The organism is Mesorhizobium sp. B1-1-7, assembly GCF_006442705.1.
GTDB classification, from domain to species: domain Bacteria; phylum Pseudomonadota; class Alphaproteobacteria; order Rhizobiales; family Rhizobiaceae; genus Mesorhizobium; species Mesorhizobium opportunistum.
Genome location: NZ_VFWQ01000005.1, coordinates 1 through 55625 on the forward strand (window position 1 = coordinate 1; position 55625 = coordinate 55625).

General features: G+C 63.9%; 52 protein-coding genes and 2 pseudogenes (1 of these 54 running past the window's edge). 23 read left to right on the forward strand and 31 right to left on the reverse strand.

Translation table 11 applies throughout. The annotated features are described in order from the left end of the window. Window positions 1–150 (forward strand): annotated as a pseudogene (locus FJ978_RS33120) (peptidase); the annotation flags it as partial. A 63-nt stretch (window positions 151–213) separates the two neighbouring features. Here the strand turns inward: FJ978_RS33120 and FJ978_RS09240 are convergent. From FJ978_RS09240 to FJ978_RS09260, 6 genes and pseudogenes are all read right to left on the reverse strand, one after another. Then, the gene (locus FJ978_RS09240) at window positions 214–1779 is read right to left on the reverse strand and encodes an EAL domain-containing protein (protein WP_140571900.1); all 1566 of its coding nucleotides are present in this window, start codon (window positions 1777–1779) and stop codon (window positions 214–216) included. 135 nt (window positions 1780–1914) lie between these two features. Next, window positions 1915–2133 (reverse strand): hypothetical protein, encoded by a 219-nt coding sequence (locus tag FJ978_RS09245; RefSeq protein WP_023768805.1) that lies wholly within the window; start codon window positions 2131–2133, stop codon window positions 1915–1917. A gap of 91 nt (window positions 2134–2224) precedes the next feature. Next, on the reverse strand, window positions 2225–2362 hold the full coding sequence (locus FJ978_RS32755; protein ID WP_013893513.1) for a hypothetical protein: 138 nt from the start codon (window positions 2360–2362) through the stop codon (window positions 2225–2227). Between the two features lie 44 nt (window positions 2363–2406). Further along, window positions 2407–2673 (reverse strand): hypothetical protein, encoded by a 267-nt coding sequence (locus FJ978_RS09250; RefSeq protein WP_140571902.1) that lies wholly within the window; start codon window positions 2671–2673, stop codon window positions 2407–2409. After that, window positions 2670–2934: pseudogene (locus FJ978_RS09255) on the reverse strand (hypothetical protein). Before FJ978_RS09255 ends, FJ978_RS09250 begins: the two are co-directional and overlap by 4 nt. Before the next feature lie 188 nt (window positions 2935–3122). Next, window positions 3123–3329, reverse strand: coding sequence for a cold-shock protein (locus tag FJ978_RS09260; protein ID WP_140571904.1), 207 nt, complete (start codon window positions 3327–3329; stop codon window positions 3123–3125). A 328-nt stretch (window positions 3330–3657) separates the two neighbouring features. Between FJ978_RS09260 and FJ978_RS09265 the strand changes: the two genes are divergently transcribed. Then, window positions 3658–3882, forward strand: a complete 225-nt coding sequence (locus FJ978_RS09265) for a hypothetical protein (protein ID WP_140571906.1) — start codon at window positions 3658–3660, stop codon at window positions 3880–3882. A 184-nt stretch (window positions 3883–4066) separates the two neighbouring features. Further along, the gene (locus tag FJ978_RS09270; protein WP_140571908.1) at window positions 4067–5704 is read left to right on the forward strand and encodes a tetratricopeptide repeat-containing sulfotransferase family protein; all 1638 of its coding nucleotides are present in this window, start codon (window positions 4067–4069) and stop codon (window positions 5702–5704) included. A 35-nt stretch (window positions 5705–5739) separates the two neighbouring features. On the opposite strand, the gene FJ978_RS09275 is transcribed toward FJ978_RS09270, so the two are convergent. From FJ978_RS09275 to FJ978_RS09315, 9 genes are all read right to left on the reverse strand, one after another. Further along, on the reverse strand, window positions 5740–6093 hold the full coding sequence (locus FJ978_RS09275; protein ID WP_013893519.1) for a DUF1428 domain-containing protein: 354 nt from the start codon (window positions 6091–6093) through the stop codon (window positions 5740–5742). A 198-nt stretch (window positions 6094–6291) separates the two neighbouring features. Next, window positions 6292–6714, reverse strand: a complete 423-nt coding sequence (locus tag FJ978_RS09280; protein ID WP_140571910.1) for a glyoxalase/bleomycin resistance/extradiol dioxygenase family protein — start codon at window positions 6712–6714, stop codon at window positions 6292–6294. 160 nt (window positions 6715–6874) lie between these two features. Then, window positions 6875–7057: a hypothetical protein gene (locus FJ978_RS09285; protein WP_140571912.1), complete on the reverse strand. Its 183-nt coding sequence runs from the start codon at window positions 7055–7057 to the stop codon at window positions 6875–6877. Between the two features lie 133 nt (window positions 7058–7190). After that, window positions 7191–7490 carry a HigA family addiction module antitoxin gene (locus tag FJ978_RS09290; protein ID WP_140571914.1) on the reverse strand — a complete coding sequence of 100 codons (300 nt, stop codon included), beginning with the start codon at window positions 7488–7490 and terminating at the stop codon, window positions 7191–7193. Window positions 7491–7504: 14 nt separating this feature from the next. Beyond that, window positions 7505–7786 (reverse strand): type II toxin-antitoxin system RelE/ParE family toxin, encoded by a 282-nt coding sequence (locus FJ978_RS09295; RefSeq protein ID WP_023768796.1) that lies wholly within the window; start codon window positions 7784–7786, stop codon window positions 7505–7507. Between the two features lie 117 nt (window positions 7787–7903). Then, window positions 7904–9430 carry an ABC-F family ATP-binding cassette domain-containing protein gene (locus FJ978_RS09300; RefSeq protein WP_140571916.1) on the reverse strand — a complete coding sequence of 509 codons (1527 nt, stop codon included), beginning with the start codon at window positions 9428–9430 and terminating at the stop codon, window positions 7904–7906. 321 nt (window positions 9431–9751) lie between these two features. Then, window positions 9752–10657 (reverse strand): DMT family transporter, encoded by a 906-nt coding sequence (locus FJ978_RS09305; RefSeq protein WP_140571918.1) that lies wholly within the window; start codon window positions 10655–10657, stop codon window positions 9752–9754. A gap of 309 nt (window positions 10658–10966) precedes the next feature. Then, complete coding sequence (gene uvrB / locus FJ978_RS09310; protein WP_140571920.1) at window positions 10967–14137, reverse strand: excinuclease ABC subunit UvrB; 3171 nt, start codon at window positions 14135–14137, stop codon at window positions 10967–10969. Window positions 14138–14265: 128 nt separating this feature from the next. After that, window positions 14266–15867, reverse strand: coding sequence for a DUF2778 domain-containing protein (locus FJ978_RS09315; RefSeq protein ID WP_140571922.1), 1602 nt, complete (start codon window positions 15865–15867; stop codon window positions 14266–14268). Window positions 15868–16381: 514 nt separating this feature from the next. Between FJ978_RS09315 and FJ978_RS09320 the strand changes: the two genes are divergently transcribed. The 3 genes from FJ978_RS09320 to FJ978_RS09330 are packed head-to-tail and all read left to right on the forward strand — an operon-like array spanning window position 16382 to window position 20931. Then, window positions 16382–17251 (forward strand): protein-L-isoaspartate O-methyltransferase, encoded by an 870-nt coding sequence (locus FJ978_RS09320; protein ID WP_140571924.1) that lies wholly within the window; start codon window positions 16382–16384, stop codon window positions 17249–17251. 24 nt (window positions 17252–17275) lie between these two features. Next, a complete protein-coding gene (locus FJ978_RS09325; protein WP_140571926.1) occupies window positions 17276–19999 on the forward strand; it encodes a hypothetical protein in 2724 nt (907 codons plus the stop codon). Beyond that, window positions 19999–20931, forward strand: a complete 933-nt coding sequence (locus tag FJ978_RS09330; RefSeq protein ID WP_140571928.1) for a hypothetical protein — start codon at window positions 19999–20001, stop codon at window positions 20929–20931. Before FJ978_RS09325 ends, FJ978_RS09330 begins: the two co-directional genes overlap by 1 nt. Window positions 20932–20938: 7 nt before the next feature. Here FJ978_RS09330 and FJ978_RS09335 read toward each other — a convergent pair whose 3' ends face one another. Further along, a complete protein-coding gene (locus FJ978_RS09335) occupies window positions 20939–21868 on the reverse strand; it encodes a LysR substrate-binding domain-containing protein (protein ID WP_140571930.1) in 930 nt (309 codons plus the stop codon). Window positions 21869–21969: 101 nt separating this feature from the next. On the opposite strand from FJ978_RS09335, the gene FJ978_RS09340 reads away from it, so the two are divergent. Beyond that, window positions 21970–23184, forward strand: coding sequence for a TauD/TfdA family dioxygenase (locus FJ978_RS09340; RefSeq protein ID WP_140571932.1), 1215 nt, complete (start codon window positions 21970–21972; stop codon window positions 23182–23184). A gap of 389 nt (window positions 23185–23573) precedes the next feature. On the opposite strand, the gene FJ978_RS09345 is transcribed toward FJ978_RS09340, so the two are convergent. Beyond that, window positions 23574–24845: a hypothetical protein gene (locus FJ978_RS09345; protein ID WP_140571934.1), complete on the reverse strand. Its 1272-nt coding sequence runs from the start codon at window positions 24843–24845 to the stop codon at window positions 23574–23576. 106 nt (window positions 24846–24951) lie between these two features. Here FJ978_RS09345 and FJ978_RS09350 point away from each other — a divergent pair, with 106 nt between their 5' ends. Together FJ978_RS09350 and FJ978_RS09355 are read left to right on the forward strand one after the other, a co-directional pair. Next, window positions 24952–26019: a CapA family protein gene (locus FJ978_RS09350; protein ID WP_140571936.1), complete on the forward strand. Its 1068-nt coding sequence runs from the start codon at window positions 24952–24954 to the stop codon at window positions 26017–26019. A 184-nt stretch (window positions 26020–26203) separates the two neighbouring features. After that, entirely contained in the window at window positions 26204–27172 is a 969-nt protein-coding gene (locus FJ978_RS09355; RefSeq protein WP_140571938.1) for a DUF3137 domain-containing protein, read from the forward strand. 13 nt (window positions 27173–27185) lie between these two features. Here the strand turns inward: FJ978_RS09355 and FJ978_RS09360 are convergent, their stop codons facing one another. Next, on the reverse strand, window positions 27186–27680 hold the full coding sequence (locus tag FJ978_RS09360; protein ID WP_140571940.1) for a DUF2314 domain-containing protein: 495 nt from the start codon (window positions 27678–27680) through the stop codon (window positions 27186–27188). 136 nt (window positions 27681–27816) lie between these two features. Here FJ978_RS09360 and FJ978_RS09365 point away from each other — a divergent pair, with 136 nt between their 5' ends. Then, entirely contained in the window at window positions 27817–29439 is a 1623-nt protein-coding gene (locus FJ978_RS09365; RefSeq protein WP_140571942.1) for an FAD-binding oxidoreductase, read from the forward strand. 52 nt (window positions 29440–29491) lie between these two features. Here FJ978_RS09365 and FJ978_RS09370 read toward each other — a convergent pair whose 3' ends face one another. The 3 genes from FJ978_RS09370 to FJ978_RS09380 form a co-directional block, all read right to left on the reverse strand. Continuing rightward, complete coding sequence (locus FJ978_RS09370) at window positions 29492–30013, reverse strand: hypothetical protein (protein WP_140571949.1); 522 nt, start codon at window positions 30011–30013, stop codon at window positions 29492–29494. Between the two features lie 223 nt (window positions 30014–30236). Beyond that, the gene (locus tag FJ978_RS09375) at window positions 30237–31367 is read right to left on the reverse strand and encodes a hypothetical protein (protein ID WP_140571951.1); all 1131 of its coding nucleotides are present in this window, start codon (window positions 31365–31367) and stop codon (window positions 30237–30239) included. Between the two features lie 6 nt (window positions 31368–31373). Then, complete coding sequence (locus FJ978_RS09380) at window positions 31374–31808, reverse strand: membrane protein (RefSeq protein WP_041164627.1); 435 nt, start codon at window positions 31806–31808, stop codon at window positions 31374–31376. 773 nt (window positions 31809–32581) lie between these two features. Here FJ978_RS09380 and FJ978_RS09385 point away from each other — a divergent pair. Continuing rightward, a complete protein-coding gene (locus FJ978_RS09385) occupies window positions 32582–33520 on the forward strand; it encodes a diacylglycerol kinase family protein (RefSeq protein WP_140571953.1) in 939 nt (312 codons plus the stop codon). Window positions 33521–33613: 93 nt separating this feature from the next. On the opposite strand, the gene FJ978_RS09390 is transcribed toward FJ978_RS09385, so the two are convergent. The 3 genes from FJ978_RS09390 to FJ978_RS09400 are packed head-to-tail and all read right to left on the reverse strand — an operon-like array spanning window position 33614 to window position 37355. Next, a complete protein-coding gene (locus tag FJ978_RS09390) occupies window positions 33614–34531 on the reverse strand; it encodes an NAD(P)-dependent oxidoreductase (RefSeq protein WP_140571954.1) in 918 nt (305 codons plus the stop codon). Then, window positions 34528–35742 (reverse strand): mandelate racemase/muconate lactonizing enzyme family protein, encoded by a 1215-nt coding sequence (locus FJ978_RS09395; protein WP_023779860.1) that lies wholly within the window; start codon window positions 35740–35742, stop codon window positions 34528–34530. The genes FJ978_RS09390 and FJ978_RS09395 overlap by 4 nt, the downstream gene beginning before the upstream one ends. Beyond that, a complete protein-coding gene (locus FJ978_RS09400; RefSeq protein WP_140571956.1) occupies window positions 35739–37355 on the reverse strand; it encodes a GMC family oxidoreductase N-terminal domain-containing protein in 1617 nt (538 codons plus the stop codon). Before FJ978_RS09400 ends, FJ978_RS09395 begins: the two co-directional genes overlap by 4 nt. Window positions 37356–37559: 204 nt before the next feature. Here FJ978_RS09400 and FJ978_RS09405 point away from each other — a divergent pair, with 204 nt between their 5' ends. The 3 genes from FJ978_RS09405 (at window position 37560) to FJ978_RS09415 (ending at window position 39930) form a co-directional block, all read left to right on the forward strand. Beyond that, the gene (locus FJ978_RS09405) at window positions 37560–38501 is read left to right on the forward strand and encodes a phosphoribosylaminoimidazolesuccinocarboxamide synthase (protein WP_140571958.1); all 942 of its coding nucleotides are present in this window, start codon (window positions 37560–37562) and stop codon (window positions 38499–38501) included. A gap of 714 nt (window positions 38502–39215) precedes the next feature. Further along, the gene (locus FJ978_RS09410; protein ID WP_013893544.1) at window positions 39216–39611 is read left to right on the forward strand and encodes an acyl-CoA thioesterase; all 396 of its coding nucleotides are present in this window, start codon (window positions 39216–39218) and stop codon (window positions 39609–39611) included. A 115-nt stretch (window positions 39612–39726) separates the two neighbouring features. Further along, entirely contained in the window at window positions 39727–39930 is a 204-nt protein-coding gene (locus FJ978_RS09415) for a hypothetical protein (RefSeq protein WP_140571960.1), read from the forward strand. 168 nt (window positions 39931–40098) lie between these two features. Here the strand turns inward: FJ978_RS09415 and FJ978_RS09420 are convergent, their stop codons facing one another. Next, entirely contained in the window at window positions 40099–40467 is a 369-nt protein-coding gene (locus FJ978_RS09420; protein WP_181176765.1) for a helix-turn-helix domain-containing protein, read from the reverse strand. Window positions 40468–40557: 90 nt separating this feature from the next. Between FJ978_RS09420 and FJ978_RS09425 the strand changes: the two genes are divergently transcribed. Further along, window positions 40558–41163, forward strand: coding sequence for an NADPH-dependent FMN reductase (locus tag FJ978_RS09425; RefSeq protein WP_013893547.1), 606 nt, complete (start codon window positions 40558–40560; stop codon window positions 41161–41163). A gap of 58 nt (window positions 41164–41221) precedes the next feature. On the opposite strand, the gene FJ978_RS09430 is transcribed toward FJ978_RS09425, so the two are convergent. Together FJ978_RS09430 and FJ978_RS09435 are read right to left on the reverse strand one after the other, a co-directional pair. Next, window positions 41222–42031, reverse strand: coding sequence for an MBL fold metallo-hydrolase (locus FJ978_RS09430; protein WP_140571964.1), 810 nt, complete (start codon window positions 42029–42031; stop codon window positions 41222–41224). A 79-nt stretch (window positions 42032–42110) separates the two neighbouring features. Continuing rightward, window positions 42111–42518 (reverse strand): helix-turn-helix domain-containing protein, encoded by a 408-nt coding sequence (locus FJ978_RS09435; protein ID WP_031258120.1) that lies wholly within the window; start codon window positions 42516–42518, stop codon window positions 42111–42113. Between the two features lie 97 nt (window positions 42519–42615). Between FJ978_RS09435 and FJ978_RS09440 the strand changes: the two genes are divergently transcribed. After that, window positions 42616–43596: a zinc-binding dehydrogenase gene (locus tag FJ978_RS09440; protein ID WP_140571966.1), complete on the forward strand. Its 981-nt coding sequence runs from the start codon at window positions 42616–42618 to the stop codon at window positions 43594–43596. 40 nt (window positions 43597–43636) lie between these two features. Here the strand turns inward: FJ978_RS09440 and FJ978_RS09445 are convergent, their stop codons facing one another. Further along, window positions 43637–44335 (reverse strand): TetR/AcrR family transcriptional regulator C-terminal domain-containing protein, encoded by a 699-nt coding sequence (locus FJ978_RS09445; RefSeq protein ID WP_013893551.1) that lies wholly within the window; start codon window positions 44333–44335, stop codon window positions 43637–43639. Window positions 44336–44528: 193 nt separating this feature from the next. Here FJ978_RS09445 and FJ978_RS09450 point away from each other — a divergent pair, with 193 nt between their 5' ends. From FJ978_RS09450 to FJ978_RS09475, 6 genes are all read left to right on the forward strand, one after another. Then, window positions 44529–45005 (forward strand): RidA family protein, encoded by a 477-nt coding sequence (locus FJ978_RS09450; RefSeq protein WP_140571968.1) that lies wholly within the window; start codon window positions 44529–44531, stop codon window positions 45003–45005. Between the two features lie 144 nt (window positions 45006–45149). Continuing rightward, window positions 45150–45305: a hypothetical protein gene (locus tag FJ978_RS09455; protein ID WP_224728888.1), complete on the forward strand. Its 156-nt coding sequence runs from the start codon at window positions 45150–45152 to the stop codon at window positions 45303–45305. Between the two features lie 97 nt (window positions 45306–45402). Further along, window positions 45403–46329, forward strand: a complete 927-nt coding sequence (locus FJ978_RS09460) for a DMT family transporter (protein ID WP_140571970.1) — start codon at window positions 45403–45405, stop codon at window positions 46327–46329. A gap of 899 nt (window positions 46330–47228) precedes the next feature. Continuing rightward, a complete protein-coding gene (locus FJ978_RS09465; protein WP_140571972.1) occupies window positions 47229–48704 on the forward strand; it encodes a family 16 glycosylhydrolase in 1476 nt (491 codons plus the stop codon). A 33-nt stretch (window positions 48705–48737) separates the two neighbouring features. Then, a complete protein-coding gene (locus FJ978_RS09470) occupies window positions 48738–50492 on the forward strand; it encodes a type I secretion system permease/ATPase (RefSeq protein ID WP_140571974.1) in 1755 nt (584 codons plus the stop codon). Window positions 50493–50495: 3 nt separating this feature from the next. Continuing rightward, window positions 50496–51815 (forward strand): HlyD family type I secretion periplasmic adaptor subunit, encoded by a 1320-nt coding sequence (locus tag FJ978_RS09475; RefSeq protein ID WP_140571976.1) that lies wholly within the window; start codon window positions 50496–50498, stop codon window positions 51813–51815. 3 nt (window positions 51816–51818) lie between these two features. Here FJ978_RS09475 and FJ978_RS09480 read toward each other — a convergent pair whose 3' ends face one another. Then, window positions 51819–53129 carry a hemolysin family protein gene (locus FJ978_RS09480; protein ID WP_140571978.1) on the reverse strand — a complete coding sequence of 437 codons (1311 nt, stop codon included), beginning with the start codon at window positions 53127–53129 and terminating at the stop codon, window positions 51819–51821. A gap of 160 nt (window positions 53130–53289) precedes the next feature. Next, window positions 53290–53997, reverse strand: a complete 708-nt coding sequence (locus tag FJ978_RS09485; protein WP_140571980.1) for an LssY C-terminal domain-containing protein — start codon at window positions 53995–53997, stop codon at window positions 53290–53292. A gap of 110 nt (window positions 53998–54107) precedes the next feature. On the opposite strand from FJ978_RS09485, the gene FJ978_RS09490 reads away from it, so the two are divergent. Continuing rightward, a complete protein-coding gene (locus FJ978_RS09490; RefSeq protein WP_013893562.1) occupies window positions 54108–54818 on the forward strand; it encodes a gamma-glutamylcyclotransferase in 711 nt (236 codons plus the stop codon). Between the two features lie 7 nt (window positions 54819–54825). On the opposite strand, the gene FJ978_RS09495 is transcribed toward FJ978_RS09490, so the two are convergent. Beyond that, window positions 54826–55625, reverse strand: partial view of an extensin family protein gene (locus tag FJ978_RS09495; RefSeq protein WP_140571982.1) — the 3' portion only. Its footprint extends 7 nt past the window's final position; 800 of the gene's 807 nt are visible here — the last part of the coding sequence; the start codon falls outside the window, past its right edge — the gene reads right to left on this strand; it ends in the stop codon at window positions 54826–54828.

The window sequence follows — 55625 nt, forward strand, 5'->3', positions numbered from 1 at the left end:
GGTGGCGGTGGCGGTGGCGAAGAGCAGACATCCTGCACCCGCGAATACGCCCCCGTCTGCGCCCGCCGGCATGGCGAGATGCGCAGCTTCCCCAATGCCTGCGAAGCCCGCGCCGCGGACTATCGTGTGGTTGGTGACGGGCCGTGCTGAAAACATAGGGCCGTGCTGAAAGCGTAGGCTTGCGCCCATGGATCGGGAGAGGGCGCAGGCTGCTCAGCGGCCGCCACGCGGCCGTATCTCTGCCCGCCGGCAATAGGCAATGAACTCGGCCGCGGGCATGGGCTTCGCAAACAACCAGCCTTGGCCATATTCGACGCCGCGTTCGACGAGGTAGTCGGCCTGCGCCTGGGTTTCGACGCCTTCGGCGACGATCGTCAGCTTCAGCGTCTTGGCCATGTCGATGATGTGCGGCGTCACCGAACTGGTGGCGGAATTCGTGCTGATCGTGTCGATGAACGCCTTATCGATCTTGAGGGCATCGAGCGGCAGGCCTTCGAGATGGGAGAGACTGGAGTAGCCGGTGCCGAAGTCGTCGATCGCCACCGCATGGCCAAGTTCGCGGGCACGGGCGAGCGCCGATCGAGCCGCCTCGATATCGACGAAGCCGCGCTCGGTCGCCTCGAGCCAGATTTGCTGCGGCTGGATCCCGGTGTGCTGCAGCGCTTTGGCGATAATTGGCAGAACCCGCTCCGTGCCGACATCCGCCGCGCTGAGATTGATGGCGATGTGAATGGAGCGGTCGGCAACCAGAAGGCTGTTCAGGTCGAACACGACGAGCGCGATCACCTGGTCGGCAATGGCGGTGATCAGGCCGCTCTCCTCGGCAAGCGGAATGAAAAGGTCGGGCCGGGCCAGGGAGCCGTCCGGCCGCTTCCAGCGCACCAGCGCTTCGGCGCCGACGCACCTGCCGGTCTTGAGGTCGACGATCGGCTGATAGTGCACGATGAACTCGCGCTTGCGCACGGCGATCTGCAACTCTCCCAGGGGTGAAAGCCGCCTTCGGGAGAACCAGACAACCATGCCGATGATGAAGGCGGCAATGAAGGCGCCGAGCGGAAGCAGCAAAAGCTGCTGCCGGCGCACGCTATCCAGAATCTGGCTTTCCGGTTCGGTGGCGAGGGCGATCCAGCCGGTGCCGCGCGCGGTGGCAAACAAAAGGCCGTCGTCGATGCCTTCCTCAGGACCGGCGACGATCTTTTCAACCCGTGCCGGGTCGGGGCCGTTCAGCGTGCCGAGCACGATGCCGGTTTTCGTCGTCAAAGCGAGCTGGACACCGGGATCAACGACGACGTCGGCAAAGCGCACCGGATCGACCAGGGCGTTGTGGTGCTTGAACTGCAGCGCCATCAGCGTATGGCCCACGCTCATCACCGGCTGCATGCGGGCGGTTACGGCGATGCCGTCACTGGTGATGAAGTCCGGCCTGGAACGCGCGACGCGGCCCTCGGTCGGTCCCCACGACGAGCATTTGAGCAGGCCATTTTCAAAATAGCCCATTTCCTCGATGGTGCGCGTGTTGATGGTAAGTTGCCGCATGCGGGCTATGTGCTCCGCCGAACAGGGGATGCCGCTGAACCGGTCGACCTGCCGCAACGCATCGTTCGCCTCATCGAGCGACATGTCAGCCCTGGCGATGGCCCGGCTGGCGAACTGGTGCAGCCGTTCGTATTCGTTTTCGACTGCCTGGGTCCATGAAAGGTGAAACATCGCCGCGATGGGCACGATGGCGCCGAGCAAGGCCAGCACCACCGCCGTCACGATGATGCGAGACCTGTCCATGTGCCTCCTGCCTTGGCCCACGATCGCGCCGGGCCGCCCACTGCCTCGGCCCCGATTGGCGGCCGCGTTCAGGCGGATCTTATGGCCTCGTCCTTACGTCAACTTTAATGGGGTCATGCAGCAAATGCTTCTCGTCTAGGCCGGATAGGTTCCATCGGCCGGCCCGGCATAAAGTTCGCTGCCGTTTTCATCGGAAATGCGCAGGCGATCGGGGATTTGCGGCATGGCCAGGCTGTGGAACAGCGCGGTGGCGCCCTGCAGCGCGGCGCGTAAGGTCGGCGCTTCCAGCGACACTCTGTCGAGCGTCGCTTCCTCGGCGTCACGCGACCGGTAGAACTCGATAACGAAGTTCAAGCAAGCCTCCGTGGCAAGCGTTGCATGGGCCTGTTGGGTCCGTCGCCTTAACAGAAGACGGAGAGGGGCACACGAGGCGCCCCCTTGTTTGTCAGCCCTTGGACTTCGGCTTCAGGCCGTTCTCCGCCTGCTTGACCGACGAGCCGAACGGGGAGGCGGGCTTGGCCACCACCTTGTCCTTCTTCGGCTTGCGCGTTTCGCGATTGCTTCGCTGCTGACCTTTGGCCATCTTGGCTGCTCCTCATGCGTGTTGGTTTGGCGTTTGGCGCGGTCTCAGACAATCGGATTGCTGGCAACAATCGGATTGTCGGCCGGTTCGAGATTGTCTTCCGTGGTGACCCGCTCATGGGTCTCGTGTTCGCTGCGGATGCGGTATTGCGGGGAACCGTCCTTGACCGGCAACCTGCTCTTGATTTCGAACAGGTCCGCGGTCTTGAGGAGAAGGCCGCCACGGCCTTTCATGCGCACGGTCTGGCCGACCGCAAAGAGATGCGAGGGGGTGTCGTTGCGCGGCCGCGCATTCTGCTGGAAACGGATCATGCTGCATTCTCCCGGTCGCGCTTCAGCGCTGTTTCGAGGTCCAGGTAATCGATGGCGACGAGCTGGCTGGTGGGCGGGTTCTTCACCGCCCTTGCCGGCAAATGGATGAAGGTGGCGACTCGGCGCCAGGCAAGCCGCGACATGCCCTCGACCAGCTCTTCGTCGTGTGTCGTACTCGCCAGCCGGCAATTGGCCCTCCAGCCCGCCGAGCACGAACGGTGCGGTGAAATGGGCGATGGAACGGGTGGTGCGGTCCGGCATTGTCCTGCCCTTGATAGTTTTACGCCTTGATATTTTTACGCCCTTGGGGGGCGCATGCGAAACGGCGATCCGGAAAGCAAAAAAGCGGGGACGAGCCCCGCTTTCCTATTTCCGGCAATCGCTGGAAATAAGCCGCTTTCGAGAGCTGCCAGTACATCCGTGGTCAGCGTTCATCGAATTCGGCCGGATCAGATTAGTTGCAAATTGGCGGCCGATTCGCGGCCCTTGGCGTCACGCTCCAACTCGAATTGCAGCTTCTGGCCTTCGGCGAGACCCGGGAAACCGGCGCGCTCCAATGCGCTGACATGGACGAAAACGTCCTTGCCGCCGTCGGCCGGCTGAATGAAGCCAAAGCCCTTCTGGCTATTGTAGAATTTCACGGTTCCGGTGTTCATGGATGTCTTTCAAGGATTGAGAAATCGTCGCACGGCCAATGTGCCGCGCGCCCGGTATCGATGATTTGGCATGAGATTGGCGGGTCGAGAACCTCTGACGCCGCGAGATGCCAATTCTGGCCCAAACGATGCCTGTTATATATAGATCGGCTGGGTGGCGTCTTCAAGATGATTCATGAAATCCGCCCGCCTTCGGTAAAAAATAGATCGCTATAAATACCAATATAATTCTGCTATGGTTGCAAAATATTTCAAAAAATTCTGACGGTGCACGGGGATATTTCCCGGGCTCATGTATTTTTATTTACTACGGAACGAGGACAAATCCATGATTTACACAAGAAGCTCAAGGGGAAAGACCGCGGCGGTCAATCCGATCATCAAGCCGACCGCCATACATGCCATTGCTGTCGGCCCCACCGGCCAGCCGATGATCGTCAAGTCGGCACGGCTGACCATCAGAAGCGATGAGGCGGCACGGCGAACGATCGCCGACACCGATGGCACCGTGAGGCGGGCCAGGCAGGTTGCCGAGACCAATCGCCTGATCTGATCGCCCTCACGACGGATAGGGCTGGGAACCAAGCAAAGCCTTGAACCTGCCGCGCCAATGGCTTAGATCGCGGCAGGCGGACAAACACGGCAGGTTTCCCATCAACAGAGATCAGAGAAGAGCGGCGGGTGCGGGAGCGAGGTCTGGCGCTGGGGGACAGCCGCCGCTGGGGCTCGACCAGTATGTGCAGCAGGCGCTGCAACTGCATCAGGCCGGGCGCCGTCAGGAAGCCGAGGCGATCTACCGGCAGGTGCTGGCGCGTCAGCCCAAGCACGCGGCCGCGGCGCATTTCCTGGGATTGCTGCTGCACCAGACCGGGCGCAGCGACGAAGGGCTGGATCTCATCGAACAATCGGTGCAGTTGCAGCCGACGAATCCCGACTTCCTCAACAATTTCGGCACGGTGATGCGCGATCTCGGCCGCCCTGCCGCGGCCATCGATTTCTTCCGTGGCGCGGTGGATCTGCGGCCGGACCAGCTCGCTGCGCGCGACAATCTCGGTTCGTCGCTGAAGCAGGTCGGCCAGTTCGATGAGGCCGAAGAGATCTATCGTGGCACGGTCGCACGCAACCCGTTTCATGTGCGCGCCCGCATCGGGCTTGCCGACACGCTGCAGGAGGCCGGGCGGCTGGACGAGGCGCTGGCGGTTTTCCAGGAGGCACTGACCATCCGCCCCAAGGATGCCGATCTGTTGCACGGGCTCGGCGTCGGGTTGATGGAAAAGGGCAAGCTCGACGAAGCGGCCGATCTGTTCCGGCAGGCGTTGGCGGTCAATCCCGGCATGGCCACGGCCTGGCTGATGCTGGCGCAGGTCAAGCGCCAGAAGGAGCGCGACGCCGAATTGGCCGGCATGGAAGCCCAGCATGCCAAGGCGCCGCAGGGCAGCCTGGCACGCATGCAGCTGTCCTTCGGACTCGGCAAGGCCAATGACGATCTGAAGGACTACGACAGAGCCTTCGACTATTTCGCCGAAGGCAATGCCATTCGCCGCAAGGGGATCGACTATGATCCCGTCAGGACGCGCGCGGAATTCGAGGCGATGAAGACGGTGTTCGATGCCGGCTTCTTCGAAAGGCACAAGCCGAGCCCGATCACCGATGACGCGCCGATCTTCATCGTCGGCATGCCGCGTTCGGGTACGACGCTGGTCGAGCAGATCATCGCCAGCCATCCGCAGGTCTATGGCGCGGGCGAGCTCAGCATCCTGAAGAAGGCGGTCGGCAAACAGTTCCCGGCAACGATGCCGGGCGGCTTCCCCTGGGGCGTGGCGGAAACGGACGACGCCGATTTCGCCGAGGCAGGCCGGGCCTATCTCGACATGCTGCACGCCCGGTTCCCGCATATGCGCCATGTCACCGACAAGATGCCGGGCAACTTCCTGCTCGTCGGCTTCATCCACATGATGATGCCGAAGGCCAGGATCATCCATTGCGCCCGCGATGCGGCGGCGACCTGCCTGTCGATCTACAAGGTGCATTTCCGCGGCGACAGCCATCGCTACGGCTATGATCTCGGCGAACTCGCCGACTTCCACAATCTCTACACCGACATCATGGCGCATTGGCACAGTGTGCTGCCGGGTGTCGTGCACGACGTGCGCTACGAGGATTTCGTCGCCGACCAGGAAGGGCAGAGCCGGGCGCTCATCGACCATCTCGGACTGCCATGGGACGATGCCGTGCTGTCGTTCCACCAGACGGACCGGCCTGTGCGCACCGCATCGGCCGCGCAAGTGCGCCAGCCGATGTACCAGGGCTCGGTCGACCTGTGGAAGCGCTATGGCGACAGGCTGAAGCCGCTGCTGGATAAGCTCGGCGGGTAACAGATTGGCAACAGGCGCTCAGTTGCGCCAGCTGCTCAAAGCTCCATGAACGGCTGGAAGCCGCCGAAGATCATGCGCTTGCCGTCGAACGGCATGGTCGACCAGTCGGATTGCAGGCGCGGATCGGCCATCACCTTGGCCATGACCGCATCGCGGCTCTGCCTGGATTCGTAAACGGCCCAGGAGAAGATGACGACCTCGTCGTCCTTGGCCTGGACGGCACGCGGGAACGAGGTCAGCTCGCCATAGGGCACGTCGTCGCCGATACATTCGACATAGGCCAGCGCGCCGTGTTCCATCCATATCGGGCCTGCGAGGTTGGCGAGCTTCTTGTAGTCGTCAAGTTTGGCCTTAGGCACGGCAAGCACGAAACCATCGACATAGGACATGGTGGAACTCCTCATTGGTGGGGTTCTTCCTTCTCCCCCTTGTGGGAGAAGGTGGATCGGCGCGCAGCGCCGAGACGGATGAGGGGGTGTTCCAGCTTGGCGCCAAGTTACCCCTCACCCGGATTGCCAACCGAATTGCGAAAGGCAATTCGGGGCAATCCGACCTCTCCCACAAGGGGAGAGGTGAAAGCTTCCGCCTTATTTCACCGGCGCATTCATGGCCCAAGCGATGCCGAACGGATCGTTGAGCTGACCCCAGCGGTCGCCCCAGAACATCACCTGCAGTGGCGTGACCACCTCACAGCCGGCATCGACGGCGCGCTGCCACCAGGTGTCGATATCGCCATCGCCGAGATGGAGCTGCAGAGTGTAGCCCTGCGCCTTCTGATGCGGATGGCCGTGTTCGGGATAGGCGTCGCAAAGCATCAGCGTCGAGCCGTTGATGTGGAGATGGATATGCATGGTGCGGCCCTGCTCGTCGGCTGGATAGGCAAAGACCTGCTCGGCGCCAAAGGCCGTCTTGTAGAATTCGGCAGCCTTGAAGGCGCCGTCCACCTGCAGATAGGGGGTCAATCCGCCGAGCACTTCTGCCCTGGGCTGAACGGGGGTCTGGTCGGTCATCTCTTGCTCCTCTTTGCGCTTGGCTTGGCTTTGCCAATCCAAGGACGCACGCGACGACGGCTATCCTACATGGCGGCGAAATTTTTTTCGCAGGCGGGGCCCGGACAGGCCGGGCAACCGGAGGGTTTGAACGACAGGCACATGGGCCGGTTCGTCGCGGTCATATGATCTTGGCCGAGAAGGTCGCCGCGCGACGGCTGTCTCGCGCATCCAGGATTTCCGGAAAGCCGATATCCTTGCGCAGTTCGGCCGGCAGCGAGAGCAGGATGCGTTCGCTGCGGTGGCGGGCACGCGCCGCCGCATATTGGGTTGCGATGCGACCGATGGATGAAAGGACGGACATGATGCATTCTCCCTGGGTTGACGCCGGCATCATCGTGCCGGCATCCCAAGGACGAGGCAGGTTCAGGCAATCCGACAGAGCTCTTGAATCTTTTTCGAGCAGCTTGAGACCGGCTGTTCTGGCGCTATTTACCTTAAGCAGCGGTCTCCAAACGTTCGATCGTTTCGAGATCGGCTTTCTTGGCCTCTCCCTCCATGGCAAGATCGTAACTCGCCTGCATGTTCATCCAGAACTGCGGCGTGGTTCCGAAAAACTTCGCAAGGCGCAGGGCGGTGTCGGGCGTTACCGGTGTCGTCTCTCCGGCCAGGCGCTCGATGCGTGTGCGTGGCACATGCAGCTTCTTGGCCAGCGTATACGGCTTCAAGCCAAGCGGGACGAGGTATTCCTCGCGAAGGATTTCTCCGGGATGGATAGGCGGGTTGATGTTCAGCATTTGACACCTGTCCTTCAATGGTAGTCGGTTATCTCGACGTCCTCGGCTTGTCCGTCCACCCAGCGAAAGCAGATGCGAAACTGATCGTTGATGCGGATCGAGTGCTGACCGGCACGGTTGCCTTTCAGGGACTCAAGCCGGTTGCCTGGGGGCGTCTTCAAGTCCGACAACTCGGTCGCGTTGTCGATCATGAACAGTTTCCGTTGGGCTGATCGGACAAGGTCCGATGGGAAGCCCTTTGGGGACTTGCCGTTCGAAACGGCCTCGCTGGTCTTGTCCTTGAACGAGCGTATCATTTGTCGAATCCAATGGACGTACCATCGCATGATACGTTTCGGGAGTCAACGGTACGTCTCATGGAATGATACGAACCTCCGACCTGCCGACGGCAGGCCGGAGTTCTGTTTCTCCGCTCAACCGGTGACTTCAGCCACCTCGCGGAAAAAGTCCTCCGGGTCTTCCACCTCGGTCAGCTTCCGCTTCTCGATCAGCCAGAAGCGGTTGCCGATGGCGCGGATGAAGGAGCGGTCGTGCGAGGCGAGCACGCAGCTTGCCTGGTGCTTGAGCAATTCCTCCTCCAGCGCTTCCTGGCCGTCGATGTCGAGATGGTTGGTCGGCTCGTCGAGCAAATAGAAGTTGGGGTTGGCGAGCCTGAGCGCCAGCATCATCAGCCGTGCCTTCTGGCCGCCGGACAACACGCCGATCTTCTTCTCCTGCATCTCGATAACCACGCCGGCGCCGGCAAGCAGCGAGCGGGCGCGTTGCTCGCCGACATCGTGGCGGCGAGAGACCATGGCCAGCGGCGTGTCGTCGCCGCTGATGCCCGACAGCGCCTGGTCGCTGTAGCCAAGCACCGTCGACGGCGTCACCTTCACATTCTGAACGGTGTCCGGCTCGAGGATGGCGTTGCGGATCAGGGTGACGAAGCGCGACTTGCCGACGCCATTGCGGCCGAGCAGCACGATGCGGTCCCCCTGGCAGATGTGACGCTTGCCGGTTTTGAACAGCAGCGTGCCGTCGGGCGTTTCAACCGCCGCGTCGTCGAGCGTGATCAGCACTTTGGCGTGCGTGCCGCGATTGGCGAGCTTGATCGCGCCGGCCGATCTCTCGCGATGCGCCGGATTCGCTGCTTCTTCCAGTCTTTCCGCCCGCTGGTTGAGCTGCTTGGTCTTGACCATCAAAAGATCGCTGCCCGAATTGATGCCGATGTTGTTGAGCTTGGCGGCCTGGCGGCGCAGTTGCTGCGCCACCTTCATGTCGCGTTGGAACTTGCGCTCGGTCGAGGCGTCGACCTCGTCGAGCGCCTGCCGGGCGCGGGAGTAGGGCAGCGCAAATACCGGCGACTGTTCCGGGCGCAGGAACAGGGTGCGGTTGGTGGTGGCGTCGAGAAAGGCGCGGTCATGGCTGGCGATGACGACAGGCACCTCGCGCGGCAGCGCGTTCATCCAGCTCTCCAACTGGCTGATGCGGGCGAGGTCGAGATGGTTGGTCGGCTCGTCGAGCAAGAGCATATCCGGATCGGTGACCCAGACGCGGGCGATCAGCGCCAGCCTCTGCCAGCCGCCGCTCAGCGCGCGCATTTCTCGCTCGCGCATTGCCTCCGGCACATCAAGCGAATCCAGCACCACATCGACGCGCCACATCTCGCTGTCGGCCTGCTCGGGCGGCAGGGCGTCGGCCACCACCTGATGGAAGGTGCGGCCGAGCAAGGCAGGGGCAACGGACTGTTCGACATGGCCGACGCGCAGGCCGCGCGTGCGGGTGATGTCGCCCGACGTCGGCTCGATCTCGCCGGTCAGGCATTTGAGCAAGGTCGACTTGCCGCGACCGTTGGCGGCGACGATGCCGAGCCGGTCGCCAGTGCCGATGGTGAGGTCGAGATTGGAAAACAGCGGCGCACTCATGGCGACGCCGAGGGATTTGAGGCTGATCAGGGCCATTATGATTTCTCTGGTCTTGCCGGTGTCCGGCTCAGTGCACTTTGACGGTGCGCTTGCTGGCCATCAGGCTCGGCATTGCAGCACCACGAAGGGCAGACCAAAAAATCGAAGCGGGAAAAACCCGGACCGTCCCTGGTCAGCCCTGCAAGCAAGCTCGCAGGGCAGAAATCGGGCCACGCTGACGATGGTGACGATGAAACGTGAACACGTGAGCCCTCCTTTCGAGACGTTCGAGTACAGAGCCCAAGGTTCTGTTCTCTTGTTAAAGCATGATCTTGCCCGAAAACCGGATTCCACTTTTCGGGATCATGCTAGAGGCGATTACACCAAAGGTTGGGCCGATGGCAAGACGGCCGCTTCCGTCTGGCGCGGGAACGGGTCCAGCACCAGTATGCAGCCGCCGATGATCGCCGTCGCGCCGAAGCCCTGGACGACGGTCAGCTGCTCGCCGAGCAGAAGCGTTCCGGCCAGCACAGCTATCGTGGTCACGGCGAATTCGACGCTGATCGTCCTGGTGGCGCCGATGCTGGCAACCAGCCGGAAATAGACGATGTAGGTCAGCGCGCTCATCACGCAGGCGAGAAAGGCGAGGTAGAGGAAGTCGACGGGGCGTGGCATGGCTGGCACCGGTACTGCCAGCAGCAGCGGCAGCGTCATCAGGCCGCCGAACAGAAAAGCGGCGCCGGTGAGCTCGAACGAGCCCGCCGCGCGCAGGTGGCGGTTGGCGTAGTTGCTGCCGAAGGCGGCGGAGAAGGAGCTGAACAGCGAGGCGGCGCAGCCGAACGCGAAGGGTGCCGTGATCGGGACGGCGGGAAAGCCGACCAGCACGGTGATGCCGGCGGCGCCGAGCAGCAGGCCGGCCAGTCCGCGAACAGTGATGCGTTCAAGCCCCCACAATTGGCCGAGGATCATCGAGAACAGCGGGATCGCGGCAACAAGGATCGCCGCCATCGCGGTGCCGATGCGTGGGGTGGCGTAGGACAGGCCGATCAGTTGCGCCGCGACCGTCGTCGCGCCAACCACGGCGAAGTGCTGCCAGCCGGCGCTGAAATCGAGCCGTCGCCGCGTCGCCGCCGCGAGCAGGAAAACCGTGATGCCGGCGATCAGCGCGCGCAAGGTGACCGCACCGACCCAGCCGAAGGCATGCACAACCTTGAGCAGGACAAGGAAGGACAGGCCCCAGGTGATGGCCAGGAAGATGTAGGCGGCGATATCCCTGGGTTTCATGGGTGGGCCGGCGGAATGTTGCGTGGAGAGGCGGAATTGCAGCCGTGCGTATCGTTTCCGCCGCTCGGCGGCAAGGAATGGCTCATGGTCCAGAGGTGGTTGCGGCTGGGCGAAGCGGGACGTTAGGAGCGGAGCGCTTTCCCTTCTCCCACTGTGGGAGAAGCGCAACCATTAGCTCAGACGACGTGGCTTGCGGGTGGATTTTTGCTCCAGGGAATACCAACGTCTCACTCCGCTGGAACACCCCTCAACCGTCTCGGCGCTGCGCGCCGATCCACCTTCTCCCACAGGGGGGGAAGGAAGCGGCAGCTACCGTCCCGGCCGACCTGTCTTGCCCGGCCGGCGCTTCTCTCGGCGGGCGTCGCCTGGATCCTCATACGAACCGATGCCGGCGCGCTGGCGAATGATTGGTTTGTCGTCGCGATCCTTCGCGCCCCCCTCGGCCCTGCCGGGCATCTCCCCCGGTTGGGGGGGGATTGGCTGCGGCTTGGCGGGCACTTTTCCTTCGACCGGCTTTTCCGTGCGCCGCACCGTCATCTCGTCGAGCGAGTTCTTCTTGAACAGCGGCTTGGTGGCTTCGCCTGGAATGCCGAAGTCGGAGCCGTGTGCCTCGGATGCTGACTGTTTCTTGAACAGCGAGCGCGACACGGCACCTGCCGGCGTCGGCATGTCTGTGCCCGGGCCCATGTCGTCGATCGAGGGTTTGGCAAACAGCGGCTTCTTCACCGGGACAGCGCCGTCGGCGCCCATCTCGTCGAGATCAGGCTTGCGGAAGAGGTTGGGCCGGGCAGCCTTGGCCGCCTCTTCGGCGGCACGCGCTTCTTCGAATTTGCGGAAACGCTCCTGTTCCTCCGCCGTACGATGTTTGGCCACGCCCTTGTTGTGCTTGCCCTTTTCGCGGCCCGAGGCGGGACTTTGGCCTTCCACCTCGCGCGCCAGCGGATCGTCGGAAATCGACAGTTCCATCTCGCGCAGCCGCTTGATCTCGTCGCGGATGCGGGCTGCCTTCTCGAAATCGAGGTTGGCGGCGGCGTCGCGCATCTGCTTGTCCATGGCGTCGAGATGGGCCTTGAGGTTGTTGCCCATCATGGCGCCGGCGCTGTCGGTGAACTGCGAGATGTCGGCGCGGACGTGGTCCTTCTCGTAGACCGAATCCAGAATGTCGGAGATGCGCGACTTGACCGATTCGGGCGTGATGCCGTTGGCCGCGTTCCATTCCATCTGCTTTTCGCGGCGGCGGTTGGTTTCGGCCATCGCCCTTTCCATCGAGCCGGTGACCTGGTCGGCGTAGAGAATGACCTTGCCGTCGACATTGCGGGCAGCGCGGCCGATGGTCTGGATCAGCGACGTCTCGGAGCGCAGGAACCCTTCCTTGTCGGCATCGAGGATGGCGACGAAGCCGCATTCGGGAATATCGAGGCCCTCGCGCAGAAGGTTGATGCCGACCAGCACGTCGAAGGCGCCGAGGCGCAAATCGCGCAGGATCTCGATGCGTTCCAGCGTATCGATGTCGGAGTGCATGTAGCGCACGCGGACGCCCTGCTCATGCAGGTATTCGGTCAGGTCCTCGGCCATGCGCTTGGTCAGCACGGTGACCAGCGTGCGGTAGCCGGCCTTGGTGGTCTCGCGGATCTCGCCGACGACATCGTCGACCTGGCTTTTGGCCGGGCGCACTTCGACCGGCGGGTCGATGAGGCCGGTCGGGCGGATGACCTGCTCGGCGAAGACGCCGCCGGCCTGCTCCATCTCCCAGCCGCCCGGCGTTGCCGAGACCGCGACGGACAGCGGGCGCATGGCGTCCCATTCCTCGAAACGCAGCGGCCGGTTGTCCATGCAGGACGGCAGGCGGAAGCCGTATTCGGCCAGCGTCGCCTTGCGCCTGAAGTCGCCCCGATACATGCCGCCGATCTGCGGAACGGTGACGTGGCTTTCGTCGATGAAGACCAGCGCATTGTCGGGAATGTATTCGAACAAGGTCGGCGGCGGATCGCCGGGCTGGCGGCCGGTGAGATAGCGCGAATAGTTCTCGATGCCGGCGCAGGAGCCGGTGGCTTCCAGCATTTCGAGGTCGAAGCGGCAGCGCTGTTCCAGCCGCTGCGCCTCCAGCAGGCGGCCGGCCCGCTCGAGTTCGACCAGACGCTGCTTGAGCTCTTCCTTGATCGACTTGATCGCCTGGTTCAGCGTCGGGCGCGGCGTCACATAGTGCGAATTGGCGTAGATCTTGACGCTTTTCAGTTCGCCGGTCTTCTGGCCGGTCAACGGGTCGAACTCGGTGATCTGCTCGATCTCGTCGCCGAACATCGAGATGCGCCAGGCGCGGTCTTCCAGGTGGGCCGGGAAGATCTCGATCGTGTCGCCACGCACACGGAACGAGCCGCGGACGAAGTTGATGTCCTGGCGCTTGTATTGCTGGGCGACGAGGTCGGCGAGCAGCGCGCGCTGGTCGAGCCGGTCGCCGATCTGCATCTGGAAGGTCATTGCCGTATAGGTCTCGACCGAGCCGATACCGTAGATGCAGGACACCGAGGCGACGATGATGACGTCGTCGCGCTCGAGCAGCGAGCGCGTCGCCGAATGGCGCATGCGGTCGATCTGCTCGTTGATCGAGGACTCCTTCTCGATGAAGGTGTCGGTGCGCGGGACGTAGGCTTCCGGCTGGTAATAGTCGTAGTAAGAGACGAAATACTCCACCGCGTTGTCGGGGAAGAATTTCTTGAACTCGGAATAGAGCTGCGCGGCAAGCGTCTTGTTCGGCGCCAGGATCAAAGCGGGGCGCTGCGTCTCCTCGATCACCTTGGCCATGGTGAAGGTCTTGCCAGAGCCGGTAACGCCGAGCAGCACCTGGGTGCGGTCGTTGTTGTCGATGCCTTCGACAAGGTCCTTGATGGCGGTCGGCTGGTCGCCGGCCGGCTCGAAGTCCGACACCATCTTGATGGCGATGCCGCCTTCGGATTTTTCCGGCCGGGCAGGGCGGTGCGGTGTCCACAGCACGCCGTCCTTGTGCAGCGGATTGCCGGATTCGATCAATGCGGAGAGGGCGGCCACCGTCGCGGTGACGCCGCTCGAGGTCATCGTCTCGGCCTCTTCCAGCGAGACGTCGAGGCCGGCGACGGGATTGAGGCCGGCGGCGGTGCGCTCGCGGGCGGTGGCCGCGCCGCCCATCGAGGTGCCGCGCGCCGTGCGTCCCGGGGCGGCGGAGCGTTCGGGAATCTTCTTCGACGGCTTCGGCGATTTGCCGCCGTCGCCCTTGCCGGCCTGACGCCCTTCTTTCTCCGCCTCCTGCTCGATCTGCTCGGCCCAGTCGGCGATCGAACCGGTCAGCGGCGTGCCCGACAGTTCGGGTTGCGGCATCTCGGCGAAGCCGCCTTTGTGCAGCGGTTCGGAGGCGTCGAGGAAATCGGTCAGCGGACTGCGCCGCTTGGGCGCGGCGCGGTCGTCATTCGCCGTCGGCGGCGTTTTCTTGTCGGGGGATCTGGCCATGTCCCGAATATGGGAGGTCTTGGCCAAAATGGAAAGAGTGGGATGGGGCGGGGCACGCCGCCAGACGCGGCTCCTGACAGAAGGCTGTCAGGAGGAGAAAGCCACGGCCCGTGGCTGTCTGACGCCGATCAGGCGCCGCTTCCGTTGGATGCTACCCGCGTCGCCGATCCGTTCAGGCGCGGCACGACGACCAGGCGCTTGATCTTGCCCTTCTTGTAGGCGGCGAGGAAGCGCGCATAGTCCTTGAAGGCAACGCAGCCGCTGGACTGTCCGTAGCGGCCGCGAAGCAGGTAGCTATGGGCCAGGAAGCCGTCGCGATTGTATTTGTTGCGGCCATCGACCGGGGTGAGGCGCAACGCCTCGACACCGTGGAAGCGCGACTCGCGCAGCGACAGATTGTAGGTGTTGGGCGGCGTCGGCCCACGGTTCTTCTGGTTGACATAGCGCGGCTGGTCCGTCATGGCGCCGACGCCCGAATGCGCTTCGAGCCTCTCGCCGTCCGGCATGTAAACCATGCCGGCGCTGATGTCATAGACGGCAACGCCGTGTCCGGCACCGCTTCCGGCGCTCGGCCCATTGAACAGGTTTCTGAACGCCTGGCCAAGGCCGCCCGAAGGCGTGTCCGGCTTGGCATAGGCCAGCACGTCGCCGCCTTGGCGGCCTTGCCTGGCCTGTTGGGCCGGCTTTGCCTGGGGCGCCGGCTTCTGCTGCGCGATCTTGGGCTGTGGAGCCGGCTTGTCCTGCTCCACGGCCTTGTCCTGTTCCACGACCTTGGGCTGCTGCGGCGCGTCATATTGCGGGCGACGGGTCGGCAGCGGCACGTCGTCGGTGAGCGCGTCCGGCAGTGAGGCGGCGTCGCCGGGCTGCGCCTTTTGGGTCTCGACAGGCGCGACCGCGACATCGGCCGAGGCGCCGGTCATCGGCAGCGGTGAGGCGAAGGCTTCGTCCTCGACCGGCATCGACTGAACGAGGGCGAGCGCCAGCTGCGCGTTGTCAGGCGTCTCCGGCTGGGCAAAACCCGTCGGGGCCGGCGCGGTCTGCACGACAACGGAGCCGGTGCCGGCTCGGGCGAAGCGTTCCGCCGCGGGCGGTGGAATGTCGTCCGACAGGCTGGCCACGACCTGGACGGACGGCACCAGCGACGCCTGGGTAATCTGGGCCCCGATGCTGGAAATCACCGGGCGTGCGTCGGCCGTGGCGACAGGCTTGCCGGTGCCGGCAAAGGCGGCCGCGAGCTTGGTCGGCGACAGCGATGCTTCCATGCGTTCGAAGCGCTCCTGCGCCTTCGACTTCAAGACAGCCGGCTTTGCCGATGCCACGAGGCGTGCGGATTTCTCCGCGTGGGGGCTCACCCTGGCCAGCTTGAAACAGCTGGCGCCGCATTGCACGGCATGATCATGCAGGGCCTGTGCGCCGCCATGGGCATTGGCCAGCACGAACGGCGCCGAGGATGTCAGGAAACGTTGTTTCAGCGGATCGGCCAGCGCCAGCGAGCCCGGCATGGACAGCGTCTGCGGCAGGCCGCCCGACGTCGCCGACAGCGAGGCGCCGACCGAACTGAGGCCGGCCATGGTGCCGATCAGCCAAAGGCCCACGGCAGCGCTGACGCCGGGCACGGCGACCCAGCGGACGATCCGTTCAGGGGTGAAGGATGAGGAACGTGGAGCGTCGCAGGCATTCTCGCCCTCCCAACGCGTGTCCCCGACAATGTTTCTACTCAAGAACGCCATGCCACCAATCTTGCTCCAATCGGCTCCCACGTCCGCGGCTGTGATAGCCGCGACGACCATTCTGTGAGTGATCCCAGGTGGTCCCCGACGCGTTTTCCGCGCCTGTCGTTAGTTGCCGATTGCTTCAAAATATGGACAAAGTTGGTTAACCAATCCCTCTCAAAACCAACAGAGAGACGTGGACTTTGTGCCGAAAAAGGCTTGTCCACGACCATGCACGCGGTATTGCAGCCCTTCCAATCCTGTTTTGCTGCCCGTTTTTGTCCGGCAAGTCAAGCAAAACAGCCCTCGCTAATTTGTGCGGGTGGCTGTTCGGCCGGTCATGCCACGATGGCGGGCGCTCGTTGCGTGGCGTCGGGAAGGCCTTGGGCACCGTCAAAAACTGTTGCCCGCCTGCCACAAATTCTTGGCCCGGACGACTGTCTCGCGACGGCCATTGACTCGGTTTGGGAGCCGGTGCACTCCGGTCAAGTGCTTGGTTTGGAGTGGCAAAGGCCACTTTGGAGGCTTTTCCATGAAGCGTCGGGACTTCTTGGCGCTGTCGGCGGGTGCTGCGGCGTTTTCCATTATTCCTGCCACCGTCAGGGCCAATGTACCGGTGCCCTACGACCGCAACGCCGAAGTGCCGTTCAAGGACAAAAAGTCGTTCATCGACTGGATGGTGGCCAATCGCGGCGAGGATCCGAAGTTCCTGGCCGAGCGGTTCGATCGCTTCCAGATCATGGTCTACAACAAGGACGTGCTGGACGACCGCAACAAGCGCGCCTTCCTCCTGACGCCTCGCGAAGAATTCGTGCTGCCCCAGAATCTGGGCCGCGCCTATGACCATGCCTTCCTCGACATCGGCTATGGCGTGACCATTTCGGGTCCGCATTTGGTCGGGCGCATGACGACATCCATAGACGTGCAGTTCGGCGAAGCCGTGCTCGAGGTCGGCACCGGCTCGGGCTACCAGTCGGCGTATCTCGCCAACCTCACCGACAAGGTGCACACGATAGAGATCATCAACCCGCTGGCGCAGCGCACCCGCCGCACCTACGACGCGCTGATCGAGCGCGGCTACAGCGAGTTCGGCTCCGTCACCAGCCGCAACGCCGACGGATATTATGGCTGGGAAAGCGTTGGCCCGTTCGACAAGATCATCGTCACCTGCGGCATCGACCACATCCCGCCATCGCTGCTGCAGCAGCTCAAGCCGAATGGCGTGATGGTCATTCCGGTCGGTCCGCCGGGCGCCCAGCACGTGCTCAAGGTGATCAAGCAGCAGCTTGCCGACAGCACCTTCAACATCGTCCGCTCGGACATCTACAATGGCAAGGTGGTACCGTTCGTGCCGTTCACGAAGCTCGAAGGCGACCAGATCGTCGGCACGCACAACGCCTGAGCATTGCCGCATCAAGGGACCTGAATGGCAGCCGTCATATCGAATTCCCGCCCGGCTCTTCCTTCCCTGAAGGCCGTTCCTCCGCTCGAGGCGCCTCGGCTCGCGCACTATCTCGCGGTCGGGCTGATAGCCGGAGCCATCATCGCATTGCAGATAGCGGTGATGCGGGTGTTCGCCGTCGGCAGCTGGTCGCATTTCGGCTCGCTGGTGGTCAGCCTCGCAATGCTCGGCTTCTCGCTGTCCAGCGTCGTCATCTTCGCCGGCAAGGGCTGGTTCGACCGCCACTGGCAAGGTGCGGCCACCGCCGCCCTGCTGCTGATCGGCCCGCTTGCCGTCGGCTCCAACCTCGTCGCCCAGACGGTGCCGTTCAACGCCATCTTCCTGGTCTCCGACCCCGAACAGAAATGGCGGCTGCTGGCCAATTTCCTGCTCTATCTCCTGCCCTTCCTGGCCGGTGCGTTCTTTCTCGGCATCGTCTTCCTGAAGAGCCGCACCGCCTTCGGCCGCGTCTATTTCGCCGACCTCACCGGTTCGGGTCTCGCCGGCCTCGTCGTGCTGGTGTCGATGTATCTGTTTTCGCCGGAAACCATCATCGTCGTGCCGCTGCTGTTGTGGGCCGCCGGTTCGCTGCTGTGGTTCGCCGCTTTCGGCGCCTGGAAGAGCGTCGTTGCCGGCGTGGTCGTGGCAGTGCTGTCGATATCGGGCTACCTGATGCTGCCCGGCCTGCTCGGCATACAAGACATCGCGGTGTCGCAATACAAGGGCGTCGCCTACGCCCGCAACTTCCCGGACGGCAAGCGCATCTACCGCAGCGTCTCGCCGTTCGGCGACCTGCAGGTCTATGCCAGCTCCTACATGCATTTCGCGCCGGGCCTGAGCGACAACGCAGCCTTCGGCATGCCCGAGGTGCCGGCCAACACCTATGTCGGCATGTATCGCGACGGCGACGGGCCGGAAGGCATCATGCGCAACCTGGCACCGGCGGAGCAGGTCTATTTCCGCTACCTGCCGATGCACTATCCCTATGTCATCAAGGACAAGCCGAAAACCTTCGTCGTGCAGTTCGGCGGCGGCATCTCCACGCAGGCCGCGCTCAATGCCGGCTCGAACTCGGTGACCGTCGCCGAGAGCAACCCGATGACGTTGCGGGCGTTCCGCGATCCGGTGCTCAGGGATGTCACCGGCGATATCCTGGCCGATCCGCGGCTCAAGGTGATCGACTATGACGGGCGCCTGTTCCTCGCCAACACCGCCGAGCGGTACGACGTCATCGACCTCAGCCTCGCCGACAGTGTCGGCCTGTCCAATCCAGGCGGTTTCGCCATCTCGGAGAAGTACGCCTACACGCACGAGGCGATGCTGAGCTACATGCACGCGCTGGCCGATGGCGGCGTGCTGTCGGTGACCTTGTGGAACAAGGAAGAGCCGCCGAAATCGGTGCTGAAGCTCTATGCTACCATCGCCGAAGCGGCCAGGACATTCGATCCGCAGGGCGCGGCCAACGACGTCTTCGCGGTGTCGAGCTATCTCTCGACGACGACGGTGCTGTTCAAGCGCGGCGGCTTCACCGAGACCGAAATCAAGACGTTGCGCGACTACACCAGGTCGATGTCCTGGGAGGAAGTCTATTATCCGGGCATGGTCTATGACGGCTCGGGCGCGCAAAAGGTGCTCGATGATTACCGCGCCTCGATCTTCGGCAGCGGACAGGACGCGACGCTGACGCAGCCCGCCGCCGATGCGACAGCACCCGCCGACCCGACGGCGCTTGCCAATCCCGACTGCGACCCGACGGCGCCTGCCGATCCGACGCTCGATGCCTGTGCGGGAGCCGGCGGCGATGCCGGTCCGCAGGTCCTGCCGGCGACGGAACTGCAGCGCATGACATGGCATGCGCTTTTGACCGGCGGCTGGGAAAAGCTCGCCGGCGATTATGTCTTCGACGCGCGTGCGCTCAGCAACGACCAGCCCTATTTCGCCGCCTATGTGAAGGTCGCCGACCTGCCGCGCACGCTGGACCGGCTCGACCTGTTCCAGGACGATTGGGGTTATCTCTTGATCTGGGCGACGCTCGGCATCGCCTGCCTCACGGCGGCGTCGCTGGTGCTTTTGCCGGTCATCTTCGGCTGGCGCATCGTGTTCTCGCGCTCGCGCGGCAAGCTCGGCACCATCCTCTATTTCGCCTGCCTCGGCCTCGGCTATATCATGGTCGAGGTTGGGCTGATCAGCCGCTTCACCGTCGCGCTCGCCAATCCGACGGTGTCGGCTTCGGTGCTGATCTCGTCGATGCTGGTGTTTTCCGGCCTGGGCAGCTTGTTTGCGGAGCGCATCTTCGACCGCGCCAGGACGCTGCTGCCGGTGGTTCTGCTGGCCGTCTGCGTGCTGCTGCTAGCCTACGGTTTCTATTTGTCACCGGTGCTCGACCGGATCGGCGCCTATCCCTATGCGGTGCGGCTGCTGCTCTGCTTCCTTTTGGTGTCGCCGCCGGCCTTCCTGATGGGCATGCCGATGGCCACCGCGATGACCTGGCTGGCGCGGCTCGGCAAGGAGCATCTGTTCGTGTGGGCGTGGGGCATCAATGGCTGTTTCTCGGTGATCGGCTCGGCCGCAGTGCCGATCGTCGCCACCAGTTTCGGTCTCAGCGCCGTGCTGCAATGGGCCGCGATCGCGTATCTCGTCGCCATCCCGGCGTTCTTTGCCGTGCTGTTGCCCTCGAAGGCGCCGGCTGTCCGGTTGGTGACGGCCTGATGGTCGACCGGCGCGCCGTCGTCGCCGCATTGCTGGCCACGGCGGCGTTTCCGATGGCAAGCCAGGGCGCGCGCTTGCACAAGGCGATATCCACCATCGTGCCGTTCAAGGCGTCACCCTTTCCCTATCGCGGAAAATTGCCCGACGGCTCGGGGCCGTTTCTGGACGTGACCGCCAACGGCAGGTTTGGCCACACCTCGCCGCGCGGCGGCATCTACTGGGAAGACGAGACCTATTCCGACCGCTCGACGCTGCTGGCCGTGCCGAAGGGGTTCGATCCGGCCAAATCGGCGGTGATCGTGGTGTTCTTCCACGGCAATGGCGCCACCTTGCAGCGCGACGTGGTCGGCCGCCAGCGGGTCGTCGCACAGGTTGAGGCGTCTGGCCTCAACGCCGTTGTGGTGGCGCCGCAATTCGCTAGCAACGCGCAGGACTCCAGCGCCGGCAATTTCTGGACGTCGGGCTATTTTGCTGGGTTCATGGCCGAGGCGGCGCAGGGGCTGGCCAAGCTGACCGGCGCCAAGGCGACGACATTCGAGGCCATGCCGGTGGTGCTGGTCGCCTATAGCGGCGGCTACAACCCGGCCGCCTTCGTGCTTGGGAACGGTGACATCAGCGGTCGCTTGCTCGGCGTCATCCTGCTCGACGCGGTGTTCGACGAGGCCGACATTTTCGCCAGTTGGATCACGCATCACCGCAAGAGTTTTTTCGTCAGCGCCTATGGCCGGTCCTCGGCCGCCGGCAATGCGGAGATCCGGCAGTTGCTGGCCAGCCAGGGCATCAACGCCAGTTCCGATCCGCCGCGCCGGCTCGAGGCTGGCGCCATCGCCTTCCTCGCCTCGGATGCCGCCCACGATACGTTCGTCACGCGGGCGTTCGTAAACGACCCGCTGCAGTGGTTGCTCGGCAGGCTGCACGGGTTCCCGCGTTAAGGCAGGCTCACGCGGGCAGGGCGCCATCGACACCGATGTCGGCGATACCAGCCAGTTCGGCGGCAACGGTGGCGGCACGGCGCGCCTTGGGACCATGCCGTGGCCAGACTAGCCGGCGCTTGATGGACAGCGCCGGCACGTCACGGGCGATCTCGACGAGATGGCCAGGCTCGAGATGGCGTCGCAACACCAGTTCGCTCGCCAGCAGCGCGCCCATGCCGGCGATCGCCGCTTGCGCCGCGACGATCGTCAACCCGAAACGCGGACCCTGGTCGATGGCTTTCGGCTGCCGGCCAGCAGCCGCGAACCAGTCACGCCAGGAGGGATAGACGTCGTCGCCCATCGTCGGGTCGATGTGCAGCAGCGGCATCCTGTCCAGCACCTCGGCCGCATCCGGCCTGACATGGCCGGGAACCAAGGTGGGCGCGCAGGCCGGGATCACCCGTTCGGTGAACAGGTCGAGCGATGCGAGGTCCGGTGCGGCACCCCGGCGATAGCTGATGGCGAGGTTGACGCCTTCCTCCTGCATGGCATCGTGCGCGACGGAGGCGACGATGCGGACATCCAGCCTGCCCAGTGTTGCCCGCACCTTGTTGAGCCGGGGTGCCAGCCAGAGCGAGGCGAAGGACGGATCGGCCGCGATGGTGAAGGTCTCGGCCCGCCGTTCGAAGCGCAGCCGCCGCATGCCGGAGGCGAGCGCGTCGAAGCCGCGGTCGATGTCGGGCAATGCGGCCTCGGCAGCGCGGGTCAGGGCAATGCCGTTGCCCTCGCGCCGGACCAGCTTGACGCCGAGCCGCTCTTCCAACTGCCGGATCTGGTGGCCGATGGCGCCGGGCGTCACGCCCAACTCCTCGGCGGCGCGCGTCAGGCTGCCGGCCCTGGCGGCGGCCAGCAGTGCGCGCAATCCGGAGAGTGGCAAGTCCCGCAACGTCGTCATGTTCTGAATTTATCTCAAAAGTTGGAGAAAGGAACTCGTTTGAAAGGCGGTTTTCCTTTGCCTAGGCTGGTCGAAGAAATTCAAACCACAGGGGACACCAGATGCTCGACACGCCAAAGCATGCAAGCCAGCCAGGACATGCCGGCTCTCAAGCGATGCCGATCCGGGCCATGCGAGCCGAGGGTGCGCGGATCGCCATCGAACTGGCGGATGGCCGCGCTGCAACGCTCTCGACGCGCTGGCTGCGGCTTGCCTGCGAATGCGAGCAATGTGGCGACACCGCTTCGGGCAAGAGGTGGCTGACGCCGGCCGATGTCGGCAAGGCCGTCCGTGCCGAGAGTTTCGATGTATCGAGCCCCGGGCAGGTCACCGCGATCTGGCAGGATGGGCATGTCTCGCGCTACGATGCGGCTTTGCTCGCCGGCCATGCCGGCGGTCCAGGCCCGGTTCGGTTCCAGCCGCAACTGTGGAACAGCGATCTTACTGCCCGGCTCGGCCGCTTCGCCTTCGACGCGGTGGTGGCGGACGACGAAGCGCTGTTCCAGTCGCTGCGGGCGCTGAGGGATCACGGCATCGCCATGCTGACCGGGGTTCCGGCCGAGACGGAGGCGACGGCGCGGGTCGCCGGCCGCTACGGGCCAATTCGGGAGACCAGCTACGGCAAGGTGTTCGATCTCATCTCGCGGCCGGATGCGCGGGTGGCGGGCGAGACGGCGCGGGCGCAGATCCCGCACACGGACGAGCCGTTCCGCTATGCACCGCCAGGCTTCATTTTCTTCCACGCCATCCGCACCGGTGCGGGCACCGGCGGCACGTCACTGATGGTCGACGGTTTTCATATCGCCGAACTGATGCGAAACAGGACGCCCGGCCTGTTCGAGCTGTTGACGCGGCATGGCGTCACCTTTCATCGCGAGCACGCCGGCGAGGTGTTCTTCAGCGCCGAGGCGCATGTCATCAGCCTCGACGCGGCAGGCGCGGTTACCGGCATCCGCTACAATGACCGCTGCCTGGCGCCGCAATGGGCGCCTGAAGACCGCATCGACGGCCTGATCGAGGCATTGGCCGAACTGACACGGCTGATCTGCGATCCACAAAACCAGTTCCAGCACCAGTTGCAGCCGGGCGAAGTGCTGGTCTTCGACAACCAGCGCGTCCTGCATGGCCGCAGCGCCTTCGATCCGGCCCTTGCCATGCGGCATCTCAGAAGCTGCAATATAGACCGCGACGGCGTGCACAGCGCATTTCGCTCGCTGGCCCGACGGTTCGCGCCGGAGGAGGCCGAGGCGGTGCTGTATCAGGGGGCAATTTTCTGAGAGCCACGGGACAGGATTTCCTCGCCTCCGCTTTGCGCTGCGGCATGCAGCTTGGCGCATGCATTGTCTTATGCTGCGCTGGTCGACCCCCACTCCGTCTCGGCTTCGCCGAGCCACCTGCGGGGCGAGCCACGGGTCTCGCCCGTCCTTCGGACCCCCCGATCGACGGGGTAGAGGAAGGCGCCAAGTTCTTTGCCGTTAACGCTCGTCCAGCAACGCTCCCTTCCTTTCCCTCCGGAGGGGGGAAAGGTGGCGCTGCGAAGCAGCGACGGATTTGGGGAACCACCTGGCAATCAAGCCTCGCGCCAATCGGTCCCGCCAGTCACAGAAGGTATGTGCATGGCATAGCCACTTTGCGGGGGGCGAGGAACCCAAGTTCCGTTAAGCCGTCAATTGAACCACAGCGCGAACGTCAAAAATCCACCGCCGCCGAACTGACGCTGGATCTGGTCGAAATCCTCGCTGGTCAGGATCTTGCCGGTCTCCAGGTAGGGAGCGATGCCTGGGCCGGTGATCGACAGCACGAGGTCGAAGGGCTTCGGCTCGTCGAAGAAGCGCTTCATGTTGATGCCCTTGCCGGTGATGCGGAAATGCGGCAGCAGCGCCCGGCCTTCGAGCAGGTCCTCGGCCATGGTCAAGGTGGCGAGCCATGCCTGCACCTGCTCCTCGCCGACTTCGAGACCGGTGAGCGGGTTCTCGCCCTTCTGCTGCGGGCCGGGCAGCCATTCGCGGTCATTGTCTTTCTCGGCGCGGATCGCCCTCCAGTCCTCGCGCGACAGGCGGATCATTTCGAGCAGCTCCTGGCGTGCGGCCTTGCGGCGCTCCGGCTCGACCACTGGCCAGTTGATCATATGCACCATCGAGATGAAATCGGCGATGCGCCATTCCGACGAGAAGATGCTCGAGCCCATCTCGCTGGGCGGGGGCACGAGAATATCCTGCAGCGGCAGCTTGGCGCGCGGGAACAGCATGTGGAAGGAGCCGTCGAAGGTGCCCTTGAAATCATGCGCCAGCCAGAAATCGGCCTGCGCCATCAGGAACTCGGCATAGCCCTGGAGCCAGTAACCGTCGGCGCGGTCGAAGCGGAAGGTCAGCGTGGGTGCGGCGTCGCCCTGCTGGATGCTGCCGTGCGACAGCGCGGCCATGATGGCCACCATGCTTTCATCAGGCGCGATCGTGCCGTCCTCGTTGAGGTCGATGCCGACATGGGTGAGGTCGATGACCATGCCGATATCGGCATCGGCGGGGACCGAGCCCAATGTCGTGGCCGATTTTTCCAGACGGTCGCGGAAGGCGACCAGTATGGCGCGGAACTCTTCATAGGTCAGTGGCTCAGGGTTGGGATTGGGCGGCACCGGCAGTTGCATCAGCGGCAGCATGAAGGATTGCGGGCTTTCGAAGCCATGGCGGTGCAGGCCGCTGGCCAGGAGTTCCAACGCCGTGAAGAACTCGCCGGCGCCGGCTGCATAGGCCGATGCCGGGTCCTTCGGCGCGGCGGCCTCCAGCGTCGACAATGTGCCATCGCGCGCGGCCACGGTCTTGGCCTCGAACAGCGCGGTTGCCGCTTCGGGCATGGCGGCGCCGGCCGAAGACAAGCTGGCGAAGGATAGGGGGAGAAGCACCATGAAGGCGGCTGCCAGCAGGCTTGCTATTCGTGTCATTTTTTCCCTCCCATGTAGCGTTGCGGGCGACCATACACGAATGTCGGCCTCTGCGCTTCAACCTGTCCGGCGGACGGTCTACACAGGGCAAACGATTGGGCTTTGCGTGTCGAACTATCCGCTCTCCTACAAGCTGTCCTGGCTGCCGCGTTTCCTGAAGCCGTCGCTCGGCGGCGATGCCGGCGGGTTTGCGCCTGCGGCTGCAACGTTGGTGGACCCGCCACCGAAGCGGACTGTGCGGCTGGCCTTCATCGGCGATATCTCGGCAGTGGCCAATCGCAGCGCGCCGGACTGCGACCCGGCGATCAAGGCGCTGCTAGGTGCCGCCGATCTGGTGATCGGCAATTGCGAAAGCCCTGTCGTGGACAGGCCCAGTGCCGTTCTGGGCACCAAGCTCGGCACGCATCATGCGATGAGCGAGCGATTTCTGGCCGAGGCGCTGTCTTCGGTCGGTATCGCCCGCGAAAAACTGGTGCTGTCGCTGGCAAACAATCATGTGCTTGACCAGGGCGTCTCCGGCTTCGACGATACGGTGGCGGCGCTGAAGCGGCTCGGTATCCGCACCATCGGCCTGGCGGCCAATGGCCCGGTGCAGCCTGTCGAAGCCGGACCGCTGACCGTCGGCCTTGCCGCCTTCACGCTGTGGCGCAATGCGGGCGAAGACCTGTTCGCCGGCCGCGTGTCGATGGGCAGCGACCCGACAGGCTGGCTGCGTGACGGCTGCGATCTTCTTTGCGCCGTGCCGCATTGGGACTGGGAGTTCCGCCACTTTCCACGCGCCGAAACGCGAGCGCTGGCCAAGCGCCTGGCCGGGCAAGGCGTCGGCCTGATCGCAGGCCATCACGCTCATGTCGTGCAGCCGGTGGAACGGATCGGGAAGACGGTCGTCGCTTATGGGCTTGGCGATTTCCTCGGCACCGCCCTTGTCCACCAGCCATGGCCGGGGCGCATTGGCGGGATTTTCGTCGTCGATGTCGGTGCCGATGCCGGGACGCGTGGGATGGTTGCGGCCTACCGGCTGCATCCCTTTGTGCGGCTGCGGAGCGGAGATCATGAGCGGCTGGTGCCGGTGGAGGGGTTGGAGGGGGCGATGAGGGAAAGGGTCGAACGGCGGCTGGGCGTGATCTTCCCTTCTCCCCTTGTGGGAGAAGGTGGCCGCGAAGCGGCCGGATGAGGGGTGCTCCAGGGAACGCCAGCGTCTCACTCCGCTGGGGCACCCCTCATCCGTCTCGGCGCTGTCGCGCCGATCCACCTTCTCCCGCAAGGGGAGAAGGGAAGATCGCGCTTGCTGCCTCCGGCTGGCGACTTTCTCGCAAAACCAGCTATCATCAGCTCATCGAGGCTTGCGGGGGGTGGCGGTGGAAACAGCGGATTTCATGCCTGGTGAGGCGGCCACCGCCGCCATCCGGAAAGACATCGAGAGCTACGAGGCTGCGCGGGCCTCGGTGGCGCGGCAGGTGCGCTGGCGGGTGCCGGTGTTCGTCGGTCTGGTGGTGGTCGCCGTGGTGGTGCTCACCTGGCTGTTCAACAAGGTCGCCGACCCAAACGAGCAGTGGTTCTCGCTGCCGCATGTGTTCCTCTATGTCCTCGGCTTCGCGGCCTCGATCCTGCTCTACTTCCAGGCCATGAAGCCCGCCGCCCGGCTGCAGCAATCGTTCCGCCAAACGCTGCTGCCCATCATCTTCGGCTTCATCCGCGATGTGCGCTACCAGCATGGCGGCAGGCCGAATTCCTTCGACCGACTGCCGCGCGAGGCGGTCGGGCCGTTCAACCGGCAAGCGTTCGACGATGTCGTTTCGGGCCGCTACGAGGAGTTTCCGTTCGAGCTCTACGAAGCGGAATTGCGGGAAGGGACGGGCAAGGGCTCATCGACGGCCTTCAAGGGCGTCATCGTCGCCTTCGAGGCCATCGAGCCGTTCCCGGGAATCCTGGTGGCGACGCGGCGCACCAATGCGGTCATCGGCTTCTTCCGCGGCATGTTCACAACCAGGATGCAGGAGCTGTCGTCGGGTGAGCCCCTGCTCGACGCGGCTTACGAATTCCGCACCGACAATGTCGAGGCGGCGCGGCCGCTGGTGACCGGCCGGCTGGCGCAGGCGCTGAAATGGCTCGGCGAAACCTGGCCGGACGATCCGGCCCGCGTCGCGCTCAATGGCGGCGACGGTTTCCTGCTGTTGCCGCAAGCGAAGAACTTCTTCGAGCTGCCGGACATTTCGGTGCCGCTCGATTACACCAGGCACGTCGCGCCGATGATATCGGATATGGGCGCCATGCTGGCAACGGCAGCGCTGGTGCGCAAGATCGGGGCGAAGGACCCGGCGGGTTAGCCGAGCTTGGCCGTCAGCAATCGAAGCCGTATTTGTCGCGCATGGTGTCCACCTCTTCCTTCGACATCTTCTTGAACATCACGCAGACGGTGAAGCTGCCGACCTGCCGTCCATCGCGGGTATAGCCCCAATCTGAAATATCGTCCCGGGTGAATTCGATGTTCTGGCCGAGGACGACGTTGCGCACTTGTTCCGGCTGGTTCGCCAATATGCCGACAAAGCCGGTTTCGGTGCGCCGGAACGGGATGACCCAGAAGTGCTCGGTGACGTTCCCGTCGCGCACCTTGACCTTCAATTTGAACCTCTCCGTGCCGGAGGGAGGAGCCTCGGCCAAGGCCAGGAATTCATCGAGGCTGGTGAGCGCCTGCGCGGTCGCGGCGGCCATTTCGGGGTCGTCCTTGGTAAAGATAATCGTCTTGTCGTCACCCGGGTCCACGTCCTGCGCACAGGCGGATCCAGGCCCAAGCGCCAGCATCAGCGATATTATGGTCCGGAATACAAACTTCATGGAATGACGTCCCCCTCTGGCTGCCTATACTCTCGTGCATTCGTTTCGAATTTGCAACCATAGCGCGTATCCCCGGTGTCGCCGCTATGGTTTTTGCCGAACCGCCGCGCTATCCCTTGGCCAACGGGGGATATTCATGGCCGAGCACCAAAAAGGGTTTCGCCTGTCGCGGCGGCTGCTGCTGGGTGCGGCGGTGGTCGGCGGCGCGGTGCTGTGGGGCGGAACCACCATGGCGCGGCTTGCGCGCGGGCCCTCCGGGCCGAAGAATGCCGGCCGCATCGCAGATGTCGACGGCATTGCCCTGCCGCTGAAGCCGCTCGGGAACGCACCGGTCTTCGATCCCGCGCTGCCCTGGTCGGCCAAGGGCGGCGACATCAACGATGCCAGCGGCCTGTCGAGGACGCCCGTTTATGGCGTGGTCGAGGTCGGCGAGGAGGATCATATCGCAAGGGCGTTGGCCTTCGCCCGCGCCAACGGGCTGAAAGTCTCGCTGGCCGCAATCCGTCACTCGATGGGCGGCCATGCCTTCGACGACAACGCGCTGGTGCTCGACCTCAGAAAGTTCAACAAGGTGACCGTCGACGCGGCGGCCAAGACCATGACGGTGCAGCCGGGCGCGCGCTGGCACGACATCCAGAACATGCTGCATCCGCGCTTCGCGGTGAAGTCTATGCAGTCGACCGACATCTTCTCCGTCGGCGGTTCGCTGTCCGTCAACGCGCATGGCATGGACCACCAGGCGGGCTCGGTTGCCGGTTCGATCCGCTCGATGCGGGTGATGCTGGCCGACGGGTCGGTGACCACCTGCTCTCCGAGCGAGAACAGCGGGCTGTTTCGCCATGTCGTCGGCGGTTACGGCCTGTTCGGCGTGGTGCTGGAGGCGACGCTCGATATCGTCGACAATGCCGTCTACCGGACCTCGCGCGAAATCATCAAATCCGACGACTTTCCGAAATTCTTTGCCGAGGTGCTGGAGCCGAACAGGGGGATCGGCCTGTTTTACGGCCATCTGTCGACGGCGCCGGGCAATTTCCTCGAGGACATGATCGTCTATCGCTACGACAAGGTGGCCGAGCAGCCGCCGGCCGATCAGCCCGAGATCGGCGAGCCGGAGGGTGTCGGGCTGAAGCGGGTGATCATGAACCTGGCCAAGAAGGGCAGCCTGTTCCAGGAGCTGAAATGGTTCACCGAAAAGACGCTGGAGCCGAAATTCGAGAGCTGCACGGTGGCGCGCACGGCTGCGATGGCGCAGGGCGAGGCCTGCCTCGTCACCCGCAACAACCCGATGCACGATTCGGTGCCCTATCTCTTCAACGATTTGGTGGATGAGACCGACATCCTGCACGAATATTTTATTCCACGCGCGGCGTATAATCCATTCATCGCCGAGGCCCGCGAGATCCTGCGCAACCAGAACCTGCCGGTGCTCAACGCGTCGGTGCGCATCGTCCACAAGGAGGATTTGGCGCTGACCTATGCGCCGGAGCCGGCCTATTCGCTGGTGCTCTACATCAACCAGCCGACCGATGCGGACGGCAACGCGAGAATGCGGGCGCTGACGCGGGCGCTGATCGACGTGACGATCCGGCATGGCGGGCGGTTCTTCCTGCCCTACCAGCTGCACTACACGGCCAGGGAGTTGCTGGCGTCGTACCCCGAGCTGCCGGCCTTTCTGGCGGCAAAGCGGCAATATGACCCGACGGAACTGTTTTGCTCGACCTTCTATCGGGCCATCAAGGCGCTGAGCGGGGTGGCGTAGACGTCAGGCGGAACTTCTTGTGAGGAAGGCGCCGGAGAGCGCGCGTTCGAGCCTACAGCCCCGTCGGCATCAGGCCGGTCAGCCAGTTCACCGAGCGTTTGGCCGCGCCCGCGGTCACTGATGCGGCGCGGCCGAGATCGGTCTTGACCACGGCGTAGCCGTTCTTGGTGCGGTAGAGCACGCCGGTGCCGCCATCGACCACCTGCTCATAGGCGACAGGCCGGGCGGCGGCCGCTTCCAGGGCCGTCGTCGGCGAGCCGACCGGAACGCTCGGCCGATGGCTGAGCTCGGGCGGCAGCGGGCTTTGGGTTTTGACGATCCTGCTGGCGGGCTTCAGTTCCGGGCGGGAGGCGGTGGCCGCCAGTTGCGAGGAGGACGACGAACCCTTCGTGCGGCAGATGCCGGAGACGAGCGGATAGTTGAAATTGCGCTCATGCAGGATCTGGCTCTTCATCGCGGATTCGCACTCGGCGATGGTTGACCACTTGGCCGGCGTCTCGCCGATATACTCGCACAGCTTGGCGTCGCAGTCGCAGCCGACGATGGTCATGGCGACAAGGGCGGTCTTGATCACGGTCTTGTCCCTTCGAGATGCCCTCCCGGCAGCCGGTTCAGGTGCATGTCACGGTCCCAAACCGGTTTCCGCTTTGGGCAACATGGAAGCGTTCCATCGCGCGCGAACAAGGCGGGATTTGGCCGCGATTGTGGAATGAGCGTGGCGTGGTGTCCGAAAGATCAACCGGGTGTCGATTCTGCAACATCGACGCGGTTCCCCGCCGCCCGGCCGTCGTCTCCTGTCAGTAGTCGTAGACGTGTTCGAGTTTCGCGCCGGCCTTGATCAGTGACGGCAGCACAAGGTGCAGCTTGCGCACGGCGACGACCATGCCGGTGCGGCGCGTCGAGGGATCGGCCGGCAGCGGGTAGCTGAACAGGATGCGCATGCCTTCGGGAACGGCGATCGCATCCGTCGACAGCGTGGTGACCATGATCTCGTCATTGCCGCCGATCTCGACGAAGGAGACGCCCTTGTCGATCAGGCGCGGGATCATGTCGGTGAACACCTGATAGCGCTTGGTGACGAAGACGGTGCCGTCAATGCCGTAGTCACGTTCCAGCAAGGTGTCTGGCTCATTGCGTGTCGCTTCGCCGACCGGCCCCTTGGCCCAGACGTGGATGTCGAGCAAGGCCGGGTCGGAGGTCGCGGCAAGCGCCTTGGTGATCAGGTCGGCATAGCCCTGCTTGATGGTGTCGGCGAGACCGAAGGCGAGCTTGCGTTCGCTGGTGCGGATAGAACTGTCGCCCGGTGCCGGCTGCACGGCAAACAGGCCGGCGCGCTTCTGCGCATAGGGGAACTGGTACCACGGCACCTGGTCGAGGAAAGCGGCGTACTCGGCCGCCACCTTGGCCTGGTAGATGTCGGCGGCGGTGCGCTTGGCCGTCGTCGCCTCGGTGATGCGGCCGACCGTGTTCTCATAGGCCCATTGCAAAATGTGCTCGATCGAGTGGCTGGTGCCGATGATGACCAGCATCTGGTGGTTGGCATAGTTGAACTTGTAGGCAGAACCGGCGCGGATCACCATGGCGTAGTCCTGCCAGAAGCGGCCGACATAAGACCAGTAGGGGAAGCCGCTCGGCTGGTCCTTGGCGACGAAGCCGGCATATTCGCGCGCGGCATAGACGATCGCCCATTCCGGGTAGGTGAGGAAGGTCGATTCCTCCGGCCGCTGGTAGCCTGGGATCTCAGTGCGGACCTTGTCGGCCAGCGCCTTGGGCGGCGCGCCATCGGCGATGCCGGGCAGGGGCGTCTTGTCGAGCGACGGCGTCGTCAAGAAGCCATAGGCCAGCCCGACGATCGGGATCAGGATGATGGTGACGATCAGCCAGAGGATCGTCTTGACGACGCGCTTCAGCCAGCGGAACAGGAACATGGCTGGTCAGGCCGTGGCGAAGTGGTCGTAAATGCGCTTCGACAGCCAGAAGCCGACATAGACGGCGAAGCCGCCAATGACGAGGTGTGGCAGGTTGGCGAAGAAGCGGGCGGGGAATTCGATGTCGTTGAGGGAGCGGAAACCGTTGATGAAGATGCCGGCATCAAGGCAGCCGGAACCAGTGATCAGCCCGAGCACGCCGTCGAACAGATAGACCGAGCCGAACAGCCTGAAATAGAACACCGCCTGGCGGTGCGAGATGAAGGCGGCGGCCAGCGCCCAGACGCCGGAGAAGGCGTGCAGCAGGTCGTCGTACCATTGCAGCGAGAACAGGCCGAACAGATTGCCGTTTGCATCGTTGAAGGCCGGTATGTAGCCGATGGCGACGACGCCGAAGAACAGGAAAGCATAGGCAACGGCAAGCTTCTGGATCAGCGTCATGAAGTATCCCCACTTCTCCGAGCCCATTTTGCAGATGGACTCCGACGCTGGGATACTAACCGATTTTAGCGCGCGGTGAAGCGGCGCCCGCAAGATCATCGGCAAAGGATGTCGAAGAGGCGAAAAGGCAGTCGGCGCCGGGATTTCTCCCAGCGCCTCCCTGTCAGATCAGAACACGGTCGCGGCAGCAACTTCCGTAAAGTCGTCGCGCCATGCCGGCCTTGATTTTGACGGTCCTGCCAGAAGCCACCCAGAGGCAGCATCCGTTCCAGACCACGCCGGTCTCCACCCTTGCGAGCTTTGCCCTGCGTGCCATCGAAGGTTTTTGCCGTCCTTCATGGCAGCATCGGTCCGCCGTCGGCGTTGGCACGCTTTCCGCGGCCCCGTAGGTCTCGGCTTCCGTCCCTCGCACAGGCAAGCCTGTTCTTGGTCCGGGCCGTACGGGCCTCAGGAAATCCGCCTTTCACTTTCGCCTTTCGGCTTGATGATCGGTAGCCGCCTGAGATGAGTTGAACTTACGCCGGGTAATGGCCTTGGGGAATGGCCGTGGGCCTGTGGATAGCGGGATTATCGGGGACCGATGCCAAAAGCCCAGGAGTTTCAAGCTCGAACGCCTTAGACAGCCTGCCCCGCGCTTTTCGGAAGCCGTAGCCGAGCGCCCCTTGCTCTGCCGGCGCGCGCGGGCTTCAATGCTTGCAAAGGATCGGGCCGGCAAAAGATCGGGTCGGCAAAGGATCGGGCACACAGGCCCGGCGACGGGGGAGGGCGAGTATTTGAAAGTCGGGGTGGTGCTCAATCCGATTGCCGGCGGCGGCCGGCTGAAACGGCATTGGCCTCAAGTCGCCGCCTCGCTGAAGAAGCACTTCGGCGATTTCGAATTGCGCGAGACGCAGGCCGAGGGCGATGCCGAACGCCTGGCAATCGACCTTGCCGCCAGCGGTTTCGACCTGGTGATCGCAGCCGGTGGCGACGGTACGGCGAGCGAGGTGGCCGATGGCCTGCTGCAGGCGGCCGAAGAAGGCGGCCGCACAACCGAGCTTGGTCTGCTGCCATGCGGCACCGGCATCGATTTCGCGCGCGGGCTCGGCCTGCCGAAGCAGGTGGATGCGGCGCTGAAGCGGATCGCCGAAGCGAAGGGGCGCAAGGTCGATGCAGGGCGTATCGGCTACGTCGACGACCATGGCGCGCTGGCCAGCCGCCATTTCATCAACATCGCCAGTCTTGGCCTGTCCGGCGCCACCGATCGCGCCGTCAATGCCGACAAGCGCAAGGGCAAGATGTCGGCCAAGGCGCTGTTCCTGTGGCGCACCGTGGTCGAGTTCATCCGCTACCGCTTCCAGGATGTCAGGATCACCGTCGACGACGCCGCGCCGGTCGAGGCGCGCATGGCGCTGGTGGCGGTGGCCAACGGCAGATTCTTCGGCGGCGGCATGATGATCGCGCCGGATGCCGAACTGACCGATGGCGAGTTCGACATCGTCATCCTGCGCGCGGCGGGCAAGCTGAAGCTGATCTGGGACATCCGCCTGCTCTATGGCGGCAGGCACCGCAACCATCCGGCCATCACCATCCTGCGCGGCAAGAAAGTGGTTGTCGAACCGCTCGGCGATGGGACAGAAAACAACGCGCTGGTCGATATAGACGGCGAGTCGCCCGGGCGCATACCCGCGACTTTCGAGATGCTGCCGGGCGCGCTGACGCTCAGATATTGAATCAAGGCGCTGCGGGTTTGATTCAACTCCTTTCGAGAGTGAATCCGGCGATCAACTCAAGCTCATGAAATTGCTTTGGTTTTGGCCTCCAGGTCAAAGCTCCAGTCTGGCCGGAAAACCGGGTGCGCGCAGGTCGGTGCCGACGGCATCCTCGAGCAGTTTGACGATCTGGGTCGACCAGGCCCCGCCGCCATAGGCGGCCTTGCCCTGCTGAAAAAGCGCGTTGACGCGCGTGGCGAGGTCGAGCGGGACGCCGAAATCCTTGCCCATGCCCAGCGCAAAGCCGAGGTCCTTCAGCGCCAGGTCCATGGTGAAGCCGATGTCGTAGGAGCCGTTCAGGATGAGCTGGCTTTCGGTCTCGTGGACAAAGCTGTTGCCCGAGGACGCCACGATGGCGTGGTAGCTCTGGGCGAGGTCGAGGCCGCCTTGTTTGGCCAGCATCAGTGCCTCGCCGGCGGCGACGAGGTGGATGAACGCCAGCATGTTGGTGATCACCTTGATCACCGCCGCCGAGCCGATCGGCCCCATCAGGAACGACTTCGCGCACATTGCCTCGATCGCCGGTCGATGGCGCTCATAGAGGGCGGCGTCACCACCGACCAGCGCGGTGATCTTGCCGGCCGCCGCCAGATGAACGCCGCCGGTGACCGGGCACTCCAATGTCTCGATGCCCTTGGCCGAGGCGAGGCCGGCAAGGCGCAGAATCTCGTCGCGGCCGTTCGTCGACATCTCGATCCAGGTGCCACCCCTGGGCAGACCTTGCAATAACCCACCAGGCCCGGCCAACACTGCTTCGCTGACCTTGGGCGAGGGCAGGCAGGTTATGGCATTGCCGGCCTGCGCCGCCGCTTCGGCAGGGCTGCTGGCGGCGGTGGCACCGAGCGCTGTCAGGCGCTCGACGGCAGTAGGGTCACGGTCGAAGACGGTCACGGCAAAACCGTTGCGGATCAGGCTGGCAGCAAGATTGCCACCGAGATGACCGAGGCCGATGAAGGCGTAGCGTTCGCTCACGGCATCAGCGGCGTCTGCATCATCTGCAGATGCAGGTCCTTGCCGGTGTAGGGGTGCGCGTCGCAGACCGCCTCGTCGAGCTCGACGCCGAGGCCGGGCTCCTTCGAGGGGATGACATTGCCGTCCTGCCACTCGATCTTCTTCTTGAGCAGCGTGGCATGAAAACCGTCCCATTGCTTCAGCGATTCCAGGATCAGGAAGTTGGGCAGCGTCACGGCCAGCTGGATGTTGGCAGCACCGACAATCGGGCCGCAATAGCAGTGCGGCGCGATCTGGATGTGATAGGCCTCGGCCATCGCGGCGATCTTCTTGGTTTCGAGAATGCCGCCGGAGCGGCCGAGATCCGGCTGCAGGATGGTCGCGGCGCGGTTCTCGATGACGCGGGCGAACTCGAACTTGGTCGTCAGCCGTTCGCCGGTGGCGATCGGGATCGAGGTGCCGCGGGCCACCTGTGCCATCACCTCGGGCATGTCGGGCGGCACCGGCTCCTCGAACCACAGCGGATCATAGGGTTCGATGGCGCGCGCCATGCGCAGCGCACCGGAGGCGGTGAACTGGCCATGCGTGCCGAACAAGATGTCGGCGCGGTTGCCGACCGCCTCGCGGATCGCCTTGATCATGCGGGTGGAGACATCGATGTCGATGAGGCGCGGCTGGTGGCCGTCGAAGGCGGTGTAGGGCCCGGCCGGATCGAGCTTGACCGCATTGAAGCCCTGCTCGACATATTCGAGCGCGCAGGCCGCGGCCAGGTCGGGGTCGTTATAGACGTTCTTGCCGTCCGGCGCGTCCTCGGAATGGACACTGCCGGTGTGCGGGTAGAGATAGGTGTAGGAGCGCAGCGTCTCGTGCACCTGGCCGCCGAGCAATTTGTAGACCGGCTTGTTGGCCTCCTTGCCGATAATGTCCCAGCAGGCCATTTCCAGGGCCGAGAAGCAGCCCATGCCGGACACGTCGGGGCGCTGGGTGAAGCCGGAGGAATAGGCGCGGCGGAAGAAATTCTCGATATCATGCGGATCGCGGCCAACGAGGTAGCGTTCGGCCATGTCTTCGACCATCCTCGCCGTGACATGGGCGGAGAAGGTGGCGTTGTAGGCCTCGCCATAACCGACCACGCCGCCATCGGTCGTGAGCTTGACGAAGATGAAGTACTTGCCGCCGATGCCGGGCGGCGGATTGCCGACAACCCAGGTCTTGACGTCGGTGATCTTCATTTGTGGTCCTCCAGAACCAGTTCTGCGCCCTTCCATCCGGTCACGATGGAGGCTGCATTGGTGTTGCCGGTGATGTTGTCGGGAAAGATCGAGGCGTCGATGACGCGCAAGCCTTCGATGCCGTGCACCTTGAGGCGCGGATCGACGACGGCGCGCGCGGGATCGGACCCCATGCGGCAGGTCGAAACCGGGTGATAGACGGTGCCCGAACGCTTCCTGAAATCCGTGATCAGGTCGGCGTCCGACTGGATCGACGGGCCTGGCAGAACCTCCTCGGCGATGATCTCGGCCATGGCCGGCATCGCGGCGATCTTGCGCACGAACTTCACCGCCGCCAGCATTTCGTCGACGTCGGCGTTGGTCGAATAGGCGTTGGCGACGATCTTCGGATAATCGAGCGGGTTGCTGGACCGGATCATGATCTCGCCGCGGCTCGACGGGCGGCAGTTGGACAGGCCGATGGAGAAGCCCGGCCAGGGATCGGGCGTCAGGATCGGACGCTCGCCGCCTTTCGGGATGACGGTCGAGAAAGCCTGGAAATAGAGCTGCATGTTGGGGCGCGAAAACGCGGGGTCGGTGCGGAAGAAACCGCCGGCATGGTTCATCGACAGCGACAGCGGGCCCGACCGCGTCAGGATATATTGCATGCCGACCAGGAGCTTGCCCCACCAGGGGCGCAGGATCTGGTTGAGCGTCGGCAGCTTGCCCTTGAACGTGTAGTTGATGCCGACATGGTCCTGCAGATTGGCGCCGACATTCTCGCTGGCGTGGACGACCGGGATGCCAAGACCACCAAGCAGCGCCGACGGGCCGACGCCGGACAGCTGCAGCAATTGGGGCGAGTTGATCGAACCGCTTGACAGGATGAGCTCGCGGCCGGCGCGCGCCGTCTTCGTCTCGCCGTTCTGCAGATACTCGATGCCGACCGCGCGCCTGCCTTCGAACAGCACCCGGGTCGCCAGTGCATTCATTTCGACGCGGACGTTTGCGCGTTTCATCGCCGGGCGCAGGAAAGCGCGCGCCGCCGACATGCGGCGGCCGTTCCTGGTCGATATCTGATAGATGCCGACGCCTTCCTGGGCAGCGCCGTTGAAATCGGGATTGAGCGGCAGGCCGGCTTGCTTGCCGGCCGCGAGATAGCGCTTGGTCAGCGGGTGGACGGTGTTTGAACAGTCGGTGATATGCAGCGGCCCGCCGGCGCCACGCCATGTGTCGGCGCCGGCCTCGTTGTCCTCGAGCGCCTTGAAGGCCGGCAGCAGATCGTCGTAGCCCCAGCCGGGATTGCCGGCGGCGCGCCAGTCGTCGAAATCCTCGCGCGCGCCCCGGATCCAGACCATGGCATTGATCGAGCTCGACCCGCCGAGCAGCTTGCCGCGCGGCCAGTGATCGACATTGCCGGCGAGGCCGGGATCGGCTTCGGCCTTGTAGTTCCAGTTGACCGCCGGATCGAAGAAGGTTTTGCCATAGCCGAGCGGCATCTGCACGTAGAAGCGGCGGTCGGTGCCGCCGGCCTCGAGCACCAGCACCGAGAAGCGGCCCGATGCCGACAGTTTGTCGGCAAGCACCGAACCGGCCGAGCCGGAGCCGACGATGATGAAATCATGGGTCTGCATGATGGGTGGGGCGGCTCCTGAAAACTGGCGCAGCCTAGACGGACCGGCTTCGCCGCGTCGCAGCGCCTTCCGGCATGCGTTGTGAAAAAAGCGACTGGAATGCCGGGTCGGAGTTGCGGAGAATACCGACAATCGCGCTTGATATGCATGGGGTCGGCAGCTTATGCGAGGGCATCAGCCAATCCGAGGAAGTCGGGAAATCATATGCGTATTCTATCGGATGCCTTCATTCCCGAACTGCCTGGTCACTACAAGGGCAAGGTGCGCGAGAATTACGACCTCGCCGACGGGCGGCGCATCATCATCGCCACCGACCGTCTCAGTGCCTTCGACATCATCCTGACCTCGATCCCGTTCAAGGGCGAGATCCTGACGCAGACGGCCCGCTACTGGTTCGAGGAAACCGCCGACATCTGTCCGAACCATGTGCTTGAATATCCCGATCCCAACGTCGTCGTGGGCACAAGGCTCGACATCCTGCCGGTCGAGATCGTCGTGCGCGGCTATCTCGCGGGGACCACCAGCACCTCGATCCTGACCCGCTATCGTCGCGGCGAACGCGACATGTACGGCATGCGCCTGCCGGACGGCCTGCGCGACAATGAGAAGCTGGCAGCGCCTGTCATCACGCCGACGAGCAAGGCGGCGCATGGCGGTCATGACGAGCCCCTGTCGAAAGCCGAGATCCTAGAACAAGGCCTGCTCACGCAGGCACAGTGGGACACCGTCTCGGATCATGCCTTGAAGCTGTTCGCCCGCGGCCAGGCGCGCGCCGCCGAGCGTGGGCTGATCCTCGCCGACACCAAATACGAATTCGGCACCGACAAGAACGGCACCATCATCCTGGCCGACGAAATCCATACGCCCGACAGCAGCCGGTACTGGATCGCGGCGAGCTACGAACAGGCCCTGGCCGACGGCACGCGGCCGGAAAGTTTCGACAAGGATTTCATCCGCTCATGGGTGGCGGCTCGCTGCGATCCCTACAAGGATCCTATTCCCAAAATACCGGACGAGATCGTCGAACAAGCCTCCAGGATCTATGCGCAGGCCTTTGAGGCGATCACGGGCAAGGAATTCGTGCCCGATGTGTCCAGGGATACGGTGCTGGACCGCATCCGCTCGAACCTGGCAGGTTATTTTTAAGAGGCGCCTCTCAGCTAGCGAATGGTCTTACGCAGCGCAGTCGACCCCACTCCGTCGAGCTTCGCTCGACACCTCTCCCCCGTTCGACAGGGTAGAGGAAGGCGTGAGCTTGGCCGGGCTGGTGCCTTCCTCTCCCTCCGGAGGCTACGCTATGCACACATCTTCTGTAATTGGCGTGACTGATCGGGCCGAGGCTTGATTGCCATGTGGTTCCCCCAATCCGTCGCTGCTTCGCAGCGCCACCTTTCCCCCCTCCGGAGGGAAAGGAAGGGAGCTTTGCTGGACGAGCGTTGACAGCAAAAAGCTTGGCGCCCTTCCTCTCCCCCGTCGATCGGGGGGTCCGAAGGACGGGCGAGACCCGTGGCTCGCCCCGGCAGGTGGCTCGGCGAAGCCGAGACGGAGTGGGGGTCGACCAGCGCAGGATTAAACAAAGCATGCGCCAAGCTGCCATGCGCGCTATGGTCAAAGACCAGCCGCCTGGAAATGCGTGCATGCCGTAGCCTCCGGAGGGGCGAGAGATGGCTCGGCGAAGCAGCGACGGAGTGGGGGAAGCCCGCTCCAAAACCCAAAGCCGCTGAAAATCAGGCACAACCGCGCGAATGCCAAGGTTAGCTTATAGCCCACGGCGGCGAGGAAACAGCAGCCGCAGCGCGTTGACCTGGTCCTGCGGCGGCGATACGGATCGATGGCCATCACCTCACAAGGATTCTGCCCATGGTGCAGTACGCGGACGGACGGCCGATCGGAGACCTGACGCTGCGCACGCTGGCCATGCCCTCGGACGCCAATGCCGCCGGCGATATTTTCGGCGGCTGGGTGATGGCGCAGATGGACCTTGCCTGCGGCATCCGCGCCGCCGAGCGCGCCAGGGGCCGCGTGGTGACGGCGGCGGTCAAGGAGATGTCCTTCGCCAAGCCGATGAAGATCGGCGACACGCTGTGCATCTACACCCATGTCGAGCGCGTCGGCCGCACCTCGATGACGCTCAAGGTCGAGGCCTGGGCACAGCGCTATCTCTCCGACTTGATGGAGAAGGTGACGCACGCCGATTTCGTGATGGTGGCGCTGGACGGCGAGGGCAAGCCGAAGGCCGTTCCGGCCGAGAGCTGACGAAAACCCGTTTGCCCACTCCGGGCAATTGTAACATCGCTCGTGCAGGCGATGCGCCGCGCGACATCCGATGGTTGCCTTCACGCCCGATACTGCAGGCGTTGGAGGAGAGACAATGCGTCAACACATGCTGAACGGCTGGCTCGCGGCAGCCCTTCTCGCGCTGACCTGCCTGCTCGGCGCAACGGCCTATGCCGAAGTCAAGCAAGCCCCTCCGCGCACCGCCTGCCTGCAAGGCAATGTCGACGTCAGGGCGTCGGCCACAACATGCGCGATCTGCGGGCAGGCGCATTGCGAAGGCATGGCGCCAAGATCCTGAATGATTACTTTGCCATTGCGGTTGTCGTCGGCAAGGCCGCGCCAGCTTAGGTGGTCTGAGGCGCCATAAGCCAAAGTTGCGAGACCTGGTTTAAGGAAGCGCCAGTCCGCTTGTCGTCAGGCGAGGCCGCTTACGACGAAACTCCGCACTCCTTGCCATGCAAGGGTCTCAGCCGTCCATACCGTCGAACTTTTCGCGCGCGACCCGGACGCGCTGCGTGTTCCTGCGTGCCCATTCGCCAAGCGCGCTGACCGGGATCAACAGTTCGTGACCGAGTTCGGTCAGTTCGTAATCGACCCGCGGTGGAATGGTCGGGAACACGGTGCGGGTGACGAAGCCGTCGCGTTCCAGGCCGCGCAAGGTGGTGGTCAGCATCTTCTGCGAGATGCCGCCGACGGCGGCGCGCAACTCGTTGAAACGCAGCGGTCCGCCGCCAAGCTTGCCGACCACGAGCACCGTCCATTTGTCGCCGACGCGTTGCAGGATTTCCGAGACGGCGCGGCAGTCCTCGGTGTTGTGTGGGTGCCTTAGTAACAAAACGGTGCCTCCTTGCGTCACCAGCTGACAGTATCTCATATAGCGCCGGTATCTAAATGATACCAGCTTTACTGGAATGGAGAGCCCCTCATGTCAAAGCCGAAAATCGCCATCGTCATCGGTTCGACGCGCGCCGCGCGCTTCGCCGATGTGCCCACTCAATGGATCGCCAAGATCGCCAAATCGCATGCCGACATCGATGTCGAAATCGTCGACCTGCGCGACTTCCCGCTGCCCTTCTTCGACGAGGTCGCTTCGTCCGCCTGGGTGCCGTCGACCAACGAGGTGGCGCAGCGCTGGCAGAAGAAGGTCGCCGAATATGACGGCTTCATCTTCACCGCGGCCGAATACAATCACGGCCCGACGGCCGTGCTGAAGAACGCCATCGACTACGCTGCCAACGAATGGAACAAGAAGCCGGCTGGCTTCGTCGGCTACGGTGGCGTCGGCGGCGCCCGCGCCGTCGAGCAGCTGCGCATGCACGCCGTCGAATTGCAGATGGCGCCGGTCAAGTCCGCCGTCCACATCGTCTGGGCCGATTTCCTCGCCGTTCGCCAGGGCGAGAAGAAGCTCGAGGAGCTTGAGCATCTAAACCAGGCGGCCACCGCCCTGGTCAATGATGTCGCCTGGTGGGCGAAGGCGCTGAAGAAGGCACGCGATGCCGACGTGGTCGACGAGGAAATCAAGGCGGCCTGATCGCCGGTCGAATTATCCTCCCAGGGATACGGGGCGGCGCTTGCGCCGCCCTTTTCAATTATAGCGGCTCAAATCGAAAGCTGCCGCCAGATCGGATGACACGGCCTATGCCGGGCGAGTCCAGATGCGCGCCCGCAACGAAACAATGATCGTCCGCCGCAAGCGCCAGCAGCCGCAACCGGCTCTCGCGCGCCTGGTCCTGATCGTCGTCGAACTCCCACGTCACCTCAGGCCGATCGAACTGAAGCGATGGGACGTGAACGGTATCGCCCCAGATCAAAATGCGCTCGCCGCCGCTCGAAACGCGAAAGCAGCTGTGACCGACCTCGTGGCCATGAGCGCCGATAATTTCAACATGGGTATCGAGACGGTCTCCGGCTTCGAATGGTTCCGCCATGCCATGAAACCGTTCGAGCCGCGCTTCGGCGCGAAACAGGCCGAGTTCCTGCCTCGGAACGAGCAGGCGCGCCAGGCGCGGGAAAGCATCCCGGCCGTCCGCAAGCACAAGGCCATGGATGTGGTCGAGATGCGTGTGGGTGAAGCAGACGGCGCGGATTCGTCCGACATCGATGCCGGCCTCGTCCAGCGCCTGGGGAAGCCGGCCCATGGTGGGGTACCATGCGTTCGAAGCGCCAGTGTCGATCAACATGATCTCATGTCCATCGTCGATCGCGAAGGCATTGACGGAAAGCCTGAGTTGACCACCGACCAGCGTGACTTGTTCCGGCAATTCGTCGCCAAATGGCTCGTCGCCGTTTTGCCGAAGCCGCCTGATCGGCATGTCGACATAGCCATCGCGCAGGGCGGTGATGCGCAGGTCACCCAGAGTGTAGGTCGAATGAAGTTCGCCCGAAGCCATGCGGTGCATTTTTTGCCGATCCGTTCTGAAGATGTCAGTCAGTCTGCGATGGGCAGCCAGCGTCGGCAACCCGCCCTGTCGATTCGATCTATGCCATGTATGCGTGCCGCGCCTGCCGTGGCCGGATGATGCAGTCGGCGAGGCGGTGCGTTTCGTTCAGCTCGTCGGCGTGATGCTGGCCCCATTGGCAGAGCGCCAGCAGGATGGGTTCGAGGCTGAGGCCGAGGCTGGTCGCCGAATATTCGACGCGTGCCGGGACCTCGGCGAAGATCTCGCGGCTGACGAGGCCGTGCTCCTCCATTTCGCGCAGCTGCTGGATCAACACTTTCTGGGTGATGCCGGGCATCATTGCCTTCAGCGCGGTGAGTCGTCGTGGCCCATCGAACAGGTGATAGAGGATGACCGCCTTCCAGCGCCCGGCGATCACCTTGAGCGCCCGCTCCGCCGGCAGCATCGGCAGTCTCTTGATTGGCATTTTCCTGGCTGGGCTGGCCATGGTCACCTCCTGGTCAGCAGGGGACAAAAGAGTGTGTAGTCGCGGCCCCGCAGATAGTGGCAAACCGCAGCCGATGCCAGTGCGATCGGAGGTTGCCATGAAAGCCATTCAACTCAGCCGTTTCGGTGGTCCCGACGTGCTGGAGCTGGTCGACTTGCCGGCGCCTGTGCCGCAGGCAGGCGAGGTGCTGGTTCGGGTTCGGGCGGCGGGAATAAACTTCTTCGAGGTGCTGATGCGCGCCGACCGTTACGCGGTGACGCCGCAACTGCCGATGTTTCCCGGCGTGGAAGTGGCGGGTGTGGTGGAGGCCATTGGCCAAGGGGTGGATCCGGCGCTGCTCAGGACGCGCGTGGCGGCGCCGCTATTTGCCTCGCAACGTCCTTATGGCGGCTATGCGGAGCTGGTGACGATCGACGCGGGTCTCGTCGTTCCGCTGCCGGATGCAATTTCGTTCGACGAGGCGACAGCCCTTATGGTGCAAGGGCTGACGGCGCTTCACCTGCCGCGGCAAAGCCCGCCCGAAGGCAAGTCCGTGCTGGTGCCTGCGGCGTCGGGCGGTGTGGGATCGTTGCTGGTCCAGCTTGCCAGGCTGAAGGGTGCTCGCCAGGTGATCGCCGCCGGCGGCGGCAAGGCCAAGCTCGATTTCGCTTTATCGCTCGGCGCCGACGTCGCCGTGGATTACACCAATCCGGATTGGCCCGTGCGCATCCGCGACGTCACCGACGGGGAGGGCGCCGACATCATCTATGATATTGTCGGCGGTGCGCTGACGGCAGCTTCCCTGCTGGCCCTGGCGCTCAACGGTGAACTGGTGTTCGCCGCGCTCGGCCGGTTCGCGCTTGGCGCTTCGGAGGTCGAGGCGATGATCGGCCGTAACCAGTCGCTCAGAGGGTTCGCGCTGCTGCCGTTGCTGTCTCCGGACGTGCTGAGAGCCGGCCTGTCCGAGCTGTTCCAGTTGGCGGCGAGCGGCCGGCTACGGGTCGCGATCGGCGGCCGTTTCCCGCTCGATCAGGCCGGCGAGGCGCACCGGCTGCTGGACGAGCGGCGCTCGACGGGCAAGGTGGTGCTGGTGCCCTAGCGGCGTTGCCACCCAACGGCGTGAGAGACGAAAGAAGCGCTCATTTTCTCCGGGAGAGGCCATCGAGCAGGAAGTCGAGGCCTTTGCGGAAAGCGCCATCCCAATCATTGTCCAACAGCAGGCGAGAGCGTTCGATTGCCGGGTAGCGTTCGCCGAGATGTGTAAGGCGCTGCTGTGCCGCGGCCCTGTCGTTGTCCGAGAAGTCGAAGCTCGCCCGTGTAATGGTGGCGCCCATCACATAGTTCCAAAGCGACCATATCGCGGCATTCACATTGGCATCCGTGACACCGGCTCCAGACAAGGTTCTGCTCAGCAGTTCCAGGCGGCCGAGGATGTTCGGGCCAAGCGCCCGGCGCGGCAACAGCGATGCCGACCAGGGATGGCGCAGCATGCCGATGCGCCAGTCCTCGAGCATATGAACGACTTCTGCGCGCCAGTCTTGAGACACAATCGTTGCCAGCGGTCCGTGATATTCGAGCACCGAGTCGAGCGCCAGATCGAAGACGTCGTCTTTGTTGTCCACATGCCAATACAGGCTCATCACGCCCGAGCCGAGGCGATCGGCCAGCCGACGCATCGTCAATCCGTCGAGCCCTTGAGCGTCCAACAATTCTACTGCGGTCGCCACGATGCGCTCCCGCGAGAGCGGCGGCTCACTGCTCGGCTCCTGCACGGGCTGAAGCGGCTCCCGTGCCCGTTGAGATCGTTTGCTCCGCGCGCCGCTACGCTTGGCTGCCATCCGTCTTCCTCACTGGTCGGAACCTCGATTTTGGCAGGCAACGTCAGGAATGTCGATGTCGAGCGATTGACTCGTGCCGTGTACTATACGATGCCTCGTACACAATATGGTACATTGTACTAGAGCTATCAGCGAGTTCAATTATTCCGGCCGCGAGGACATTGATCGCGGTCCGTGGAGCCGAGAGAAAATCATGTCACGTGCAATCAAGCATCTGCTTATCGGAGGGCTAATCATCATGACCACAGCGGCAACAGCGAATGAGAGCGATCTCAAGCCGACCATCGTCAATCCGCAGACCCTCTACGACCCGTCGCCAAACGGCTACAGTACGGCGGTGATCACGCCCCGCGGGGCCCGGTTGGCCTACATCTCCGGCCAGGGCGGCCAGGACAGCATGGGCGCCCTGTCGCCCGATTTCGCTGTCCAGGTGAAGCAGGCCTATGCGAACCTTCGCAGCGCGCTCGAGGGGATCGGAGCCAGGCCGGATCAGGTCGCCAAGCTCACGATCTTCGTGGTCGATCATGATATGTCCAAGCTCGAGGTGCTGACGAAGAACGTCAAGGCCATGTTCGGCGAGGCGCTGCCGGCGCAGACCCTCGTGCCTGTTCCCAAGCTTGCCATCGACCCCATGCTGTTCGAGGTGGAGGCCGTGGTCGTGCTTGATTAGCGCGGCGCCTGGCGGGTTCTGCGATGGAAGGCTGCTTGCGGCTGAATCCAATGCAGGCCGGCATTGGTGCCGGCCTGCATCATTCATTGGGCCGCTGCCGCGACCTTTCGCGATTGAACGAGCGTGCCAAAACCGAGGTCTTCGATGAGCTGGACCTGGGCGCTCGCCTATCGCGAGGCCTCCACCACGGCCTACGCCGATGCGTTCCTGGTGATCATGGTCGCGTTCGTCATCGTGACCGCACTGGTTCCGTTCCTGCGCAACGTCGCGCCGAAGCCGCCGCCCCCGGACGCACACTGAGGGATACATCATCGATTGCGGGTTGGACCCTCACATCAGCGGGGCTGCCATCTGGTCCCGCCTTTGCGCCCTGATATGTCAGGTTGCGATCCATCACATGAGCAACCCAGTGAAGTCATCCAGCCTGGCAGGCGTCGTTTCCCCCATGATCCCGGTGCTCGTCTGCGCGCTCGGTATCTTCCTCCTGTCGGCGATGGATGCGGCGATGAAGGTCCTGGTCATCGCCGTGGGCGTCTACAACACGGTGCTGTGGCGCAGCATGCTGGCGACGGTGGTCGCCGGCGCGGGCTGGTCGGCAGGGACGCGCTCGTGGCCCACGCTTTCCGTGCTGAGGCTGCATGCGCTGCGCGCCGTGGTCGTCGGCATCGTTTTGTTGTCCTTCTTCTGGGGGCTTGCCAGGCTGCCGCTGGCCGAAGCGATCGGGCTCAGCTTCGTCGCGCCTCTGTTTGCGCTCCTGCTGGCGGCGATGCTCTTGGGCGAACGCATACAGCGCCAGGCGATCTGGGCCTCGCTGGCAGGCATCGCCGGCGTCATAATCATCATGGCCGGGCAGTTCGGGCAGGCAAGCTATCCCAAGGATGCGCTGCTCGGCACAGCGGCGGTGCTCGCATCGACGGTGTTCTACGCCTACAATCTGATCCTTGCGCGACGGCAGGCCCAGGTGGCCAAGCCGATCGAGATCATGCTGTTCCAGAACCTTTGCGTCGCGATCACGCTTGGCTTTGCCGCGCCCTGGCTCGCCGTCGCCCTGCCGGGCAATCTCTGGCTTCCGCTGGCCGGGGTGACGGCGCTGTCGCTCGCCGGCCAGTTCCTGATGAGCTGGGCCTATGCGCGCGCCGAAGCGCAATATCTGATCCCGACGGAATATTCGGCCTTCATCTGGGCGGTCGCGATCGGCTGGTTCTTCTTCAACGAGGCGGCGACCTGGAGCACGCTGACGGGAGCCGGCCTTATCGTGGCAAGCTGCCTGATCGCCTCACGCTCCAATCCCCGGCTTGCCGAGCCGATCGAAGCCGCGGTTTGAGGGTCCCCGCGACACGCTTCGGGCGCTGCTGCCCTTGTCGCCGACACGGGCGGGCAGCAGGACCCGTTACAGCGATCGGTTCGATTTGCACAAGTATTAGATGTTTCTAATGTTAAATTTGGATGCAGCGGTGGCGCGCCAACCAAAAATGAACATGGCTGCGCAGCGGATTTTTAAATTGACAAGAGTGTATCCGCTGTGATGACAGTCATTGTGAGGTTGATAATTTCCAAATTTCTTGGTTCAACTTCCGGATCAGGTTTCGCAAGACGCCGCACTTGGCGTTCGTGGTCGCGATACTGAAGCGATGATACCTTGGAGGACGTTGCGTGAACCTGATCCTTGCAGTCATCATGATCACCCTTCACCCCGTCCCGTATTGGATCTGCGGTCCGTCCGGCGCCGGGCATATGCCGGTGTGCCAAGGCGTGACCATAGGCGTGACCTTATAATCCTCACCACAAGAATTATCGCGGCGGCATCCGGGAACGAGGCACGGCGTACCAGTTGGCCGTGACGGCCGGGCGGGTTGCGATCGGCATCTTCGATGCGGCGCCGGCCGGGCGCTTTGACGCACTATTTCCTAAGTGGCAATTGCACGCCCCGTCAAAAAGCAGGGGAGCGTTCGGGTGACCTGAATCAAGCATGGTCGCAGGCAGATCGGCGCGTGTTGAAACTTTTATTAAATATTCCGTCGGACGAATTACTGTCCGTAGACCATTTCCCGGATCGTTGTGCTTTCAGTCCAGAAAATCTCACTGAACAGTCGATGTAATGTTGATCTATGTGGCAAGTTCCCGGAACGATATCGTGCGTGGCAACGTTGGTCCGGATGCACCCGCCTCGAACCCGTGTCGAGCGGTTCAAGCAGGCCTGGCATCACGAGGAGAATTTGTCCGATGAGCTTCTTCGTCAACGCTTTGGGCGTTCCTCTTCCCTACAGCGGCGCTTCCAACCACTGGTTCTCGGCGGCAGGGTCCGGACCGGACTTGTACGGCAGCTCCGGAAACGACTCCATCTACGGAGCATCCGGTGTCAACGTCACCATGCACGGCGGCACGGGCGACGACATCTATTACCTCTATGCGGCGGGCAACAAGGTGGCCGAGGGCGTTGGGGCCGGCATCGACACGATCAGCACATGGATGAGCTACAAGCTCCCCGACAATGTCGAGAACCTCATCGTCACACACGCCAATAATTTTGCTTTCGGGAATGGGCTGGACAACATCATCACCGCCACGGCCGGACACCAGACGCTGGACGGCGGCGCGGGAAACGATGTGCTGATCGACGGCGGCGGCGGCTACGACACTTTCATCGTCTCGAAAGGCAATGGAAGCGACCTGATCGCGAATTTTGCCGCCACCGACACCGTGCGCCTCAACGGCTACGGGTTCACGTCGTTCGACGCCATCCACTCGAGCATGATCCAGGCGGGATCGAACGTGCTGTTGAACCTCGGATCCGGCGAGATCCTCGAGTTCAAGGACACGACCATCGACAAGCTGCAGCCCAGCCAGTTCGAATTGCCGATCGACAAGTCCGGAATGAGCCTGTCCTTCAGCGACGATTTCAACACGCTGAACCTTCACAATAGCCAGGGCGGCACTTGGGACACCAACTTCTCGTGGGGAGCGCCCAACGGCAGCACCTTGAGCGGCAATGGCGAACTGCAGTGGTACATCGACGCCAATTACGCACCGACGAGTTCCGTCCACCCGTTCAGCGTGAACAACGGCGTGCTCACCATCACCGCGGCGCAGGCGCCGGCGGATATCAAGCCGCTGATCAACAATTACGAATACACCTCCGGCATCCTGACGACCCACGATTCCTTCTCGCAGACCTATGGCTATTTCGAAATGCGGGCCGACCTGCCCGAGCACGCCGGCGCCTGGCCGGCCTTCTGGCTGCTGCCGGAAGACGGTTCGTGGCCGCCGGAACTCGATGTCGTGGAGACTGCCGGCCAAGCCCCGAACTCGTTGATCATGACGGCGCACACGAATGAAACCGGTACGCACGTCAAGGTCTCCTCGACGGTGAGTGTCTCGGATACCGCCGGCTTCCACACCTATGGCCTGCTGTGGACGCCGGACAAGCTCGTCTGGACCTATGACGGTGTGCAGGTCGCCGAAGCCGCGACACCGGCCGACATGAACAAGCCGATGTACATGCTGGCCGATCTCGCGGTCGGCGGCTTTGCCGGCACCCCTCCGGATCACCTGGCCACGCCGGCCGAGATGAAGATCGACTACATCCGCGCCTATACGCTGGACAATGCGCCGGCGAACGCCCTGAACAGCAGCACCGCCACGCACAGCATCGCCAGCAGCACACTGCATGGCGGTTCCGAGTTTGGAGGCCACGCCTGAGGTCTCGGGATCATGCAGCCGGGGAATGCCGAAATGACTGGACCGTCCGGCCTGCGTCCGGTTTTCATGCGCGCCATCGCCGATGTCGGCGTCTTCTCTTTGTTGATCAACATCCTGCTGTTGGTGATCCCGCTCTACCTGCTGCAGGTCTATGACCGCGTGCTGCCATCCTCCAGCGTCGAGACGCTTGTCTATCTCTCGGCCATTGCGGTTCTTGCGCTCGCTTTCCTCGGGCTGCTGGACGCGATCCGCGCCGTTTACACCCAGCGCGTCGCGGCGACCGTCGACCGGAAGCTGGGCGCTGGCACATTCGCGGTTTCGCTTGGCGCAAGATATGCCGGCGGCCTGTCGCCGCTGCGCGACCTTGCCTCGGTCTGCGCCTTCATCAGGTCGCGCGGCGTGGCGGTGGTGTTCGACCTGCCCTTCGCTCCGGTCTTCTTCGCCCTGCTCTATCTCATCCATCCGGTGCTGTTCTGGGTGACGGTCGCCGGCGCGGCGCTTCTGCTTTTCCTGGTCGTGGCCAATCAGCTTGCCATCGGCAGGAACGACGCTTTCTCGGCCGAGCGTTCGGCTTTGGCTAGCCAGGCGGAACAGGCCTTTGCCCGCAATGCCGAGACGCTGCGCGCCATGGGCATGGTGGGGAACGCCGCGCGGGTCTGGGGAGGGTACGTCGCGGCTGCACTCACCTTCCATGACCGTTCCTCGAGTGCCAATGCAATCTTCAGCGGCGCCTCGCGGGCGCTGCGCATGATGCTGCAGCTGGCGATCCTCGGCACCGGCGCATGGCTGGTGCTCAGGGGGCAGATGACGGCAGGCATGATCTTCGCGTCCTCGCTGGTATCGTCGCGGGCACTGCAGCCGCTCGACCAGTTGATCGGCGCCTGGCGGCAGATCGCCGATGCCCGGCGAGCGTGGAAACGGCTGGAGACGGCGCTTGCGGCGCGTCCGGCTGAAGCGCGCAAGCTGATCCTGCCCGATCCTACCGGCGCGATTTCCGTGCAGGACGTTTTCTTCATGGCGCCGAATGCCCAGCCTGGCACCGAACCCATCCTCAAGCGCCTGAACTTCCAGATCGGCGCCGGCGAAGCGTTGGCCATCGTCGGCCCGAGCGGCGCCGGCAAATCGACGCTGGCGCGGTTGCTTGTGGGCGCCGCCCAGCCGACCGGCGGCGCGGTCAGGATCGACGGCGCCGACCTCAGGACCTGGGACGAAAGCCTGCTCGGAAAGCATCTCGGCTACCTGGCCCAGGAGGTGGAGCTCTTTCCAGGGTCGATCGCGCAAAACGTCGCCCGCTTCGACCCCGATGCGGATGACGCCTCGATCATCGAGGCAGCAAGGCGGGCCGAGGCGCATGAACTGATCCTGGCGCAGCGGGACGGCTACCAGACATTGATAGGCCCGTCGGACAGGACGCTGTCGGGTGGCGAGCGCCAGCGGATCGGGCTTGCGCGCGCCTTTTACGGCAAGCCCAAGATCCTCGTGTTGGACGAGCCCAGCGCCCATCTCGACGGCGCGGGCGAAGCCGCGCTCGAAGCGGTGCTTGCCGCCGTGAAAGCGGCCGGCGTCACGACAATCGTGATCACGCACCGTCCTTCGATCGCCGCGTCCTGCGACCGCGTGATGCTTTTGCGCGGCGGCGTGATCGAAGCCTTCGGCCCAAGCGGCGAGGTGTTGCGGCAGTCTGGGGCCAGCACGGGCGCCGGCAAGGGCATTCCCCGGCAGAATCCCGTGGTGACGGGCTCGTTCGCCACGACGGTCCGCATGCATAACACCCGCTTTGGATCATAGACCATGGCGGTGCAGAGCCTCGCCCGGGAAGGCAGTCCGCGCACCGACATAAGGCGTGTGGCATCCGCCGGATACGCGGCAATAGCGCTATTGGTGGGTTGCTTTGGCTATTGGGCCGTCACGGCGCCGTTGTCTGGAGCGGTGATCACGCAAGGAACGATCTCGGCGACAGGCGGAAACATCCTGATCCAGCATCCCGAGGGCGGCATCATCCAGGAATTGCTGGTCCATGAAGGCGATCGCGTGCAACAGGCCCAGGATCTGATCGTGCTGGACCCGACAGCCGCGCGGGCCGAGCTCAACCGGTTGACGCGACAGTCGATCGCGCTCAGGGCGAGCGCGGCGCGGCTGGAGGCGGAACGCGACGGGTTGGACCGGCTGGCGCCAATCACCGAAACGGCGCCAGCACCGTTCCAGCACGATTTCGAGACGCTGGTTGAAGAACAGCAGAAGGAATTCGACGCCAGGCTCGCCCGGTTTCGATCGGAACAATCGATCCTCGTCCAACGGGTGGCCATGCATCGACAGTCGGTCGTGGGATTGCAGGCCCAGAAACAGGCTATTCAGCAACAGGCCGACGTGGTGAGGAAGGAACTCGGCATCAAGACCGGCCTGCTGGACAGAGGCCTCACCAATCGTAGCGAATACTCCCAGCTTTTGCGCAGCGAAGCCGATCTTGTCGGGCAAGCCGGGGCGCTGGAGGCCTACCTTGCGACGGCCAACACCCAGATCGTCGAGGCCGAGGAACAGACCGAGCACCTCGCCACGCAGCGCGTGGAGGAGGCGCTGACGAAGCTGGACGACGTTCGCTCCAACCTGGCCGACATCGAGGAACAGATCAGGGCGGCCGAGGCGGTGCTGCGGCGAACGACGATCAAGGCACCGGCGGCGGGCATCGTGGTCTCGTCAACCTACAACTCCAAGGGCAGCGTGGTTGGCCCCGGCGAAAAGATCATGGAGATTCTGCCCACGGCACCGGGCCTGGTCGTCGATGCAAGGCTGCGGCCGAACGACATCGATCAAGTCCGTGTCGGCCAGCCGGCGAAGCTGCGATTGTCCGCCTTGAACACGCGGCTTACCCCGGAGGTTTCAGCCACCGTGACACAAATTTCCGCGGACCGGCTCATCGATCAGGCTACGCACGAGCCCTATTTCCGCGCCAGGCTGAAGATTGCCGCCGAGCTGCCGTCCGGTGTCAAGCCCGAGCAGCTTTATCCAGGGGCGCCGGTCGAGGCGTTCATCAACACGGGCGACCGGACATTCCTGGAATATCTGGCGCGACCGATGCTCGATTCCTTCGCTCGGGCCTTCGCGGAGCGCTGACTGTCAGCGCACCACTTCGCGGTGGGCGCCGGGCAGGCGGGTGGCGATCAGCTTGTCGATGCGGCGGCCGTCGAGGTCGACCACTTCGAAGCGCCACCCCTGAGCGTCGACGCATTCGCCGGTCGCCGGCAAATGATGCATGTGCGACAGGACATAGCCGGCGACGGTCTCGTAGTCGCGGTTTTCGGGCAGGTCGATGCCGAGAACCTCGGCCATCTCGTCGGCCTGCATATAGCCGGCAAGCAGCCATGAACCGTCCTCGCGCTTGACGGCGTTCTCCTCGTCGCCGGCATCGAGGTCCGCGCGGAACACGCCGGTGATGGCCTCCAGGATATCGGCAGGGGTGACGATGCCTTCGAAATGGCCGTATTCGTCATGCACCAGCGCCATCGGCACGTCGGATTCCTTCAGCTTCTGCAGCACGTCAAGCGCATCGGCCTGATCGTAGACGATTGGCGCCGCGCGCACATGCTTGCGCGGGTCGAGCGTGCGGCCGGCCAGGATCGCGGCGAGCACGTCACGCGTCTGGACGACGCCGACCATGACATCGACGCCGCCGTCGCCCGCCGGCAGGCGCGAATGCTGGGTCTCGACCAACAGCCTGCGGATGGCCGCCTCATCGGATTGCAGATTGATCCAGTCGACCTCGGTGCGCGGCGTCATCACCGCGCGCACGGCGCGGTCGCCAAGCCGCATGACGCCGGCGATCATGCGCCGCTCGTCGGATTCGATGGTGCCGTGGTGCTCGGCCTCGGCGACCAGCATCTTGATCTCCTCGTCGGTGACCTTCTCCTCGCTTTCGCCACGCTGGCCGAGCAGCCACAGGATGGCGCGGCCGGAAATGTCGAGCAGGAAGACCAACGGCGCCGAGACGGTGGCAAGGATGGTCATCGCCGGCGCCACCCTGGCCGCAACCCGCTCGGGGTCGCGCAGCGCGATCTGCTTGGGCACCAGTTCGCCGACGATCAGCGAGAAATAGGTGATGATTGCAACCACGATGCCGACGCCGAGCGGATCGGCGACGGTCTCCCTCATGCCGGTCGAGGCCAGGAACTGCGCCAGCCGTTCGCCCAGCGTGGCGCCGGAAAACGCGCCCGACAGCACGCCGACCAAGGTGATGCCGATCTGCACCGAAGACAGGAACTTGCCGGGATTGGAGCCGAGCGCCAGGGCGCGGCCGGCGCCTTTGACCTCACGGTCGATCATCGTCTTCAGCCGGGCGGGGCGGGATGAAACGATGGCGAGTTCGGACATCGACAAAAGGCCGTTCACGCAGATGAGGACGACCACGATAGCAATTTCAACGTATAGCATGAGGGCTCAATAGCATTGCGGCGGGCCGCTCGAAAATAGTCCTTCATGATTTTTGGAAGATGACGATCGCGGCTCTTGGGCGACATCCGGCGGCAACATCGAAGAACACGCCGCGATTTTCAATCCGATCCCGGGCCGACCGGTCTACGTGCGCATGATTTCACTGCGGCTGCTTCAGCACGCCGATGATCGCCTTGCCGTCGGTGAAATAGGGGTCGCCGCCGCCATTGCGGCCGGTTTTGGTGGCGCCGATGCCGGCCAGCTCGCTGGTCGAGATCAACTCGCCAGCGGCGCGCAGGTCGCCGATGAGAAAATCGCGCTCGGCGTCGATGTCGGGGCCGATATGGTGGGTGATGGCGCCGGTGTCGTGGCTCAGCCCCACGCCGCGATCGAAGCTCGCGGAGCCCAGCCAAAGCGGACGGCCATCGTCGCCGACCGTATCCGTCTGCCAGAAGCGGACATGGTGGCGCCGGTCGGCGCTGTCTCCGACCGGCTTTTCGAAAGCGAGATCCTGGGCGCGGCCTTCGAACAGCAACCGGCTCATCGGCGCATCGGGATAGGGGCGGGAAAACAGGACACTTTCGCCGATGTCGATGGCGGTCCTCAAGGTGACGGCATCGGCGGTGTCCCAGCCGGCGACCGCGAAGGCGTGGACCACCTCTTTTTCAGTACCGACGAGACCGATATTGATCGGGTCGCCGGGAATGCCTTGCGGCGTATGGGTCACCATTTCGAAGCGCTGGTCGCGAAAACCGCGATCCCAAAATGTCCAGAATTCCGGTGCGGCGACATAAGCGAGCGCCAGCCAGGCGGCCAGCAGGGTAGCCACCCAGGTCGTAATGCGTCGCTGGAGGCTTCGTTGGCTCATGAAGGAGGCTCGATCCGTGGGGGTATCTGTTGCCTGACGGTCCTTTGGAAATCAATGGCCACAGATGAGCAGCCGGTCTATCGTCAGCCATCATTTTTCAGGGGGCTGGAATGAAGCTGAAGCCGACGCGCCGGAGATCGATGGCGTTGACCGCCGATCTTGTCGTCAGGGTCGAGCGCATCGAACCGGATCCCGGCCCTGAGCCTGGAACAACCGAGCACACCGATGCGGAGTTCGATGAGTTGGTCGAGCGACTGCTTGCCGAATATCGACCCGAAACGCTGTGGGTCTTTGCCTATGGTTCGTTGATCTGGAATCCCGAATTCGTTCCTGTCGAGCAGCGCCCGGCGACAGCGCCTGGATGGCACCGCTCGTTCTGCCTGAAGTTAACCCGCTGGCGCGGAACACGCCAATTGCCAGCCCTGATGTTGGCGCTCGATCGCGGCGGCAGCTGCAATGGCATTGTCTATAGACTGCCCGCGGAAGATCATTTCGGGCAACTCGGCCAGCTTATGCGCCGCGAGATCGATGCCAATCCGCCAACCAACGTGCCTTGCTGGATCAAGGTCAAGACCAAGGAGGGTCCGCTGCGTGCTCTGGCTTTCGTCGCCGCCCCGGATGGCAAGGCCTATGCCGGACGGTTGCCGTTGGAGCAGGTCGCGGACACGCTGGCGCGAGCCGCCGGACATTGGGGCTCGTCGGCGCAGTATCTGTTCCGGACTGTCAGCAAGCTGGAGGAAAGCGGTATTCGCGACAGGAATCTCTGGCGCATCCAGGATCTGGTGGCACGGCAAATTATCGCATCCACCGGTGACGCTTGAGCTTTTCCTAGCGGCAGGCGCGATAACCGTTCTTGCGGTTCTTGATGTCGAAATGGAAATGGTTGCGGTGGTCGTAATTGTAGCCGGGGCCGAGCACGGTGGTGAAATACTGGCAGCCGTCGGCGCGCACATTGTTGAGGAAGCCGCGGGTGCGGAAGGCGAACAGGCCAGGCTTGCGCACGTCGATGTCGTCGCCATTGTTGAGCTCGATGCTCATGACGTCGAGCGCGTTGCCCTTGCCGTGCTCGGACAGCACGCCTTCGCCGGCGATGTTGCGGCAGGAATAGCTGGAGCCCTGGTGGATGGTCCTGACGCCGGAGAAGTAGCGCCAGCGCGCGGAAGGAACGAGTTCGTTCTTCGTCCATGCGGCAAAGGTGGCGGCCATGTCGCAGGTCAGCGTCGCGGCGGGTTTCATCTGGATGCTGCCGATGGCCGTGACCTTGACCGGATAGTCGATGCCGCACTGGCCCTCATGGATCGGCGCCAGGTCGGTGTAGGCGACATCGAGGCGCTTCAGCTCTCGGCGGCAATCGATCTCGCTGGCCGGAACCTGCTCGACCGGCGACATCGGCTCGTCCATGCGCGGATAGGCGGCCTGCGTCATGTAGGGATTGGACGGGACAAGCTTCTGCATGCCTGTGTATTGCGGCACGGCCGCCGTCTGCGAGCCGACATCGACGGCCGGCTGCAGCGACAGCACGCTGCCGGTGTTGCAGGCCGAAACGGCCGCAAGGGTGAGGCCGGTGGCCAGCAGCATCACGGGTCTCAATCGGCGCGCGGTGGCGAAAAACACGGCGCGAAATTTGC

What these genes read in the sequence shown, in the direction of transcription:
- FJ978_RS09240 (WP_140571900.1), bottom strand. Translation starts at nt 1,779, where the DNA reads ATGGACAGGTCTCGCATCATCGTGACGGCGGTGGTGCTGGCCTTGCTC.
- FJ978_RS32755 (WP_013893513.1), bottom strand. Translation starts at nt 2,362, where the DNA reads ATGGCCAAAGGTCAGCAGCGAAGCAATCGCGAAACGCGCAAGCCGAAG.
- FJ978_RS09250 (WP_140571902.1), bottom strand. Translation starts at nt 2,673, where the DNA reads ATGATCCGTTTCCAGCAGAATGCGCGGCCGCGCAACGACACCCCCTCG.
- FJ978_RS09260 (WP_140571904.1), bottom strand. Translation starts at nt 3,329, where the DNA reads ATGAACACCGGAACCGTGAAATTCTACAATAGCCAGAAGGGCTTTGGC.
- FJ978_RS09265 (WP_140571906.1), top strand. Translation starts at nt 3,658, where the DNA reads ATGATTTACACAAGAAGCTCAAGGGGAAAGACCGCGGCGGTCAATCCG.
- FJ978_RS09275 (WP_013893519.1), bottom strand. Translation starts at nt 6,093, where the DNA reads ATGTCCTATGTCGATGGTTTCGTGCTTGCCGTGCCTAAGGCCAAACTT.
- FJ978_RS09280 (WP_140571910.1), bottom strand. Translation starts at nt 6,714, where the DNA reads ATGACCGACCAGACCCCCGTTCAGCCCAGGGCAGAAGTGCTCGGCGGA.
- FJ978_RS09285 (WP_140571912.1), bottom strand. Translation starts at nt 7,057, where the DNA reads ATGTCCGTCCTTTCATCCATCGGTCGCATCGCAACCCAATATGCGGCG.
- FJ978_RS09290 (WP_140571914.1), bottom strand. Translation starts at nt 7,490, where the DNA reads ATGCTGAACATCAACCCGCCTATCCATCCCGGAGAAATCCTTCGCGAG.
- FJ978_RS09295 (WP_023768796.1), bottom strand. Translation starts at nt 7,786, where the DNA reads ATGATACGCTCGTTCAAGGACAAGACCAGCGAGGCCGTTTCGAACGGC.
- FJ978_RS09300 (WP_140571916.1), bottom strand. Translation starts at nt 9,430, where the DNA reads ATGGCCCTGATCAGCCTCAAATCCCTCGGCGTCGCCATGAGTGCGCCG.
- FJ978_RS09305 (WP_140571918.1), bottom strand. Translation starts at nt 10,657, where the DNA reads ATGAAACCCAGGGATATCGCCGCCTACATCTTCCTGGCCATCACCTGG.
- uvrB (WP_140571920.1), bottom strand. Translation starts at nt 14,137, where the DNA reads ATGGCCAGATCCCCCGACAAGAAAACGCCGCCGACGGCGAATGACGAC.
- FJ978_RS09315 (WP_140571922.1), bottom strand. Translation starts at nt 15,867, where the DNA reads ATGGCGTTCTTGAGTAGAAACATTGTCGGGGACACGCGTTGGGAGGGC.
- FJ978_RS09320 (WP_140571924.1), top strand. Translation starts at nt 16,382, where the DNA reads ATGAAGCGTCGGGACTTCTTGGCGCTGTCGGCGGGTGCTGCGGCGTTT.
- FJ978_RS09325 (WP_140571926.1), top strand. Translation starts at nt 17,276, where the DNA reads ATGGCAGCCGTCATATCGAATTCCCGCCCGGCTCTTCCTTCCCTGAAG.
- FJ978_RS09330 (WP_140571928.1), top strand. Translation starts at nt 19,999, where the DNA reads ATGGTCGACCGGCGCGCCGTCGTCGCCGCATTGCTGGCCACGGCGGCG.
- FJ978_RS09335 (WP_140571930.1), bottom strand. Translation starts at nt 21,868, where the DNA reads ATGACGACGTTGCGGGACTTGCCACTCTCCGGATTGCGCGCACTGCTG.
- FJ978_RS09340 (WP_140571932.1), top strand. Translation starts at nt 21,970, where the DNA reads ATGCTCGACACGCCAAAGCATGCAAGCCAGCCAGGACATGCCGGCTCT.
- FJ978_RS09345 (WP_140571934.1), bottom strand. Translation starts at nt 24,845, where the DNA reads ATGACACGAATAGCAAGCCTGCTGGCAGCCGCCTTCATGGTGCTTCTC.
- FJ978_RS09360 (WP_140571940.1), bottom strand. Translation starts at nt 27,680, where the DNA reads ATGAAGTTTGTATTCCGGACCATAATATCGCTGATGCTGGCGCTTGGG.
- FJ978_RS09365 (WP_140571942.1), top strand. Translation starts at nt 27,817, where the DNA reads ATGGCCGAGCACCAAAAAGGGTTTCGCCTGTCGCGGCGGCTGCTGCTG.
- FJ978_RS09375 (WP_140571951.1), bottom strand. Translation starts at nt 31,367, where the DNA reads ATGTTCCTGTTCCGCTGGCTGAAGCGCGTCGTCAAGACGATCCTCTGG.
- FJ978_RS09380 (WP_041164627.1), bottom strand. Translation starts at nt 31,808, where the DNA reads ATGACGCTGATCCAGAAGCTTGCCGTTGCCTATGCTTTCCTGTTCTTC.
- FJ978_RS09395 (WP_023779860.1), bottom strand. Translation starts at nt 35,742, where the DNA reads ATGAAGATCACCGACGTCAAGACCTGGGTTGTCGGCAATCCGCCGCCC.
- FJ978_RS09400 (WP_140571956.1), bottom strand. Translation starts at nt 37,355, where the DNA reads ATGCAGACCCATGATTTCATCATCGTCGGCTCCGGCTCGGCCGGTTCG.
- FJ978_RS09405 (WP_140571958.1), top strand. Translation starts at nt 37,560, where the DNA reads ATGCGTATTCTATCGGATGCCTTCATTCCCGAACTGCCTGGTCACTAC.
- FJ978_RS09410 (WP_013893544.1), top strand. Translation starts at nt 39,216, where the DNA reads ATGGTGCAGTACGCGGACGGACGGCCGATCGGAGACCTGACGCTGCGC.
- FJ978_RS09415 (WP_140571960.1), top strand. Translation starts at nt 39,727, where the DNA reads ATGCGTCAACACATGCTGAACGGCTGGCTCGCGGCAGCCCTTCTCGCG.
- FJ978_RS09425 (WP_013893547.1), top strand. Translation starts at nt 40,558, where the DNA reads ATGTCAAAGCCGAAAATCGCCATCGTCATCGGTTCGACGCGCGCCGCG.
- FJ978_RS09430 (WP_140571964.1), bottom strand. Translation starts at nt 42,031, where the DNA reads ATGCACCGCATGGCTTCGGGCGAACTTCATTCGACCTACACTCTGGGT.
- FJ978_RS09435 (WP_031258120.1), bottom strand. Translation starts at nt 42,518, where the DNA reads ATGGCCAGCCCAGCCAGGAAAATGCCAATCAAGAGACTGCCGATGCTG.
- FJ978_RS09440 (WP_140571966.1), top strand. Translation starts at nt 42,616, where the DNA reads ATGAAAGCCATTCAACTCAGCCGTTTCGGTGGTCCCGACGTGCTGGAG.
- FJ978_RS09445 (WP_013893551.1), bottom strand. Translation starts at nt 44,335, where the DNA reads ATGGCAGCCAAGCGTAGCGGCGCGCGGAGCAAACGATCTCAACGGGCA.
- FJ978_RS09450 (WP_140571968.1), top strand. Translation starts at nt 44,529, where the DNA reads ATGTCACGTGCAATCAAGCATCTGCTTATCGGAGGGCTAATCATCATG.
- FJ978_RS09455 (WP_224728888.1), top strand. Translation starts at nt 45,150, where the DNA reads ATGAGCTGGACCTGGGCGCTCGCCTATCGCGAGGCCTCCACCACGGCC.
- FJ978_RS09460 (WP_140571970.1), top strand. Translation starts at nt 45,403, where the DNA reads ATGAGCAACCCAGTGAAGTCATCCAGCCTGGCAGGCGTCGTTTCCCCC.
- FJ978_RS09465 (WP_140571972.1), top strand. Translation starts at nt 47,229, where the DNA reads ATGAGCTTCTTCGTCAACGCTTTGGGCGTTCCTCTTCCCTACAGCGGC.
- FJ978_RS09470 (WP_140571974.1), top strand. Translation starts at nt 48,738, where the DNA reads ATGACTGGACCGTCCGGCCTGCGTCCGGTTTTCATGCGCGCCATCGCC.
- FJ978_RS09475 (WP_140571976.1), top strand. Translation starts at nt 50,496, where the DNA reads ATGGCGGTGCAGAGCCTCGCCCGGGAAGGCAGTCCGCGCACCGACATA.
- FJ978_RS09480 (WP_140571978.1), bottom strand. Translation starts at nt 53,129, where the DNA reads ATGCTATACGTTGAAATTGCTATCGTGGTCGTCCTCATCTGCGTGAAC.
- FJ978_RS09485 (WP_140571980.1), bottom strand. Translation starts at nt 53,997, where the DNA reads ATGAGCCAACGAAGCCTCCAGCGACGCATTACGACCTGGGTGGCTACC.
- FJ978_RS09490 (WP_013893562.1), top strand. Translation starts at nt 54,108, where the DNA reads ATGAAGCTGAAGCCGACGCGCCGGAGATCGATGGCGTTGACCGCCGAT.